Source organism: Streptomyces sp. NPDC043176, assembly GCF_056436715.1.
In genome coordinates, this window is sequence record NZ_JBWKCA010000033.1 from 1 (window position 1) to 54,592 (window position 54,592).

51 protein-coding genes and 2 pseudogenes are annotated in these 54,592 nt (G+C 74.0%); 18 read left to right on the forward strand and 35 right to left on the reverse strand.

The window, feature by feature from the left end; translation table 11 throughout:
* Positions 1 to 229: 229 nt before the first annotated feature.
* From AC067A_RS34080 to AC067A_RS34095, 4 genes are all read right to left on the reverse strand, one after another.
* On the reverse strand, positions 230 to 805 hold the full coding sequence (locus tag AC067A_RS34080) for a DUF6328 family protein (RefSeq protein ID WP_479247035.1): 576 nt from the start codon (positions 803 to 805) through the stop codon (positions 230 to 232).
* A 1,714-nt stretch (positions 806 to 2,519) separates the two neighbouring features.
* Positions 2,520 to 2,972 carry an SRPBCC family protein gene (locus tag AC067A_RS34085; RefSeq protein WP_479247036.1) on the reverse strand — a complete coding sequence of 151 codons (453 nt, stop codon included), beginning with the start codon at positions 2,970 to 2,972 and terminating at the stop codon, positions 2,520 to 2,522.
* An 86-nt stretch (positions 2,973 to 3,058) separates the two neighbouring features.
* Positions 3,059 to 3,433, reverse strand: a complete 375-nt coding sequence (locus tag AC067A_RS34090) for a PRC-barrel domain containing protein (RefSeq protein WP_479247038.1) — start codon at positions 3,431 to 3,433, stop codon at positions 3,059 to 3,061.
* A gap of 60 nt (positions 3,434 to 3,493) precedes the next feature.
* On the reverse strand, positions 3,494 to 3,715 hold the full coding sequence (locus AC067A_RS34095) for a DUF6458 family protein (protein ID WP_479247039.1): 222 nt from the start codon (positions 3,713 to 3,715) through the stop codon (positions 3,494 to 3,496).
* Positions 3,716 to 3,978: 263 nt separating this feature from the next.
* Here AC067A_RS34095 and AC067A_RS34100 point away from each other — a divergent pair, with 263 nt between their 5' ends.
* The gene (locus tag AC067A_RS34100; RefSeq protein ID WP_479247041.1) at positions 3,979 to 5,109 is read left to right on the forward strand and encodes a serine/threonine-protein kinase; all 1,131 of its coding nucleotides are present in this window, start codon (positions 3,979 to 3,981) and stop codon (positions 5,107 to 5,109) included.
* A gap of 193 nt (positions 5,110 to 5,302) precedes the next feature.
* Positions 5,303 to 5,446, forward strand: coding sequence for a hypothetical protein (locus tag AC067A_RS34105; RefSeq protein ID WP_479247043.1), 144 nt, complete (start codon positions 5,303 to 5,305; stop codon positions 5,444 to 5,446).
* A gap of 407 nt (positions 5,447 to 5,853) precedes the next feature.
* Here AC067A_RS34105 and AC067A_RS34110 read toward each other — a convergent pair whose 3' ends face one another.
* Together AC067A_RS34110 and AC067A_RS34115 are read right to left on the reverse strand one after the other, a co-directional pair.
* Positions 5,854 to 6,270: a hypothetical protein gene (locus AC067A_RS34110; RefSeq protein ID WP_479247044.1), complete on the reverse strand. Its 417-nt coding sequence runs from the start codon at positions 6,268 to 6,270 to the stop codon at positions 5,854 to 5,856.
* Positions 6,271 to 6,760: 490 nt separating this feature from the next.
* A complete protein-coding gene (locus AC067A_RS34115; RefSeq protein WP_479247046.1) occupies positions 6,761 to 7,315 on the reverse strand; it encodes a hypothetical protein in 555 nt (184 codons plus the stop codon).
* A 296-nt stretch (positions 7,316 to 7,611) separates the two neighbouring features.
* On the opposite strand from AC067A_RS34115, the gene AC067A_RS34120 reads away from it, so the two are divergent.
* Entirely contained in the window at positions 7,612 to 8,076 is a 465-nt protein-coding gene (locus tag AC067A_RS34120) for an ATP-binding protein (protein WP_479247047.1), read from the forward strand.
* A 469-nt stretch (positions 8,077 to 8,545) separates the two neighbouring features.
* Here the strand turns inward: AC067A_RS34120 and AC067A_RS34125 are convergent, their stop codons facing one another.
* The gene (locus AC067A_RS34125; protein WP_479247049.1) at positions 8,546 to 9,559 is read right to left on the reverse strand and encodes a glutathione S-transferase family protein; all 1,014 of its coding nucleotides are present in this window, start codon (positions 9,557 to 9,559) and stop codon (positions 8,546 to 8,548) included.
* A 99-nt stretch (positions 9,560 to 9,658) separates the two neighbouring features.
* Complete coding sequence (locus AC067A_RS34130) at positions 9,659 to 10,219, reverse strand: SixA phosphatase family protein (protein ID WP_479247051.1); 561 nt, start codon at positions 10,217 to 10,219, stop codon at positions 9,659 to 9,661.
* Between the two features lie 543 nt (positions 10,220 to 10,762).
* On the opposite strand from AC067A_RS34130, the gene AC067A_RS34135 reads away from it, so the two are divergent.
* Positions 10,763 to 12,094, forward strand: coding sequence for a DUF1254 domain-containing protein (locus AC067A_RS34135; RefSeq protein WP_479247053.1), 1,332 nt, complete (start codon positions 10,763 to 10,765; stop codon positions 12,092 to 12,094).
* Positions 12,095 to 12,195: 101 nt separating this feature from the next.
* Here AC067A_RS34135 and AC067A_RS34140 read toward each other — a convergent pair whose 3' ends face one another.
* The 3 genes from AC067A_RS34140 to AC067A_RS34150 all read right to left on the reverse strand — a co-directional run bounded on the left by AC067A_RS34140 (position 12,196) and on the right by AC067A_RS34150 (position 13,566).
* Entirely contained in the window at positions 12,196 to 12,417 is a 222-nt protein-coding gene (locus AC067A_RS34140; RefSeq protein ID WP_479247054.1) for a helix-turn-helix domain-containing protein, read from the reverse strand.
* Positions 12,417 to 12,887, reverse strand: coding sequence for a DUF2975 domain-containing protein (locus AC067A_RS34145; RefSeq protein ID WP_479247056.1), 471 nt, complete (start codon positions 12,885 to 12,887; stop codon positions 12,417 to 12,419). The genes AC067A_RS34140 and AC067A_RS34145 overlap by 1 nt, the downstream gene beginning before the upstream one ends.
* A gap of 397 nt (positions 12,888 to 13,284) precedes the next feature.
* The gene (locus AC067A_RS34150; protein ID WP_479247058.1) at positions 13,285 to 13,566 is read right to left on the reverse strand and encodes a hypothetical protein; all 282 of its coding nucleotides are present in this window, start codon (positions 13,564 to 13,566) and stop codon (positions 13,285 to 13,287) included.
* 216 nt (positions 13,567 to 13,782) lie between these two features.
* Between AC067A_RS34150 and AC067A_RS34155 the strand changes: the two genes are divergently transcribed.
* Positions 13,783 to 14,754, forward strand: coding sequence for an acetylxylan esterase (locus tag AC067A_RS34155; protein WP_479247060.1), 972 nt, complete (start codon positions 13,783 to 13,785; stop codon positions 14,752 to 14,754).
* A gap of 46 nt (positions 14,755 to 14,800) precedes the next feature.
* On the opposite strand, the gene opcA is transcribed toward AC067A_RS34155, so the two are convergent.
* Together opcA and AC067A_RS34165 are read right to left on the reverse strand one after the other, a co-directional pair.
* Positions 14,801 to 15,715 (reverse strand): glucose-6-phosphate dehydrogenase assembly protein OpcA, encoded by a 915-nt coding sequence (gene opcA, locus AC067A_RS34160; protein WP_479247062.1) that lies wholly within the window; start codon positions 15,713 to 15,715, stop codon positions 14,801 to 14,803.
* An 86-nt stretch (positions 15,716 to 15,801) separates the two neighbouring features.
* The gene (locus AC067A_RS34165) at positions 15,802 to 16,353 is read right to left on the reverse strand and encodes a DoxX family protein (protein ID WP_479247064.1); all 552 of its coding nucleotides are present in this window, start codon (positions 16,351 to 16,353) and stop codon (positions 15,802 to 15,804) included.
* 171 nt (positions 16,354 to 16,524) lie between these two features.
* On the opposite strand from AC067A_RS34165, the gene AC067A_RS34170 reads away from it, so the two are divergent.
* Together AC067A_RS34170 and AC067A_RS34175 are read left to right on the forward strand one after the other, a co-directional pair.
* Positions 16,525 to 17,901 carry a M20/M25/M40 family metallo-hydrolase gene (locus AC067A_RS34170; protein WP_479247066.1) on the forward strand — a complete coding sequence of 459 codons (1,377 nt, stop codon included), beginning with the start codon at positions 16,525 to 16,527 and terminating at the stop codon, positions 17,899 to 17,901.
* Between the two features lie 165 nt (positions 17,902 to 18,066).
* Positions 18,067 to 18,489 carry a DUF350 domain-containing protein gene (locus tag AC067A_RS34175; RefSeq protein WP_479247068.1) on the forward strand — a complete coding sequence of 141 codons (423 nt, stop codon included), beginning with the start codon at positions 18,067 to 18,069 and terminating at the stop codon, positions 18,487 to 18,489.
* A 134-nt stretch (positions 18,490 to 18,623) separates the two neighbouring features.
* Here AC067A_RS34175 and AC067A_RS34180 read toward each other — a convergent pair whose 3' ends face one another.
* The 6 genes from AC067A_RS34180 to AC067A_RS34205 form a co-directional block, all read right to left on the reverse strand.
* Complete coding sequence (locus tag AC067A_RS34180) at positions 18,624 to 19,118, reverse strand: hypothetical protein (RefSeq protein ID WP_479247070.1); 495 nt, start codon at positions 19,116 to 19,118, stop codon at positions 18,624 to 18,626.
* Positions 19,115 to 20,551, reverse strand: a complete 1,437-nt coding sequence (locus AC067A_RS34185) for a WGR domain-containing protein (RefSeq protein ID WP_479247072.1) — start codon at positions 20,549 to 20,551, stop codon at positions 19,115 to 19,117. Before AC067A_RS34185 ends, AC067A_RS34180 begins: the two co-directional genes overlap by 4 nt.
* Before the next feature lie 389 nt (positions 20,552 to 20,940).
* Positions 20,941 to 21,813, reverse strand: coding sequence for an alpha/beta fold hydrolase (locus AC067A_RS34190; protein WP_479247074.1), 873 nt, complete (start codon positions 21,811 to 21,813; stop codon positions 20,941 to 20,943).
* 125 nt (positions 21,814 to 21,938) lie between these two features.
* Positions 21,939 to 22,646 carry an ABC transporter ATP-binding protein gene (locus AC067A_RS34195; protein ID WP_479247076.1) on the reverse strand — a complete coding sequence of 236 codons (708 nt, stop codon included), beginning with the start codon at positions 22,644 to 22,646 and terminating at the stop codon, positions 21,939 to 21,941.
* Positions 22,647 to 22,721: 75 nt separating this feature from the next.
* Positions 22,722 to 24,194, reverse strand: coding sequence for an ABC transporter permease (locus AC067A_RS34200; RefSeq protein ID WP_479247078.1), 1,473 nt, complete (start codon positions 24,192 to 24,194; stop codon positions 22,722 to 22,724).
* A gap of 326 nt (positions 24,195 to 24,520) precedes the next feature.
* Positions 24,521 to 25,756, reverse strand: a complete 1,236-nt coding sequence (locus tag AC067A_RS34205) for an ROK family protein (RefSeq protein ID WP_479247079.1) — start codon at positions 25,754 to 25,756, stop codon at positions 24,521 to 24,523.
* 80 nt (positions 25,757 to 25,836) lie between these two features.
* Here AC067A_RS34205 and AC067A_RS34210 point away from each other — a divergent pair, with 80 nt between their 5' ends.
* Together AC067A_RS34210 and AC067A_RS34215 are read left to right on the forward strand one after the other, a co-directional pair.
* Positions 25,837 to 26,409, forward strand: a complete 573-nt coding sequence (locus tag AC067A_RS34210) for a winged helix-turn-helix transcriptional regulator (protein ID WP_479247081.1) — start codon at positions 25,837 to 25,839, stop codon at positions 26,407 to 26,409.
* Positions 26,406 to 27,332, forward strand: coding sequence for a ketopantoate reductase family protein (locus AC067A_RS34215; RefSeq protein WP_479247083.1), 927 nt, complete (start codon positions 26,406 to 26,408; stop codon positions 27,330 to 27,332). Before AC067A_RS34210 ends, AC067A_RS34215 begins: the two co-directional genes overlap by 4 nt.
* 15 nt (positions 27,333 to 27,347) lie before the next feature.
* Here AC067A_RS34215 and AC067A_RS34220 read toward each other — a convergent pair whose 3' ends face one another.
* The 3 genes from AC067A_RS34220 to AC067A_RS34230 all read right to left on the reverse strand — a co-directional run bounded on the left by AC067A_RS34220 (position 27,348) and on the right by AC067A_RS34230 (position 30,788).
* Complete coding sequence (locus AC067A_RS34220; RefSeq protein WP_479247085.1) at positions 27,348 to 28,601, reverse strand: serine hydrolase domain-containing protein; 1,254 nt, start codon at positions 28,599 to 28,601, stop codon at positions 27,348 to 27,350.
* A 213-nt stretch (positions 28,602 to 28,814) separates the two neighbouring features.
* Complete coding sequence (locus tag AC067A_RS34225) at positions 28,815 to 29,045, reverse strand: hypothetical protein (protein ID WP_479247087.1); 231 nt, start codon at positions 29,043 to 29,045, stop codon at positions 28,815 to 28,817.
* A gap of 84 nt (positions 29,046 to 29,129) precedes the next feature.
* Positions 29,130 to 30,788 carry an FGGY family carbohydrate kinase gene (locus tag AC067A_RS34230; protein WP_479247089.1) on the reverse strand — a complete coding sequence of 553 codons (1,659 nt, stop codon included), beginning with the start codon at positions 30,786 to 30,788 and terminating at the stop codon, positions 29,130 to 29,132.
* Positions 30,789 to 30,899: 111 nt separating this feature from the next.
* On the opposite strand from AC067A_RS34230, the gene xylA reads away from it, so the two are divergent.
* Positions 30,900 to 32,069, forward strand: a complete 1,170-nt coding sequence (xylA, locus tag AC067A_RS34235) for a xylose isomerase (protein WP_479247091.1) — start codon at positions 30,900 to 30,902, stop codon at positions 32,067 to 32,069.
* A gap of 165 nt (positions 32,070 to 32,234) precedes the next feature.
* Here the strand turns inward: xylA and AC067A_RS34240 are convergent, their stop codons facing one another.
* Both AC067A_RS34240 and AC067A_RS34245 read right to left on the reverse strand, forming a co-directional pair.
* Complete coding sequence (locus tag AC067A_RS34240) at positions 32,235 to 33,299, reverse strand: LacI family DNA-binding transcriptional regulator (RefSeq protein ID WP_479247092.1); 1,065 nt, start codon at positions 33,297 to 33,299, stop codon at positions 32,235 to 32,237.
* Positions 33,300 to 33,393: 94 nt separating this feature from the next.
* Complete coding sequence (locus AC067A_RS34245; RefSeq protein ID WP_479247094.1) at positions 33,394 to 33,714, reverse strand: L-rhamnose mutarotase; 321 nt, start codon at positions 33,712 to 33,714, stop codon at positions 33,394 to 33,396.
* 384 nt (positions 33,715 to 34,098) lie between these two features.
* Between AC067A_RS34245 and AC067A_RS34250 the strand changes: the two are divergent.
* Together AC067A_RS34250 and AC067A_RS34255 are read left to right on the forward strand one after the other, a co-directional pair.
* Positions 34,099 to 34,587 (forward strand): annotated as a pseudogene (locus tag AC067A_RS34250) (class II aldolase/adducin family protein); the annotation flags it as partial.
* Positions 34,577 to 34,883 (forward strand): annotated as a pseudogene (locus AC067A_RS34255) (LutC/YkgG family protein); the annotation flags it as partial. The pseudogenes AC067A_RS34250 and AC067A_RS34255, both read left to right, overlap by 11 nt.
* A gap of 102 nt (positions 34,884 to 34,985) precedes the next feature.
* Here the strand turns inward: AC067A_RS34255 and AC067A_RS34260 are convergent.
* Genes AC067A_RS34260 through AC067A_RS34275 form a run of 4 tightly spaced genes read right to left on the reverse strand, consistent with a single transcriptional unit; the run spans position 34,986 to position 39,194 of the window.
* Positions 34,986 to 36,011, reverse strand: coding sequence for a LacI family DNA-binding transcriptional regulator (locus tag AC067A_RS34260; protein ID WP_479247095.1), 1,026 nt, complete (start codon positions 36,009 to 36,011; stop codon positions 34,986 to 34,988).
* A 29-nt stretch (positions 36,012 to 36,040) separates the two neighbouring features.
* Positions 36,041 to 36,955 carry a carbohydrate ABC transporter permease gene (locus tag AC067A_RS34265; RefSeq protein WP_479247097.1) on the reverse strand — a complete coding sequence of 305 codons (915 nt, stop codon included), beginning with the start codon at positions 36,953 to 36,955 and terminating at the stop codon, positions 36,041 to 36,043.
* On the reverse strand, positions 36,952 to 37,884 hold the full coding sequence (locus AC067A_RS34270; protein ID WP_479247099.1) for a carbohydrate ABC transporter permease: 933 nt from the start codon (positions 37,882 to 37,884) through the stop codon (positions 36,952 to 36,954). The genes AC067A_RS34265 and AC067A_RS34270 overlap by 4 nt, the downstream gene beginning before the upstream one ends.
* Complete coding sequence (locus AC067A_RS34275) at positions 37,881 to 39,194, reverse strand: ABC transporter substrate-binding protein (RefSeq protein WP_479247101.1); 1,314 nt, start codon at positions 39,192 to 39,194, stop codon at positions 37,881 to 37,883. The genes AC067A_RS34270 and AC067A_RS34275 overlap by 4 nt, the downstream gene beginning before the upstream one ends.
* 208 nt (positions 39,195 to 39,402) lie before the next feature.
* On the opposite strand from AC067A_RS34275, the gene AC067A_RS34280 reads away from it, so the two are divergent.
* Positions 39,403 to 41,427 (forward strand): beta-galactosidase, encoded by a 2,025-nt coding sequence (locus AC067A_RS34280; protein WP_479247103.1) that lies wholly within the window; start codon positions 39,403 to 39,405, stop codon positions 41,425 to 41,427.
* A 188-nt stretch (positions 41,428 to 41,615) separates the two neighbouring features.
* Positions 41,616 to 43,193, forward strand: a complete 1,578-nt coding sequence (locus AC067A_RS34285; RefSeq protein WP_479247105.1) for a glycoside hydrolase family 53 protein — start codon at positions 41,616 to 41,618, stop codon at positions 43,191 to 43,193.
* 59 nt (positions 43,194 to 43,252) lie between these two features.
* Here the strand turns inward: AC067A_RS34285 and dgoD are convergent, their stop codons facing one another.
* From dgoD to AC067A_RS34310, 5 genes are all read right to left on the reverse strand, one after another.
* Entirely contained in the window at positions 43,253 to 44,398 is a 1,146-nt protein-coding gene (gene dgoD, locus AC067A_RS34290) for a galactonate dehydratase (RefSeq protein WP_479247107.1), read from the reverse strand.
* Positions 44,395 to 45,147: an SDR family NAD(P)-dependent oxidoreductase gene (locus tag AC067A_RS34295; RefSeq protein ID WP_479247109.1), complete on the reverse strand. Its 753-nt coding sequence runs from the start codon at positions 45,145 to 45,147 to the stop codon at positions 44,395 to 44,397. The genes dgoD and AC067A_RS34295 overlap by 4 nt, the downstream gene beginning before the upstream one ends.
* A 53-nt stretch (positions 45,148 to 45,200) precedes the next feature.
* Positions 45,201 to 46,355, reverse strand: a complete 1,155-nt coding sequence (locus AC067A_RS34300; RefSeq protein WP_479247111.1) for a sugar kinase — start codon at positions 46,353 to 46,355, stop codon at positions 45,201 to 45,203.
* The gene (locus AC067A_RS34305; protein ID WP_479247113.1) at positions 46,352 to 46,990 is read right to left on the reverse strand and encodes a bifunctional 4-hydroxy-2-oxoglutarate aldolase/2-dehydro-3-deoxy-phosphogluconate aldolase; all 639 of its coding nucleotides are present in this window, start codon (positions 46,988 to 46,990) and stop codon (positions 46,352 to 46,354) included. Before AC067A_RS34305 ends, AC067A_RS34300 begins: the two co-directional genes overlap by 4 nt.
* A gap of 172 nt (positions 46,991 to 47,162) precedes the next feature.
* Entirely contained in the window at positions 47,163 to 48,086 is a 924-nt protein-coding gene (locus AC067A_RS34310; RefSeq protein WP_479247115.1) for an SMP-30/gluconolactonase/LRE family protein, read from the reverse strand.
* Positions 48,087 to 48,238: 152 nt separating this feature from the next.
* Here AC067A_RS34310 and AC067A_RS34315 point away from each other — a divergent pair, with 152 nt between their 5' ends.
* Complete coding sequence (locus AC067A_RS34315) at positions 48,239 to 49,516, forward strand: ROK family protein (protein ID WP_479247117.1); 1,278 nt, start codon at positions 48,239 to 48,241, stop codon at positions 49,514 to 49,516.
* Positions 49,517 to 49,826: 310 nt separating this feature from the next.
* Here AC067A_RS34315 and AC067A_RS34320 read toward each other — a convergent pair whose 3' ends face one another.
* Entirely contained in the window at positions 49,827 to 50,600 is a 774-nt protein-coding gene (locus AC067A_RS34320; protein ID WP_479247118.1) for an IclR family transcriptional regulator, read from the reverse strand.
* Positions 50,601 to 50,766: 166 nt separating this feature from the next.
* On the opposite strand from AC067A_RS34320, the gene AC067A_RS34325 reads away from it, so the two are divergent.
* The 3 genes from AC067A_RS34325 (at position 50,767) to AC067A_RS34335 (ending at position 54,083) form a co-directional block, all read left to right on the forward strand.
* Positions 50,767 to 51,921 carry a mandelate racemase/muconate lactonizing enzyme family protein gene (locus tag AC067A_RS34325; protein ID WP_479247119.1) on the forward strand — a complete coding sequence of 385 codons (1,155 nt, stop codon included), beginning with the start codon at positions 50,767 to 50,769 and terminating at the stop codon, positions 51,919 to 51,921.
* On the forward strand, positions 51,918 to 52,940 hold the full coding sequence (locus AC067A_RS34330) for a zinc-dependent alcohol dehydrogenase (protein ID WP_479247121.1): 1,023 nt from the start codon (positions 51,918 to 51,920) through the stop codon (positions 52,938 to 52,940). Before AC067A_RS34325 ends, AC067A_RS34330 begins: the two co-directional genes overlap by 4 nt.
* 177 nt (positions 52,941 to 53,117) lie before the next feature.
* On the forward strand, positions 53,118 to 54,083 hold the full coding sequence (locus AC067A_RS34335; protein ID WP_479247122.1) for a hypothetical protein: 966 nt from the start codon (positions 53,118 to 53,120) through the stop codon (positions 54,081 to 54,083).
* 10 nt (positions 54,084 to 54,093) lie between these two features.
* Here AC067A_RS34335 and AC067A_RS34340 read toward each other — a convergent pair whose 3' ends face one another.
* Positions 54,094 to 54,423 carry a hypothetical protein gene (locus tag AC067A_RS34340; protein ID WP_479247124.1) on the reverse strand — a complete coding sequence of 110 codons (330 nt, stop codon included), beginning with the start codon at positions 54,421 to 54,423 and terminating at the stop codon, positions 54,094 to 54,096.
* Positions 54,424 to 54,592 lie beyond the last annotated feature (169 nt).

Here is a 54,592-nt window from a genome sequence, read left to right on the forward strand (position 1 = left end):
CCGCCCCCCCGGGTCCCCCCCCGCCCCGGCCCCCGGGCGGCGCCCCCCCATCGGGCCGCGGCCGGCGCGACGCCGCCGGCCCGGGGGGGGGGGGCCCCCGCGGGGGGGGGGGCCCGCCCCTCTCCGTCGTCGCCCTCCCCCGCGGGCGGCGGTTCCCTGACCGGTACACGCCTCGGGTCGGGGGGCTTCCCGGGTCGTGCTCCGGTCAGCTTCGGTCGGCGTATCCGGTTCAGCTTCTGTCGGCGTAGTGGGTGCGGAGCCACAGGGGCAGGGCGAACCAGCAGATCAGGTACCAGGCGAGGACGCCGGAGACCAGCCAGGGCACGTACGGGTCGTGCGTCGCCACCCGCAGGACGAGGAACAGGGCCGCCGTCAGCGTCGCGAGCAGCAGCAGGAGGCCGGTGAAGGTGAGCCGGGAGGCCCAGACGACGGCCTGGGGCTTGACCCGCCGCCCCGACACGATCCGGTGGAAGGCCACGGGGCCTATCAACGCGCCCGTCGCCAGCGACCCGAGGACGACCGTGACCAGGTAGATCGTCTTGTCGGTCTGCTCCAGGTCGTGGAAGAGCGGGGTGAACACCACGGTGAGGAGGAAGCCGAGGAGGATCTGGACGCCGGTCTGGGCGACCCGGATCTCCTGGAGGAGCTCCTGCCAGCGCCGGTCCGCGCGCTCCTCCTTCGTCTCGCCGCGCCCGTCGTGCCTGCCGTTACCCGTATCGGTGCCGCTGTCCGGCTCTTGCGCCTTCCCGCCGTGCCGCGCCTCCCTCGGCTCGTCCTCCGGCGTACCGCCGTTCCGTTCGTTCATGAAGATCCTCCTCTGAAGCACGGGACGGGAGCGGACCCGCACCACCCGGTCCGGTGGCGCTCCACCCGTGATCGGTTACGGACGGCGCGGACGCCCCGCACCGCCAAGGCGGCTCGGCGAGTCGCAGGACGCTACGGGGCGCGCGCCGGGTCTTGAGGGCACTGCGCGGACGCGGCGCCCGGGAGCGGGGCCGCACGGCGAAAGCCCCCGTCGAGCGTGGGGGCTTCCGTCCGGCGCGGCACGGTGCGGAGTCAGGCCCGCGGCGTGCCGGCCGTTCGCGGGGGCGCGTGGTGCCACCACCGTCCACGACGGGCGTTCCCGCCGTCACCGGCGGCGCGCCCGTTCCGCCCCTCCTGCCCGTCCCGTCCGCGCGGCGCGTCGGGGGTCACGGCGGGAGCGTACGTGCGGCTCTCCCCGCTCCGGCCCGAGGCACTGGGGTCCTCGGACGGGACTGCGGCCTCCGGCGGCCGCGACGGCGGCGTCACCGGAGGGCGGGTCGGGCGACGGGGCGGGCGGACCGGTGCGGAGGACTCCGCCGCGGCGGTCCGGCCGGAGTGCGCGGGCGGGGAGACCGCCCCCGCGGTGAGCCCCCGCACGGGGACGCCGTGCAGGGGGACACCCCGCATCGGAAGGCCCGGCGTGGGGATCCCCGGATGCGGCGGCTCGCGCCGATGCCCGTGGGTCCCGGGGGCCGTCCCCGGGACCCACGGGCCACCGGAAGGGGCGGCGAGGCGGCGAGGCCCGGTCGGTCCCACCGGCGCGACGCACGGCGCCGCACGGACGAGGGCTCGGGTCGGGTTCGACATGAGCGCCTCCTGAGCGGGTTCCGTGGGCCGACTGTCCGTCACTCTGCTTCCGGTGCCTACCAGTTCGGCTTACCGCTCTTCCCGGGGTCAAACCCCGGGGGTGCGGGGAGACCGCTCGGCGGTCCGGCCCGCCGGGGCACGTCGTCCCGGGGCGCGTCATCCCGAGGCGCGGGGTCGGGGCGCCGGATCGGGGGCAGCTCGGGGCGCCGGGTCGGGGGGCAGCTCGGGGCGCCGGGTCGGGGAGAGCTCGGGGCGGCATGCGAGCGGCCCGCACCTCTACGGGTGCGGGCCGCTCGGGAGTGCCGCAGACCCACGGCAAGGGGGGGGAACCGTGGATCGTCCGGCGTGAGCGTGTCCCATCGCTCGACACCCGCATGCCCCGCCGACCGGCATCCATGCCACCCGGTCCGGTCAGCCACCCGGGACGGTCCGCCGCCCGGGACGGGTCCGGGCGGCTGACCTGCCGCCCGGGGGCGCCGACGGCGGACACGAGGTCGTCAACGCGACTCCGCCCCGTCGGCGTTCGTCGAGCGAGGCCGAGGTGCAGTGGCCCGCCGGAGTACGGCCCCGGGCATGCGACCGCCCCGCATCGGGAGGGGGCCCGATGCGGGGCGGTCGCGAAGCCGTCGACGCCTGGCGTGGGGGGGTGGCCGCGGGCCGACGGCGGGGAGAGGTGGTCCTGCGGCGGTGCCGTGGCCCGCCTACCCGCCCCTCGGGCGGCCATGCCATCCTTCTTCGCCCGATGCGCGGAAGGCACGCGCCTGGGCGCGCCGAGACGCGTGCCTTCCGCGCGTCGGCGCGGCCGGACGGAGCGGGGGTGGGTCCGTTCCCGGGCGCCGGCCCCCACAACCGGATGCCGCAGGTTCGACTCCTGTCACCCCCGCCGAGGGCGCGCCGGCGCCGGATCCTCAGACCGATCCGCGCCAGCCGTCCGTCTGCAGGCCGCCGCGCTCCTCGATGAACGACTTGAACCGCTTGAGGTCGCCGGCCACCTTGCGCTTGACGAACCCGAGCTTGTCGCCCGCCTGTTCCGTCAGCCCCTCGGGGGCGAAGTCCATCTGGAGCATGATCTTCGTCCGGGTCGCGTCGAGACGGTGGAAGGTGACGACGCCCGCCTGGCGGGCCTCGCCCTCGACCGTCGTCCACGCGACGCGTTCGTCCGGGATCTGCTCGGTGATGACGGCGTCGAACTCTCGCCGCACCCCGCCGATCTCCGTAACCCAGTGGGTGAGCGTGTCCGTACGCTGCTCGATCCGTTCGACGCCGTCCATGAAGCGCGGGAACGTCTCGAACTGGGTCCACTGGTCGTAGGCGGCGCGCACCGGGACCTCGACCTCGACCGACTCCTCCACCTTGGACATGGCGACACCTTTCTCTCGGACGGGGATCGTCTCCCCGTCGGGGACGTGCTGCTGCGCTGTGCGTACCGGGGTGGACCGGCGGCCCGTCAGAGGCCGACCGTGCCTCCCGGGAAGGGCCAGGACGTGCGGTAGTACTGGCCGATCTCCTCGCGGTACTGGCGGTCCGCGAGGTGCTTGTCGGAGACGAACTCGGGCGATTCCTTGACCTGTTCCTTCGACAGGGCGAGGTGGAGGGTCTGCTCCTCCAGGTCGACGTGGGTGACCGCCCGCGCCGGGATGAGCACCTCCTTGCCGAAGATCCAGACGCCCGTGTCGACGACCAGGTAGGAGTCGTCCACCTCGTCGGAGTGCTTGTCCACCTTGCCGATGTGCCCGTCGGAGGCCTCGACGCGCCACCCGGTGAGGTCGGTACCCGCCAGGTGGCCGGACTCGGTGCTGAAGGACCACAGATGGTCGGTCATCGCTTTCACTCCTCTGTCGCTGTGTTCGTGCAGGGCGCGGCGCCGGACGTGCGGGCCGCCTCAGAGCAGGTCACGACGGTCGTCGGTGACCGTGGGCGCCACCGGCGGGACCACCATCCGGCGGCGGCGCAGAACGCTGGTGTAGACGGCGGTCCCGAGCAGGCCGACGGCCATCAGGATCAGGCCGACCAGATCGAGGTCGACCGCTTCGAGCTCCCAGTCGGACGCGAACGTGAGGATGGCGCCGACGGCGATCATGACGATGAACAGTCCCAGACCCATGGTTGGTTGCTCCTCCCCTGCGGGTTGGACAGCGTCCGCGTACCCGGGCCTCCGGGGATCATTCCGCCGTCCTCGAAGACGTTCGGACCGGGTCCCTCCCGGCCCCGCGAGCACGCCGGAACCGTCGATTCGCCGTCCTGCAGGGGATGTTCATGGAAGGACGGGGCACGCGTTCAGCCGCGGGCCCGCGCACGCACCGGTGGGCGACGCACCGACTCCCGGCCCGTCGGCAGAGGGCCGGCCACACCTCCAGGGAGCCCCCGATGCAGGTCCGAGCGAGGCCCGCACATCCGGACGCCACATGGACGGCCCGTACCGTCGACGGACGTTACCGGCTCGACCGCCTCCTGGGCCGGGGCGGCACGGCGGACGTGTACGAGGCGCTGGACCTGCGGCTGCGGCGCCCCGTGGCGGTGAAGCTGTTCCGGCCCGCGGGCGCCCGCCGGACCGACGCCCGGTGCGGCGAGGAGGCCCGGTTGCTGGCCGGGATGCACCATCCCGGCCTGGTGACCCTCTACGACACGGGCCACGACGAGAGCCGGCCGTTCCTGGTGATGCAGCTCGTCCGGGGGACGACCCTGCGTCGGCGGATCGCCCGCGGGGTCCTCACGCCCGCCGAGACCTGCCGGGCGGGGGCCGCCCTGGCCTCGGCCCTCGCGCACGTGCACGCCCACGGCGTCGTCCACCGCGACGTCAAGCCGTCGAACATCCTGCTGGACCGGTCGGGCACCCCGCACCTCACGGACTTCGGCATCTCCCGCCGCGTCGAGGCCGCGGACGACGCCCCCGAGGGCGCGGGAACCCTCGTCGGCACCGCCTCCTACATGGCGCCGGAGCAGGCCCTGGGCCGCCGAACGGGGCCCGCGGCCGACGTGTACAGCCTCGGCCTGGTGCTGCTCGAAGCCCTCAAGGGCGAGCCGGAGTACGGCGGAACGCCGCTGGAGGCGGCGCTGGCGCACCTGCACCGCCCTCCGGTGCTGCCATCCGGCCTCCCGGCGGAACTCGCCCGCCTGCTCCCGGCGATGACCGACCGCTCCCCCGAGGCCCGCCCGGAGGCCGCCGCCTGCGCCCGGATCCTCGCCGACCCGGGGACCGCGGGACGCACCCCCACGCCCTCCGCCGCACCCGGCTCCCGGGAGGCGGGGATACACCGTTCGCACCGGTCGCCCCGGCCGCGCCGGTCCTCCGCCGCCCGGCCGCCACGGCCCGCCGCCGGGCGGGCCGTGGCGGCGACCCTCGTCACGCTCGGTCTCACGCTGACCGGCTCGCTGGGCAGCGCGCCCGCCGGCGAGGCGGCGCCCCCGCCCCGGGACGGGGCGGCGGACGGGACCCGGACGAGCGCACCGGCGTCGCCGCTACCGCACGCGAACTACTCTCCGGAACACCTTGCCTGACGACTCATCAGGATCCTTGACGTGTGAGACGGCCGCTTGGGGCAACACGGAGTGCCAGGACACGGAAAGGAAGGCGGGGGTATTGCCGGAGGCCGGGACCGGAGGCGGTTCGCCTGCCTCCTCCCCGCGTCCTTCCGGTAGGTGGCGCCCTCTCGGGAACCGTCCCGCACGTTCGACATCGGAGGAGAATCCCATGACCGCACTGCTGGACCGCATCAAGCGATTCGCCCGCAGCCCCCAAGGCCGCGACGCGGCGGCGTCCCTTCGCCGCGCCGCGACCGACCCGCGCAAGCGCGCCCAGGCACGCCGCCTGTTCGGCAGGCTGCGCCACCGCTGAAGCCTGCTCGTCCGGCCCTCACAGCCGGACCGCCGACGCCCCGCGCGAAGTACCGCGCGGGGCGTCGGCGTGCGTACGGCGCGTGCGAAGTGCCGCGGGGGGTGTCGGTATGCGTACGGCACGTGCGAGGTAGCGCGCAGGCGTCAGCGTGCATACGGCACGTGCGAGGTACCGCGCAGGCGTCAGCGTGCATACGTCACGTGCGAAGTGCCGCGGGGCGTCGGTATGGGTTCGGCGCGTGCGCGGTGGGTGCACCACCGCCGCGCGAAGGCGCCGTACGGCAGGGATCACCGGAGAGGGGCATCCTCGGGGGAAGCCGGTGCCGGACATGCCGCCGGCCCGGCGGTGCGGGCCGCGAGGCCGATCGCACCGCCGGGCACGGGAACGGGGGGCACCCTGGGCGTCAGTCAGGTGGACAACAGGCGCTGGAACAGGGCGCGGTACTGGCAGAGCGCGAGGCGCAGGCTCTCGGTGTCGGCCTCCAGCCCCTGGCTCCACTGCCCCTCCAGGGTGTGCCGGTGCCGGGCGAAGGTGTCCGCCAGGGTCCTCATGACGTCCCCGACGAGGACGTCGGCCGCGTGGACCGCCTGGCGGGGGTCGTCGACGAACCGGCCCTGGACCTCGTGCCAGCGGCGACGGAACTCCCCTTCCTCGGCCGGGCCGAGCAGATCGGGAATCCCCTCCGCTTCCGCTCCGGCGGCGCCGGGTCGCGCGGCGCGTCCGTTGTCCGGACCCTCCGACCGCTCCTGCGGGGCGGGGGCGGCGTGCCGGGCGTGACCGCCGTGGGCCGCGGGCGCCGGGCCCGTGGGCGGAGTCCGGGTCATGGCCGACGGGTCTGCGGGAGGCGCTTTCTGAGCCGGCACCTGCGGGGATGCCGCGGGCGTGGGCGGCGGGCCACCGGGGGCGCCGGGCCGGGACTGATCGTGCCAAGGCCGGCCGGGCTGCGGCTGATCATACTGCGGCCCGCCCTGTGGGAGTTGGTCCTGCTGGGGCTGCCCCTGCTGCGACGCGCCCTGCTGAGGCCGGTCGGACTGCGGCCCGCCCCGCTGAGGCCGGGCGTGCTGGGGCGGGGCCGGTGCGACCGTCGGGCTGTGCTCCGGCGGGCGCACCGCGTCGCCTCCGGTCGTCGCGGGCCCGGGACGACCGGGACCGGACCGGCCCTGTCCGGTCAGCGGCTCGGGGCGGTCGGCCGGCTCGGGGCGGTCCTCCGACCGCTCGGGGTACTGGTCCGTCGGGTCCGCGTGGTGTCGTCGACCCGGCGCCCGGGTCGTGCGCTCGGACGTCTCGTGGTGTCGCATCTCTCCTGCCTCCGCGTCAGGACCGGCGGGTGCCGGTCGGCTCGCCGTCGGCGAGCAGGTCGTCGAAGAGGGTGCGGTAGTGCATCATCGCGCCCCTCAACTGTTCGGTGGTGGCGGCGTTGTGGGTGCTCATCGCGTGGACCTCCAGGGCCGCCCGGTAGCACTCAAGGGTGCGGCCGTGCCGCACCGACAGGTCACGCAGCCGCTGCTCGTGGCCCTCGTCGGGGTAACCCCGGTCGCGCATCAGGGCCGCCACCAGTTCGTCGGCGTCGTGGACGGCGGCCTCGGGCCGGTCCACGAACTCCTCCTGGACGCGCATCCACCGCCGCGCGTACTGCTCCCGCACCTCACCGGGCACCGGCTTGATCTCCAGGTCGGCGAAGCGGCGTTCGCGGGCGTCCAGTTCCTGCTCCGCGGCCCGTCTGCTGCCGGTCGTCTCGACGGCCCGTCCGTACTCGGGCCCGAAGCGGTCGCGCAGTCGCGATCGCCGCCGGCGGTCCACCGCCACACCCACGGCGAACCCGACCACGACGACGGCCGCCACGACGACCAGGACGATTCCGATCGACATCGGCTCTCACCCTTCCGCGTTCTCTCTCGGAGTCGCGCTCTTCCGTCCCGGCCCTTCGGGGCCCGGGGCTCATGGAGGTCCGCGTGCCCCTCACCCAGGAAGGCAAACCGGGCATCCAGGACGGGCCAGGCCGACATGTGGAGGCGAGCGAACGTGAGAGCGGGGGCGAGGGCGGGGGTCACATCCGATCGCCTCGGAATGCAGTAAGCGGAGATATCGGGGCATAAGGACAGTTCACGGGCAGGACGCGCCCGTGAACTCCGGAAGACCCGGCCGTGCGAGACGGAGAGCGAACGATGCGGAAGACCGACGACACCCATATCACCGACGCCTTCGCCCGGGGTGACCTCTCACCCTCCCGGGCCCGTCGCCTCACCGTGGACTTCCTGCACGGTCTCGCGCGGCGCGGCCGGCCCGTGCCGCCCTGCGCGGTGGAGGCCGCCCGGCTCGTCACCAGCGAGCTGGTCACCAACGCCTCCCAGCACGCCCCCGGACCCATTCTGCTGGAGCTGCGGCTGGAGGACGGGCTGGTCGCCATCACCGTGTGGGACAGCGAGCCGGCCCTACCGGTGCTCGGGGACACCGACCCGACCCGCGTCGGACGGCACGGTCTGGAGGTCGTGACGTCCGTCGCCCGGCACTTCGAGGTGCGGCGGGAGTCCGTCGGCAAGCGGGTGACCGCTCGCATCGCCCTGGACGGCGAGACGATCCCCGAGCGCGCACCGTCGCGTGACGGGAGGGTCACCGGGGTCCGCCGGTGACCGGCGACGAAGGGCGGTGCCTGCGGCCAGCGACACCCTGGGCGCCCCCGAATGGGGTCTCCCCCGCTCGATCGAAGCCGAGAGCTCGGGGAAGGAGCTACTCGGACCTTCCGACCGTGCGCCGAGCGTGCGTGCCGGGCGGGCCGGACCCGGCGGGAATGGTCGGACAGGCCCTACGGCCTGCGCCGGACCGCCGTCGGCAGCGCGGCGTGGAATGCCGCCCGGAACGGCGTCCGGACATCCCAGGCCATCAGGCGAAGCTCCCCTCCAACCCAGCGCACGACACCTCGGCGAACGAGGGCATCAGGGTCCGCCGGGCCCGCGTCCGGCGCCTTCTCCGGCGACCGTGGCGGCGCGATCCGAACGTCACGGCCATCTCCTCCCGGTCGTCGAACGGCCGGCGGGGGTGGCGAGAAGCCGATTTCCGTGGCGGGCGTCTTCTGCGGGTGCTTCTGCGCTCGGCGCGCAGTCAGGCATCGGAATCCGTATCGAATTCCGGGCCGAGTGGCGGCACGCGCTCGGCCGGGGGCGGGGGCCCGGGTGGGGTGCCGTCGCCGAACGGCCGGCCGCCGAGTTCCTCGCGGTGGTGCGGCGTGAGCCAGCCGTGGACGTCCGGGCCCCTCGGGACGATCCCGGTCGGGTTGATGTCGTGATGGACGACGTAGTAATGCGCTTTGATCTGCGCGAAGTCGATCGTGTCCCCGAAGCCGGGCGTCTGGAACAGGTCCCGCGCGTAGGCCCAGAGGGCCGGCAGTTCGCTCAGCTTGTGCCGGTTGCACTTGAAGTGGCCGTGGTAGACGGCGTCGAAGCGCACGAGGGTCGGGAACAGGCGGACGTCGGCCTCGGTGAGGGTGTCGCCGACCAGGTAGCGCCGGCGTCCGAGCCGCTCCTCCAGCCAGTCCAGCCGTTCCCACAGCCTTCGGTACGCCCGGTCGTACGCCGCCTGGTCACCGGCGAAGCCGCACTGGTAGACGCCGTTGTTGACGTCCCGGTACACCTTGCCGGCCACGTCGTCGATCTCGTCGCGCCATCTCTCCGGATACAGCTCCGGCGCCCCGTCCCGCTGATGGGCCGTCCACTCGCCGCCCAGGTCGAGCGTGATCCGCTCGAAGTCGTTGGTCACCACCCGGCCGGTCGGGACGTCGACGATCGCGGGCACGGTGATGCCCTTCGAGTAGCCGGGTGAGCGTGCCACGTACGCCTCTCTCAGCCACTCGATCCCGAGGACCGGATCCCGGCCTTCGGGATCGAGGTGGAAGCACCAGCTCCGCTCGTCGTGCAGGGGTCCGGCGATCCCCATCGGGAGCACGCCCTCCAGCCCCATCAGGCGCCGCACGATCGCGCTCCGGTTCGCCCACGGGCAGGCACGGGCGATGACCAGGCGGTAACGCCCGGGCTCCACCGGATAACCGTCCCGCCCGTCGGCCGTGATCCGGGTCGTGATGTACGTGCGGTCGCGCTCGTACGAGCCGTCACCGGTCATCGTTCCGCACCCTCCTCCTCGTGTACGGGGCTCCCGCCCGCCACGGCACCGCCCGCCCGCCGGCGGGACCGGCCGGACCCTCCCTCCGGGCCGGGGGGATCAGTCGGTCGGTGACCAGCAGGCGATCACCCTTCCGCTGCCGGAGGACAGCCGCTCCCAGCCACCGGGCACCTCGATCACCACCACTCCCGAGGTCGGGAAGCCCGCCCTCACCTGCTCCAGCAGGTCCGGAGGGCCGCTCCCGCACAGGCCGGCGGCCAGCTCGTGGATTCCCGGGTTGTGGCCGACGAGGACCACGGCACGAAGGCCCGGGCCCCGCTCCGCCAGTACGGAGACCAGCTCGCTCGGCGGCGTGTTGTAGAGGCGGTCGTCGTAGACGACGGGCGGCGGGTCGTCCAGCGCGCGTGCCGCGAGCCGCCAGGTCTGGCGGGTCCTGCGGGACGGAGAGCAGAGCACGAAGTCGGGCCTGGGACCGGAGTCCGCGAGCCAGCGGCCGGTCCGGGGCGCGTCGTCCCTCCCCCGCTTGCTCAGCTCGCGGTCGAAGTCGTCGATCCGCCGGTCCTTGCGCACGGCCTTCGCGTGGCGCACCAGCAGCAGCCGGCACCCGGCCGCGCCGTCGCCGCCCGGTGACGCACGCCGGGATCCGGACTCCAGGGACATGACGCCTCCTTCCCCGCGCGTACCGCTCCGGGTCGTTCCGGAAGCTGCGCCTACCCCGTCTCGGTGGCCGCACGCACCGTTGCGGCACCGCGCCCCGCCGGTGTCCCCGGTCAGCCGGACGGACGGGCGAGCGCGGCCGGCGCCGGTGCGACGCCGTCCTCCGCGACGAGGCCGTCGGCCGGCGCGCGGAAGCGGGTACGAACGGCGTGCGGGCCCGGACGGTGCGCGGGCACAGGCGGCGTGCGAGCCCGGACGGCGTGCCAGCCCGGACGGCGTGCCAGCCCGGACGGCGTGCGAGCGCGGGCGGCGCGCGAGCCGTCCCGCGTCGCACGGCGCAGGGCGTCGGCCAGGGACCCGGACGTCACAGCGGGCGAGCCGGGGGTCCCCCACCGCCTCGAAGGCGAGGCCGGCCGCCCGGAAGGCGAGGCCGAGGTACCCGGGCCCGCCCGCCCGCCACCCGTTCGGCGGACTCGCCGGGCGGCGGAGGGGCCGTGCTCATAGCGTCGGGCCGAACGGGGGTCGTCCACACACCTGGAGCAGCCGATGACGGATGAGTCGATGGAGAAGCTGGCCACGGAGGCATGGCTGTACGGGTATCCGCTGGTCACGGCGGCCGTGACGAAGGGCAACATGACGGCGGTCCCGGCGCGGGACGACGCGCGTCGGAAGGCCCCGGTCAACCAGTTCTGCTACATGCGCTCCACGCCCGACGCCTCCTTCACCGAGGTCGTCTCGCCGAACGCGGACACCCTGTACTCCAGCGCCTGGCTCGACCTGTCCGACCAGCCCCTGGTGCTGACCCTGCCCGAGTTCGGTGACCGGTTCTGGATGGTCCCGATCCTGGACGCCTGGTCGAACGTCTGCGCCGTCGTCGGCCGGCGCAGGAACGGCCCCTCGGCGGGCCCGTTCCTGATCGCCGGCCCGGCCTGGTCCGGAACGGTTCCCGACGGCCTGACCCTGCTGAAGTCCCCCACCGCCGTGAACTGGATCATCGCCCGGTACGCGACCAGCGGCCCGTCGGACTTCCCGGCCGTCAACCGGCTCCAGGACGCCACGCGGCTGATCCCGCTGTCGCAGTGGACGGGCGACCCCGACGACTACTCCCCTCCCACCGACGTCCCCGTCCCCTCCGGCGCCGACACCACGACGGCGCCCGTCGACCGGGTCCACGCGCTCAGCGGCCGCGACTACTTCGCCCTTCTCAACCGGATGATGGTCGACAACCCGCCCGATCCCGCCGACGCACCGGTCCTGGGCCGCCTCGCCAAACTGGGCATCGCGCCCGGCGCGAGCCTGGACGACCTGTCCGCCGAGGAGCTCGCCGCCCTGGACGCGGCCGCACGGCGCGGCCCTGAGACCTTGGGCGAACTGCTCGCCCGGGCGGAGGCCACGAAGACCAGCGGATGGGCCGTGCACCGGGGGCTGGGGGACTACGGCACCGATTACGCCCTGCGCGCGGTCATCACCCGGTTCGGGTACGGAGCCAACCTCGACGCCGACGCGCTGTACCCGCACGCCACCGCCGACGCCGACGGCCGGCCCCTCGACGGTGCCCACACCTACGTGCTGCACTTCGACGCCGGGAAGACCCCGCCCGTCGACGGCTTCTGGTCCCTCACGATGATGAACGAGCGTCAGCTCTTCGCCGACAACCCGCTGGACCGGTACGCGATCGGCGACCGCAGCGGTATGCGGACCAACCCCGACGGCTCCCTGGACATCCACGTCCAGCACGACAACCCCGGGCCCGACCGCGAGGGCAACTGGCTTCCCGCCCCCGCGGGCAGCTTCAACGTCTTCCTGCGCCTGTACTGGCCCCAGCGGCCCGCCCTCACCGGTGACTGGACCCCGCCGGCCCTGCGCCGCACCGACTGAGCCCCGCCGGGCCGGAGCCGTCACGCCCCTTGCGGTCCGAGGGCTCCCCGGGTGCGCGGGAGCCCTCCCTGGGCGTCCGCGCACCCTGACGCCCTGTCACGTCACCCGTCGGTGCCGTCCTCGGCCTCCCACCGCAACAGGTCGCCGGGCTGGCAGTCGAGGACCTCGCAGAGCGCGGCAAGGGTGGCGAACCGCACCGCCTTGGCGCGGCCGTTCTTCAGCACCGCCAGGTTGGCGGGCGTGATCCCCACGCGGTCGGCCAACTCCCTCACGGACATCTTGCGCCGGGCCAGCATCACGTCGATGTCGACGGCGATCGGCATCAGATCACCTCGTCCAGCTCGGCCCGCATCCCCGCCGCCTGCGCCAGCAGCATCCGCAGCACGAGCACGACGAGCGCCACCCCCAGGATGGCCAGCCCCACCCCCGCCATGATGACGGTCACCCCCGGGTCCTCCCGCTGCCCCGGTGCGTTCACCGCCGTCACCGCGAACCACAGGAGGGCCGCCGCCACGATCGCGCCGATCACCCCGTCCACGTAGCGGAAGGCGGCATGCGAGAACACCGTCCCCCTCCGCACCATCGCCACCAGCCGCCACACGCAGACCAGCGCGACCTGCGCCGCCACCATCCCCAGGATCACGATCACCCGCAGCGCCGTCAGCGGCATCGACCCGTCCTCGGGATCATTCCCGCTCACCAGCACCCACGCCATCAACGCCTGCACGAACACGGTGCCGACGAGCACCACCATGAGCACGGCACGCAGCGCCTGCACGGTCAACTTCCCCATCACCCGACCTCCCATCGACTCACGATGGAAATCTATCGATATTCGATAGGAGTCACAAGAGGCGGGACGTCCGCGACCGAGCGACCCGCGCCCCTGACCGAAGGCCGCTTCGCCGAATGGACGCAACGCCCTGTCGGGGATTCGGACCGGACGCAACGCCTCGTCCGGTCAGGCGTCGCGTCGGTGACCGCACGTCCTTCGCCGAAGGGCCGGCCCCTGCCGTACGAGACCGACCGCGCTCCGACGAGCGGGGGGTCCTCGCCGCGGCCCCGATCGTGACGGCCATGGCGGGCGGGACGCTCGCCCCGCTGCCGGCCGGCGAGGCCGTGAACGGCCGGGCGACGGCGCATGCCGTCCCGGAGGCGGCGGGCTGATCCCCCCGTCCCCGTTCGCGGGTTCAGGCGCCGTTCACATCCAGGAGCCGGCGGGTGCGGAGGCTCGCGCCGCCGAGGGAGAGGGGGATGTCCAGGCTCGCGCACATGCGGTGGGTGCGGGCGAGGGCGCTGAGGGTGGCGGGGGTGGGGTCCGCGACCGGGAGCTCGATGACGACCCGCGCGGGCCGGTGCGCCTGGACGAGCGCCTGGATCTGGAGGGCCGCGGCGGCCCGGTTGGTGACGTCCAGGTCGCAGTGGAGGGTCACGTGGAGGGCGTCCGTCCCCACGGTGTGGCTGATGAGCATGGAGTCCCTCCGCGCAGGACGAAGAAGGCCCACGGCTGTATACGGTGTGGGCGGTTCGTCCGAGGATGTCACGCGGACCGGGTCGGCGGCGTGCTGGTGGTTCCGGACACGCGCTATTCACGTATATGAATCAGGTGCGTCCGCGGCTAGGGTGGGCAGGGCCGGTGGTGACCGGTCGAGATACCGAACGCGACCCTTACTCACCAGGCGGTTCACATGACGCAGTTCGACCTGCCCGTCGACCAACTCCGCACCTACCGCAGCGCCTCGGTGGAGCCGGAGGACTTCGACGCCTTCTGGACGAAGACCCTCGACGAGGCCCGCGCGCACGAGCTCGGCGCCCGCTTCGAGCGGGTCGAGACGGGGCTGGTCACGGTCGAGACCTTCGACGTGACGTTCAACGGCTTCGACGGCCAGCCGGTGAAGGGCTGGTTCGTGGTCCCGGCCGGCGCCGCCGAACCGCTTCCGGTCGTCGTGGAGTTCCTCGGGTACGGCGGCGGACGCGGCCTGCCGCACACCCACCTCCTGTGGGCATCGGCCGGGTTCGCGCACTTCGTGATGGACACGCGCGGCCAGGGCAGTACTTGGGCCACCGGCGACACGGCCGACCCGGTGGGCAGCGCGCCGTCGTTCCCCGGTTTCATGACGCGGGGCATCGAGGACCCGTACACCTACTACTACCGGCGGCTGTTCACCGACGCCGTCCGTGCCGTGGAGGCGGTCCGTTCGCACCCGCTGGTGGACGCGGGACGCACCGCGGTGACGGGCGGGAGCCAGGGCGGCGGGATCGGCCTCGCGGTGGCGGGTCTGGTACGGGACCTGGTGGCCGTGGCGCCCGACGTGCCGTTCCTGTGCGACTTCCCCCGTGCGACGACCGTGACGGACCGCAACCCGTACCGCGAGATCGGCAACTACCTGAAGACGCACCGCGGCCGCGTGGAGCAGGTGCGGAACACGCTCGCCTATTTCGACGGCGTCCACTTCGCGGCCCGCGCGGCGGCCCCCGCCCTGTTCTCGACGGCGCTGGAGGACCAGACCTGCCCGCCGTCCACGGTGTTCGCCGCCTTCAACGCGTACGCCGGGCAGGACAAGGCCATCGAGGTCTACGACTTCAACGACCACGAGGGCGGCGGCCCCTTCCAGCAGGCGGCCCAGCTGCGCTGGCTGCCGGGCCGGCTGCGCGGGTAGCCGGCCGCGTGGCGGAGGGCGGTACGGCGGTGGCCGTACCGGCCCGTCAGACGCGGCCGCGCAGGGCGGCCTCGTAGGCCTCGTCGGGATCGAGGCGGCGCAGCTCCTCGGCGATCAGCTCGGCGGTGGTGCGGACCTTGAGGGCGAGGACGCGGCTGGGCTGGCCGGGGATGGCGAGCCGGGCCACCGGGCCCTCGGGCCGGTCGATGCGGATCTCGCCGTCCACGGTGTCCATGGCGACGGCGGTGACCACGGGGCCGTCGGTGACGACCCGGTCGACGGGGACGCCGAGGCGGACCTCGAACCAGCGGGCGAGGAGTTCGGCGCTGGGGTTCTCCGCCTCGCTCTCGACGGCGGCGGACGTCACGACGGCGCGCGGCGCCTGGTCGAGCGCGGCGGCCAGCATCGAACGCCAGGGGGTGAGCCTGGTCCAGGCGAGGTCCGTGTCGCCGGGGGCGTAGGAGGCGGCGCGGGCCTCCAGGGCGGCGAGGGGGTCCTCGACCGCGTACATGTCGGTGATGCGGCGCTGGGCGAGGGAGCCCAGGGGGTCGAGCGAGGGGACGTCGGGGGCGTCCACGGGCCACCAGACGACGACCGGTGCGTCCGGCAGCAGCAGCGGCAGGACCACGGAGTCGGCGCGGTCGCCGAGTTCGCCGTGGAGCCGCAGCAGGACGGTCTCGCCCGAGCCGGCGTCGGTGCCGAGCCGGACCTCCGCGTCGAGCCGGGTCTCCTGCCGCCCGCGGGGCGACCGGTTGTGGCGCTTGATGACGACGAGCGTGCGGGAGGGGTGCTCCCGGGAGGCGTCGTTGGCGGCCTTGACCGCGTCGTAGGCGTTCTCCTCGTCGGTGACGACGATGAGGGTGAGCACGGCGCCGACGGCGGGTGTGCCGACGGCCCTGCGCCCCCGCAGGATCGCCTTGTTGATCCTGCTGGAGTCCGTGTCCGTCAGATCGATCTTCATGCGCGGCGCCCGTCCCTTCCTTCTGCGGCGAGCCTAACCCTCCCGCGCGGCGGACGCGTGCGGGTCCCCCGGCTTCCCGTAAGGGGTCAGACCGACTCCGGTTCCGGCTCCGACTCCGGCCCCGACTCGGGCTCGGCCTGCTCGGCGGCGCGGCGGCCGACGACCGCCGCGGCGGCGAGGGCGGTGCCGATGAAGGCGGTGGCGACCACCCAGGGCCGGTCGAGGACGTGGCCGGTGGCGTGGTCGAGGGAGTAGCGGCCGGCGCCGGTGACGCCGATCGCGGCGGCGGTGAAGCCGAGGAACCCCGGGTACTCGTAGCCGCCGCCCTGGGCGAAGAAGCCCGCCGGGGCGTGCACGGAGACGGCGCCGGCCATGGCACCGGCCGCGGCCGCGCCGGCGGCGGGGGTGGCGAGACCCAGGGCGAGCAGGACGCCGCCGCCCGCCTCGCCGAGTCCCGCGGCGATCGCGCTCTGGCGGCCCGGGTTGAAGCCCATGGCCTCCATGGCCTTGGTGGTGCCTTCGAGGCCGCCGCCCCCGAACCAGCCGAGGAGCTTCTGTGTGCCGTGGGCGGCGAGTACGGCACCGGTGCCGACCCTGAGCACGAGCAGCCCGAGATCGCGTCGGTTGGGGTGACCCATGAGGTTCTCCAGATGCGGGAGGCGGAGGGGTACGCGTCCACTCTTGTTCCGCCCCTTCCTCGGCGCCCGTCGAACCGCCCCTCCAATAGTCCACTTGAGTCATCTTTTGCGGCGTTTGCCCGCTGTTGCTTGACTGAGTGGGCTTTCGACCCCCGAGGGAAGTGGGTACGCATGACCGCCGAGGCCACCGAGACCGCAGCCCTGCGGGAGAAGGTCCGGGCACTGATGCCGCGGGCGAAGCAGGACCTGACCGAACTGGTGTCGATGCGCTCGGTCGCCGACCCGCGCCAGTTCCCGCCCGAGGAGTGCGCGAAGACCGCCGACTTCCTCGTACGGGCCTTCACGGAGGCCGGCCTGAGCGACATGCGGCGGGTGACGACCCCGGACGGCACGGACGCGGTGGTCGGTCACGCGCCGGGGCCCGCGGGGGCGCCCACGGTCCTGCTGTACTGCCACTACGACGTGCAGCCGCCCCTCGACGACGCCGCCTGGCAGACCCCGCCGTTCGAACTGACCGAGCGCGACGGGCGCTGGTACGGGCGCGGCGCGGCCGACTGCAAGGGCAACATCGCCATGCACCTGACGGCGCTGCGCGCGCTCGGCGGCCCGGAGGGCCGGGGGTTCCCCGTGAACATCAAGTTCGTGGCCGAGGGCTCGGAGGAGCAGGGCACGGGCGGCCTTGAGCGACTGGTGCCGCTCCAGCCCGACCTCTTCGCCGCCGACACCCTGCTGGTCTGCGACACGGGCAACTTCGCCCTGGGCCTGCCGACCACGACCACCTCGCTGCGCGGGCTCACCAACGTGGTCGTCACCGTCTCCACGCTGAAGGGCGAGATGCACTCGGGCATGTTCGGCGGTCCGGCGCCCGACGCGCTCGCCGCGCTCGTCCGGATCCTCGACAGTCTGCGCGACCAGCACGGCAACACGGCGATCAAGGGGCTGCCGGACGACGGCGTCTGGGAGGGCGTGGACTATCCGCCGGAGCAGTTCCGGACCGACGTGGGCGTCCTCGACGGCGTCTCCCTCGTCGGTACCGGCTCCGTCGCCGACGAGCTCTGGGCCCGGCCGGCCGTCACCGTCCTCGGCATCGACTGCCCGCCGGTGGTGGGCTCTTCGGCGGCGGTCCAGGCGAAGGTACGCGCCCGGGTCAGCCTGCGGGTGCCGCCGGGCATCGACGCCGAGGAAGCCCTGCGCGCCCTCACCGACCACCTGACGTCGACGGCCCCCTGGGGCGCCCGGGTCGAGGTGGAGCCGGAGAGCGCCGGGCAGCCGTTCCGGGCGCGCACCGACGGCCCCGCCTACCGGGCGCTGGCGGCGGCGCTCCGCGAGGCGTACGGGAAGGACATGGTCCAGTCGGGGCAGGGCGGGTCCATCCCGCTGTGCAACGTGCTGGCCGAGCAGTTCCCGGCCGCGGAGATCGCCTTGATCGGGGTGGAGGAGCCGGGGTGTCTGATCCACGCGCCGAACGAGAGCGTGGACCCCTCGGAGATCGAGAACATGGCGCTCGCCGAGGCGCTGTTCCTGAGCTCCTACGCCGCCTCGCGATGATCCTCTCCCCCGCTCCGTTCCGTCGCGCCCTGCCCAGCCCCGTCCCTCCACCGCCGTCCGCCCGAAGTCCGGGTGGGCGGCGGTGGCTGTTGACGCGTGCGCTACATTTTGCCGGTCCTTGACCACCGATCCCCCGTGATCGCGATCTTTCGGAGCCGGCACCCCATGAGCGACATCGTCAACGGCCTCGGCCGGGCCGGCGCCTACGGCGCCCTGGGCGTGGTCCTGTTGATCCTCGGCATCGTCCTGGTGGACCTGCTGACCCCGGGGAAGCTCGGGCGCCAGATCTGGGAGGACCGCAACCGCAACGCCTCGATCCTGCTGAGCTCGGCCCTCCTCGGCATCGGCGGGATCGTCTTCACGTCGATCTGGACGACGTACGACGACTTCGGCAAGGGGCTCCTGTCCACCGCCGCGTTCGGTCTCCTCGGCCTGGTGATGATGGCGGTGGCCTTCCTGGTCCTGGACCTGGTCACGCCGGGGAAGCTGGGCGCCACCCTCGTCGACCCCCAGCCGCACCCGGCGGTCTGGGTGACGGCCTCCTGCAACATCGCGGTCTCCGCGATCGTGTCCGCCTCGATCGCCTGACCTCGGGAGCCGGAGCCCGATCCGGCCCTGCCTGATCGGCCCCATCCGGCCCTGCCCGATCGGTCCGGAACCGCCCCGGCCGATGCCGGCCGACCCCGGCCCGCATCGGGCGGTTCAGTTCGCCATCGGGCGGTTCAGTCGGCCATCGGCTCCACCTCCAGGAAACGGCGCCCGCGCGGGCCCTTGTAGAGCAGGGCCTCCCAGCCGAGCCGTGCCAGCGCGGGCACGCAGGAACCAAGTGCCGACGCCTCCTCCTGGGCGGCGCCCGAGCCCGGCGGGCCGAGCCACTCCACGACGGCCGTGCCGGGCCGCTCTCCGGCGGTGACGCGGTATCCGGTGCCGACGCGGCCGCCCGACGCGTCGACGGACGAGGGGGTGAGCCCGCCGCCCTCCAGAGCGAGGGCCACCGCGCGCACGGGCTGCCGCCGCTCCCAGTCGGCGGGCGCGGCCTTGGGGTCGCCGCCCTGCCGAGCCGTCAGCCTCCTGATCTGGAGCAGCCCGTCGAGGGCGGCGCGGATCTCGCGCGAGCGCTGCTCGGCGTCGGCCCGGGGCAGCGGCGGGCCGTCGCCCGTGGCCGCCTCGAAGACGCCGCCCCCACCGCCGCCGGCGGCGCCGTGGCCGCCCGTCACAGCAGGCGCCGGATGTCGCCGCGCACGCGGTAGAAGCCGCCGGCGGCGGGGTGCAGGGAGTCCACCACGTACCGCGCGCCGGGTTCCCTGATGGCCCGCGGGAACTGCACGTTCCACTCGGAGTCGTAACCGGCGGAGACGACCCGGACGCGGGTCCTGCCCGACTCGGTGACGCACTCCACGACGACCGAGCCGGCCGGGGCGTCGTGGACGGCGGTCACCGCGGCGACGTTCGTCGCCGGCTGGTACACCGGCAGGGCGGCGGCCAGTTTGATGTCACGCGCGACCGGGACGGTGCCGCCCTTGGCGGCCTCGATCGCGGTCTCGCTCGCGTCCACGCACACCAGCGAACCGTCGGTGGTGACGAGGTAGAGCCGCTCGTCGCGGTACTGCATGGAGAGCGCCGACCCGCCGCCGGTGCCGAGCTTCCACAGCCGGGTGCCGTCCTCGGCGAAGCAGTAGACCGAGGAGGCCGAGTCGGCGGCGAACACGAACCGGCCGCCGGGCGAGGTGGCGCAGGAGTAGACCGGGCTGTCGCAGGAGTACACCGCCTCCACGCGGCCGTCCTTCTTCGCGAGCCGCTGGACCTTCTTGCGGGACGTGCCCGCGTAGACCGCGGTGTCCTCCTGCCAGCCGAAGAGGACGCCGCCCTCGGTCGCGGTGTGCCACAGTTCGCCGCCGCCGTCCGGCGCGTGGGCGGCGACGCCCCGGGTGTCCCCGTAGTACACGGCGTCGCCGTCGGCGCGGACCATCCAGGCGTGCTCGCCGAGGCCGCCGCGCGCCCACTGGTGCTCGTCCTCGTGGTCGATGACGGTGAGCCGGCCGGAGCGGTCGGCGACGTGCAGGACGCCCTCGTGGATGTCGAGCCAGAAGATGTCGACGTCGGTGGCGATGTCGTAGGCCGCGAAGGGGAGCTTGGACGACAGGTCGTACACCTTGCCGTCGTCGCAGCCCGCGTAGATCCAGAAGTCGTCGGCGACCAGGCACTTGACGCCGTCCGGCAGGCTGAAGCGGGCCTGCACCTCGCCCGTGCGGTCGAGCGTGAACACGTCTCCCGCCTGGTTGCCGACCCAGCAGCGCTCCTCGTCGACGTGGATGCCGAAGGCCGCGGAACCGGTCCGGAAGCGCCAGAGGACGGGGGCGACGGCCCGGGCCGTGGAGGGGGCGGAGGTCACCTCGCGGCGGGTCACGGCGCGCGCGGCGCGCTGTCCCCTGACCGCGGGGGCGTATCCCTTGCGGACCTTCTCCCCTATTTTCTTCGCCGCCGCGGCCTGCGCCTTGGCGACGGTCGGGAAGGTGGAGCGCTGGGTCTGTCCGTCCGCTCCGATCCGGCCGTAACGGACCGACACCGTCAGGCCGTCGACGGTCACTTCGTAGAACTTGTGGGCACCGCCGCCGTCCTGCGACAGCTCCAGATAGGTCGTCGTCGTCATGGGGAAAACGGTAGGTCCACCCACTGACAACGGCCCGCCGTGAAGCCTTGGCCAGGGGACGAAAGCCCCCGACATTCGGCGCTTTCACCGCGACATTCCGGACATACGCCCCCGCGGCGAGGGGATGCGAAGGTCATCCGACGTGTCGTCACCTCCCCCCGGGTACGGCCGGAAGGGCCATGTCGACCGAGCGGACGAAGCGGCCCCTGCCCGTCCGCGTGCGCCGGCGGCCGGAGGGCCCACCGATGGACCACCTCTTCGGGTCGCGCCCCGCGCAGACCCCCTTCCTCCCCCGCAGTCCGCCGCCGTCTGCCGCCGTCCGCCGCTGGATGGACGTACGGCCGCGGCACCGGCGCAGCGAACGGATCGCCGTCCTCGACGCCGAGGGCTCAGCCCGTCACGCGCTCGATCCAGGCGGTGAGGTCGGCGACGACCTCGTCCCGGTTGGTCTCGTTGAGGATCTCGTGGCGGGCGCCCTCGTAGCTGCGGTACGTCAGGTCGGTGAGGCCGGCGTGGCGGTAGCGGGAGACCAGCAGGTCGGAGAGGGTGAGCCGGGCGTTGAGGGGGTCGTGGTCGCCGACGAGGACGCAGACCGGCAGCGCGGCCGGGATGCCCTCGGGTGCGGCGAGGCGGCCCGCGGCGGCGCCCATGTCGGCCATCCCCTGGCCGTCGGCGCCGAAGCCGCAGAGCGGGTCGGCGAGGTAGGCGTCGACCTGCTTCTCGTCGCGGCTGAGCCAGTCCGCGTCCGTGCGGGTGGGCGCGAAGGCCGCGTTGAACGCGTCGAAGACGCCGTCGCCCTCGTCGCCCGACTCGGCGGCCCGCCGTGCGGCGTCCGCGAGTCCGGCGAGGAGGCCGTCGAGGGCCGTGGTGCCGGAGAGCGCGACGCCGTCGACGAGGGCGGCGTGGTCGAGCAGGTACTGCTGGGCGGCGAAGGAGCCCATGCTGTGGCCGACGAGGACCACGGGGAGCCCGGGGTGGCGGTCGCGGGCGATCCGGGTGAGTTCGGCGACGTCCTCGACGAGGAGGTTCCAGCCGTTCTCGCCGAAGTGGCCGGGGCCCGCGTGCATGGACAGGCCGTGGCCGCGGTGGTCGCCGGCGTACACGGCGAAGCCGAGCCCGGCCAGGTGCCCGGCGAGCGGGGCGTAGCGGGCGGCGTGTTCGCCCATGCCGTGCGCGATCTGGACGACGCCGCGCGCCTCCCCTTCGGGGAGCCACGTGTGGACGTGGATGACGACGCCGTCCCGGGAGGTGAAGGTGAACATGGCGGCTCCTGACTCCTGTATGCCGGCTGCCACCACCGGGCCCGCGGTCGCGGCCCGGTGGCTTCGCCGTCACCGTAGTGGCGTTCGGCATTGCCGAACACGGTCGGGGTGGAGTGATCCATGTCTCAGCCGGCGGAAGGCCCCGCCACGGTGGCGGAGCGGTTCTCCTTGATCGTGATGCGCCCCTTGCGGAGGGTGGCCAGGCGGGGCGACCGGCGGGCAATGGCACTGTCGTGGGTGACCATGACGAAGGTCAGGCCGTGCTCCTTCCACAGCCCTTCGAGCAGGTCGACGATCTCGTCGCGCATCGACTCGTCGAGGTTGCCGGTGGGTTCGTCCGCGAGCAGCACCTTGGGACGCTTCACGAGCGCGCGGGCGATCGCCACGCGCTGCTGCTGGCCGCCGGAGAGTTCGGAGGGCAGGTGCCCGAGGCGTTCGCCCAGGCCCACCGACTCCAGCGCCTCCGCGGCGCGGCCCCGCCGCTCGGCGGTCTTGACGCCGAGCGGGACGAGTGCGGTCTCCACGTTCTCCTGGGCGGTGAGCGTGGGGATGAGGTTGAAGCTCTGGAAGACGAAGCCGATGTTCTCGCCGCGCACGGCCGTCAGCCGGCGTTCGGAGAGTCCGGCGAGGTCGATGCCGTCGAGCAGGACCCGGCCGGAAGTGGGGCGGTCGAGGCCGCCGAGCATCTGGAGGAGCGTCGACTTGCCGCCGCCGGTGGGTCCCTGGATGACCAGCCGGTCCCCCTGCTCCAGGGTGAGGTCGATCCCGGCGAGGGCGTCGACTCTCTCCTGTCCCCGCCGGTACTGCTTGGTGACGCCGATGAGTTCGTACATGGTGCGACTCCTGTGGTGCGTGAGGGGTTCGGGCGCGTCCGGCGGATCGGGGCCGGACGCGCCCCCGGTGGTCTGCTACTCGACGCGGCGCAGCGCGTCCGCGGGGCGCAGCCGGGAGGCGCGCCAGGCGCCGAAGGCCCCCGCGACGAGACCGCCGCCGAGGGCGAGGAGGACGGCGAGGCCCACGGTGGTGACGCTCACCGGAGCGGTGAGGGCGATGTCGACGGTCCTGTCGACGGCCGTACGGGCTCCGCCGGCCGGGCCGCCGAAGACCATACCGCCGCCCCGGCCGCCGAACCCGCCGGCACTCGCGCCGAGTTCGGCGGTGAGAGTGGGGCTGACGGCGGTCACGGCGTACGCGCCGGCGAGGCCGACGGCGATGCCGAGCGCGCCGCCGATGACGCCGTTGACGAGGGCTTCGCCGACGACCTGGCGGGTGACACGGCCGCTCTTCCAGCCGAGGGCCTTGAGCGTGCCGAACTCGCGGACGCGGCGGCCGACGGCGGAGGAGGTGAGCAGGCCGGCGACCAGGACGGCGGCGAGCAGTACCGCGTACGAGAGCCACTTGCCGACGTTCGACGCCAGGCCGGCGGCGGTGTCGAGGGAGCCGGAGACCGTCTGGGCGAGGTCGGCCGAGGTGGTGACGGTGGTGCCTGCCACGTTCTTCTGGATGGCGGTCTTCACCGCGTCGATCCGTGTCGAGTCGGTCGCCTTGACGTAGATCGTGGTGATCTTCGCGGTGGAGGAGGAGAGCGTCTGCGCCTGCCTCAGGGGCAGGTAGACCTGGGCGGCGGACTGTCCGCTGTCGGCGGTCGCGATGCCGATGATCTCGAACTCGACTCCCTTGACGGTCAGTTCGCCGCCGACGGCCAGCCCTTCCTGCTGGGCGTAGGCGCTGTCGAGGACGACGGCCTTCGCGTCGGTCTCGGTGGTCTTGAACGTACGGCCCGCCGTGATGGTGGAGGTGGTGAGGGGGCCGAGGTCGGGGGCGGTGACGTCGGTGCCGTAGAGGGTGAAGGAGTTCACGTCGAAGGCCGCGCCGCCGCCGGTGACCGTGTCACCCGGCCCCGGCCCGCCGGTCCCGCCGCCGGGGCCGCCCGGCTGCGCCCGCTGCGCCTCACCGCGCTGGATCCGCCCGCGCTTGAACTCGCCGTCGATCTTCAGGTTCACGAGGCTCAGACCGCCCACCGCCCGGTCGACGCCCTGCTGCTTCGCGACGGTGGCGACGGTGGAGTCCGCCAGGGTCTGGAAGCCCTGGACCATCAGCCGGTCGCTGCTCTGCTCCTCGCCGTCCTCCTTGCCCTGGAACTCGAACCGGGGCCGCTGCGCCTGCCCGCCGCTCCCGGGCCGCTCCTGGGCCTTGGTCACCGTCAGGTCCGTACCCAGGCCGTAGAGCGACTCCAGGACCTTGCCCTGCGCCCGACTCATCCCGGACGAGACGGAGTTGACCACGATGACCAGCGCGATGCCGAGCGCGAGCCCGGAGGCGACGACGAGCGCCGCCCTTCTGCGGCGGCGCAGTTCGCGCCGGAGGTAGGTGAAGAACATGAGCGCGAAGGTAGGGGCGGCGTGTGATGACGGGATAAGGCCCGCGTGAGAGCCGGATGAGAGCGGACGGGGTCGCGCACCGGGCCGCCGGGTACGTGCGACCGCGCGCCTGTCGACCGACGGACGGGGGCAGTCGTGCGCCACCGGCGGGGCCAGGCCGGCCGGCGGGTGCGGTCGGTCGTGCGCCACCGGCGGGGGTGGGCCAGGGGGCGGGGGTCAGTCGCGCGGCGTGAGCGAGCGGGGTCGGTCGTCCACCGTCTGCGGGCGGGCCAGGAACGGGCGCGGCCAGTCGTGCGCCGCCGACGGGGCAGGCCACGTGGCGGGGGTCAGTCGCGCGGCGTGGGCGGTCGGGGTCGGTCGTGTGCCGGTGGTGCGTAGGCCAGGGGGTCGGCGAGGACGTCGTGGAGGACGAGGGCGGCGGCGCCGCGCGAGGCGTCGGTGGCGGCGGAGGCGGGGCGCAGGCGGCCGGCGTCCGGGGTCCAGAGGCCGGAGACGACGCGGTCGGCGAGTTCGTCCGCGAGGGCCGGCGCGAGCCACGCCATCAGCCGGGGGTAGATGCCGCCCAGGACCACGGCCTCGGGGTCGAGGAGGTTCACGGCGCCCGAGAGGGCGCGTCCGAGCATGCGGCCCGCGTCGGCGAGGGCCTCGAGGGCGCGCGGGTCCGCCGCTTCGGCGCGCCGCACCAGGTCCGGCACGCCGGTGGCCCCGGCCGCACCGACGAGGGCCGCCTGGCCCGCGTACTGCTCCAGGCAGCCGCGGGAGCCGCAGCGGCAGCGGGGGCCGTCGGCGTCGACGACCAGGTGTCCGATCTCGCCGGCGAACCCGTGGGCGCCGCGCAGGAGTTCGCCGTGGACGACGATCGCGCCGCCGACGCCGATCTCGCCCGTCAGGTGCAGGAAGGTGCGGAGGTCTCCGTGCGTGCCGAAGCGCAGCTCGGCGAGGGCGGCCATGTTGGCCTCGTTGTCGGAGGTGAGGGGGAGGCCCTCGGTGCCGGGGCGGAGTGCGGCGAGGGCCTCGCCGAAGAGACGTTCGGCGTCGACCTCGTTCCACCCGAGGTTGGGGGCCTGGCGGACGGTGCCGCCGGTGACGAGTCCGGGCAGCGCGAGTCCGGCGCCCGCCGGGACGAGCCGCAGTCCGGCGGCGGCGTCGAGCGCCTGGGCGGCGATCCGGGCGGCTCGGGTGAGGACGTCAGGGGCGGCGGCGCGGTTGTCGAGGCGCTCGGTGCGGCGGACGCGGTCGGCCCCGGTCAGGTCGACGACGCAGACGGTGACGTAGTCGACGTTGATCTCGACGCCGAGCCCGGCGGATCCCGTGTCCGCCGGCTTCAGCACGGTGCCGGGCCTGCCCGCCTGCCCGCTGAACGTCTTGCCCGACTCGACGAGGAAGCCCAGGTCCAGGAGTTGTTCGACGAGGGACGAGACGGCGGGGCGGGTGAGCCCGACGCGGGCCGCGACGGCCGCGCGGGTCGTCTCGCCGGCCTCGTGGACGGTCCGCAGGACGAGGCTCAGGTTGTGCCGGCGCACTCCCGACTTGTCGGCCTTGGGTTCCGTGGGCTGGTTCATGGTGAGCGAGAGCCTAGTCGTCCCTTTCGCTCTCGCGAAAACGGTTCGGTCACCGAACTGTCGTGGGCTAGGCTCCGGCCATGACGCTTCCGCGTGACTACCGCGGGCAGGCCTGTGCCCTCGCCCGCTCGATGGAGATCGTCGGCGAGCGCTGGACCCTGCTGATCCTGCGTGACGCCTTCTACGGGGTCCGCCGGTTCGGGGAGTTCGCCGCGCACCTGGCCGTGCCCAGGGCCGTCCTCGCCGACCGGCTCGGCACGCTCACCGAGGCGGGCGTCATGGAGCGCCGGGCCGAGCCGGGCACCGGCCGCCGCGAGGTCTACGGGCTGACGCCCAAGGGCGTCGCCCTCTGGCCGGCCGTCCGCGCGCTCACCGCCTGGGGCGAGGAGTTCTACGCGGCGGACGGCGGGCCGCGCCGCGTCTTCCGGCACACCGCCGACGAGGCCCCGCTGGCGCCCGACGGCCGCTGCACCGGCTGCGGCGACAGCGTCCCGGTCGCGGACGTCCTGGTCACCCCCGGCCCCGGGCTCGCCCCGCCGGGCCCGGACGCCGACCCCGTCACGGCGGCGCTCGCCCGCCCGCACCGGTTGCTGCACCCCCTGATCACCACCACCGCGTCCCCCGGGCGCCCCACGAGAGGTCCACAGTCATGAAGATCCTGGTCGTCGGCGCCGGTGCCACCGGTGGCTACTTCGGCGCCTTCCTCGCCCGCGCCGGACAGGACGTCACCTTCCTCGTCCGCCCGGCCCGCGCGGCCGCGCTCCGCACACGCGGACTGCGGGTCGTGGGGCGCGAGGAGGAGTGGACGCTGACGCCCCGTCTGGTCACCGCCGACGAGGTGGACGGCCCGTACGACCTCGTCCTGCTCTCGGTGAAGTCCACCGGGCTCGGCCGGGCGATCGAGGACGTCGCCCCCGCCGTCGGGCCGGACACGGCCGTCGTGCCCCTCCTCAACGGACTCGCCCACATCGACGCCCTCAACGCCCGCTTCGGCACGTCGGCCGTCCTCGGCGGTGTCGCCAAGGTCGTCACGACCCTCGACGGCGACGGTGACATCCGGCGCCTCGCCCCGCTCGCCCACCTCGCCTTCGGCGAGCAGGACGGCACCGTCTCCCCCCGCGTCGAGAAGATCCGGGCCGTTCTCGACGAAGCCGGGATCGACGCGCCGGTGCCGGAGCGGATCATCACGGCGATGTGGCACAAGTGGGTGTTCATCACGACCTTCGGCGCCGTCACGAGCCTGATGCGCGGCACGGTCGGCGAGGTGTACGACGCGCCGGGCGGCCCCGCCCTCGGACCCGCGGTCCTGGACGAGACCGCCGCGGTCGCCGCCGCGGCCGGGCACCCCGTGCCGGAGGCCGAGCGCGCGGCCACCCTCGCCGTGGTCTCCGCCTCCGGTTCGCCGCTGGTCCCGTCGCTCTACCGCGACCTCGCCGCCGGCCGGCCCACCGAGGTCGAGCACCTCTTCGGCGACCTCACCGACCGGGCGCGCGCCCTCGGCGTCGCGACCCCCCTGCTCGACCTGGCGACTCTGCACCTGCGCGTCCACGAGCGGCGGATCGCGAACGGGGCCTGAGCGCCCCGGGCTCCTTCAGGTGATCGACAGCGGTGCGCCCGGGGCGAGTTCGGCCGCGATGCGCTGGGCGACGACCTCGGCGGTGTTGCCGTCGGGGGTCGTCGGCGTCTTCGTCGTCGAGACCGCGATGGCGAGGCGCTTCGACGGCAGGTACGCCTGGATCGCCGCGTAGCCCGAGAACGACGGGTTCTGGAGGACCCAGCCGTTCACGACGATGACCCCGAGGCCGAAGTGCTTGGCGGGGGTCTGCTTCAGGCAGATCGACGCCGGGCAGGTGGGGCTCTGGCCGCCGAGGCCGACCGTGCCCGGGTTCAGCAGGGTGCGGTAGGCGCGGGGGGAGAGGAGTTCGCCGCTGCCGATGCCCTCGGCGGAGCGGGCGAGGTCGCAGATGTGGGTGGTGATGACGGCGCCCGGCGCGGTGGTCCACGACGGGTTCCAGAAGGTGGACTCCTCGTAGAACCCCCGGTCGGAGGTGAAGGCGTGCAGGACCGGGCGCGGGATCTCGGGCGTGAAGCTGTTCCGGGTGTCGTGCAGCCCGAGCGGGCCGGTGACCCGCTCCTTGACGAACTCCTCGATGGGAACGCCGGTGATCTTCTCCAGGGCGGCGACCAGGAGCAGGTAGTTCGCGTGGGAGTAGCTCCAGCTGGTGCCCGGCTCGTACCAGAAGGAGTGCCGCAGCGGGTACGCGAGCAGCTCCCGCGGGGTCCACGCGCGGAACGGGTGGGGTCCCAGCTCGGCCCCGAAGGCCGGGTCGGTCACGTAGTCGTGGAGACCGCTGGTGTTGGAGGCCAGCATCCGCAGGGTGATCTCGTCGGCCTTGGGCAGGTCGGGCAGCCAGCGCTCCACGGTGTCGTCCAGGTCGACCTTCCGCTCCTGGACCAGCCGGAGCAGGGCCGTGCCGATGTGGGCGAAGGCCACGGAGCCGGCCCGGAAGTGCATGTCCGGTTCGGCCCGTACGCCGGTCATGGACTCGCCGAGCGCGTCCGTGACGACCTCGCGGCCGTCGACCGTGACCCGCAGCTCCACGGCCTTCAGCCTCAGGTCCTTCTGCGCCTTGCGGGTGATCTCCAGGACCTTGCGCGCCTGCCCGTCGAGCGGGCGTTCGGTCCGCACGCAGTCGCGTCCGCCGTGGCCGCCCGGCCCGTCGGCGAACGCCGGTGCCGCGGCGGTGGACTGCGCCACGACGGTGAGCAGCGCGGCGCACAGGAGCGCCCTGCGCGTACCGGTACGCGCTCGTGGTCGCGTACGGGGGAAGGGTGTGCGTGTCATGGCCCGCACTATGGCCGCAGACGGGCCGCTTTCCGCCCGAACACTCCGCACGGCCGGCCGGACCCGCCCGTGTGGGGCAGCCCGGGGACGGCGTTCGGCGGTACCCGAAGCGTCCCGGCTCCCCGCTCCGGCGCGTACCCGGTCCCGGCTTCCCGCCGGTTTTCGCTACGGCCGGAAGCCGGGGTCGCGGTACGAGTCGCCCGCCGGCTTCCGCTACGGCCGGAAGCCGCGGCCGCGGTACGAGTCACCCGCCGTGGGGGGCGAGTTGTGGACGGCGGTGGTGCCGAAGGAGACGCGGTCGTGGCGGGCCTGGCGCAGGGCCTGCTGTTCGAGGAGCAGGCCCTCGGCCGTCTCCGTGCGGCGGGCGCCGCGGCGCAGCAGCACGACCGTCGACCACACCCCGGCGCCGCCGAGCACCCCGAACAGGACCAGCAGAGCGATCACAGTTCCTCCCCCGTCGTTCCCCCCCCCCCCCCCACGGTAGCCCGGGCCTCCCGTTGCCGGACCCGTACGCGGGAATCGGACGGGTCAGCTCAGCAGGGTCGGCGCGGCGGCGGTGAGGACGGCGTCGACGCGTTGCCAGGCGGCGTCGTCTCGGGTGAGCGGGGGCAGGACCTCGCCGGCGCCGGTGCCCCAGGCGGTGGCCACGGCGACGGGGTCGGTGCCGGTCGCGGCGCCGTGGGCGAGGGCGGCGGCGCCGAGGGCGACGAGTTCGTCGGCGGCCGGGACCACGAGGGGGCGGCCGGAGAGCCGGCGGACGGTCTCCGTCCAGGCCCGGCCGCGCGCCCCGCCGCCGACGAGGCACAGCGGGCGGTCCCGTACGGCGGGGTCGGCGGGGTCCAGGCCGCAGGCGGTGAGGAGTTCGTCGAGGACGCGGAGCACGGTGAACGCCGCGCCCTCGTAGGCGGCCCCCAGGACCGCGCGGGGGTCCGTGTCGTGCCGGAGGCCGGTGACGAGTCCGGCCGCGTGGGGCAGGTCGGGGGTGCGTTCGCCGTCGAGGTACGGCAGCACGACGACGCCCTCGCCGGGGCGCGCGTCCTCCCGGTCGAGCCCGAGCAGCGTGGCGAACCGGTCCACGGCCAGTGTGCAGTTCAGGGTGCAGCCGAGCGGGAGGTACGTGCCGTCGGTGGCGGCGAACCCGGCGAGTGCCGGATGGGCCGGGCGCGTCCTGGTCGCGGCGAAGACCGTACCGGACGTGCCGAGGCTGACGACCGGGTGGTCGAGCAGCCCCGCTCCCCCGAGTCCGAGGCCTACGGCGGCCGCCATGTTGTCACCGGTCCCGGCGGCCACCACGACGGTGCGCGGCAGACCGAGCGCCTCGGCCGCGGCCGGGGTGAGCATGCCGACACGGGTGCCGCCGGAGGGGGCGACGACGGGGAGCAGGGCGGGGTCGAGGCCGAGGAGGTCCAGGATCTCGGGGTCGTAGGCGCCGACCGCGCGCGTGTCGCCCGTGGCGCCGGTGGCGCCCGTGCCGGACGCGCCGCCGGCGCCCGCGCCTCGCCTCTCCCCGGCCGGGCCGCCCGCGCCTCCCTCGACACCGGACGCGTCACCGGCGCCCGCGCCCGCCGCTTCAGCGGACGCGCCGCCCCCACCGCCACCCGCGCCGGAGGCACCCCCCGTCCCGTACCAGCACGTCCCCGACGCGTCGCCCGGGTCGGTCACGGCGAGGCCGGTGAGGCGTTCGGTGAGGTGGTCGTGGGGGAGGCGGACGCCGGTGGCCGCGGCGGCGTGGGCGGGTTCGTGCGCACGGAGCCATTGCCACTTGGCGGCGGTCATGGAGGCGACCGGGACCGAGCCGGTGCGCGCCGCCCAGGAGCGGGGGCCGCCGAGGCGGGTGGCGAGGTCGGCGGCCTGGGGGGCGGAGCGGGTGTCGTTCCAGAGGAGGGCCGGGCGCAGGGGGCGGCCGCCGGGCCCGAGGGTGACGAGGCCGTGCTGCTGGCCGGCGACGGCGATGCCGGTGACGGAGGCGGCGGGGACGCCCGCGTCGCGTACGGCGGCGCGGACGGCCGTGACGAGGGCGGTCCACCACTGCTCGGGGTCGCTCTCGCGGGCGCCGCCGGTGCCGGTGACGGTGTGCGGGGCGCGGCCCAGGGCGAGGAGTTCGCCGGTGTCCGCGTCGACGGCGGCGGCCTTGGTGGACTGCGTGGAGCTGTCCACGCCGATCACGACGGAGCGGCTCGCGGGCACGCCCTCACCTCATCTCTCAGCTGGTCGGGGCTGGCGCCGGACGGCTCCGTCCCGTATTAGTTATCTCAGAAAACAAATCTGGCGGCCAGAGCGAGCACACAAGGAGAGACCATGACGGAGCCCTTCTCCCCCACCCCCGAGGACCGGTTCACCTTCGGTCTGTGGACCGTCGGCTGGCAGGGGCGCGATCCCTTCGGCGAGGCCACCCGCCCGGCCCTCGACCCGGTCGAGGCGGTCGAGCGGCTCGCCGGCCTGGGCGCGTACGGCATCACCTTCCACGACGACGACCTCATCCCCTTCGGCGCCACGGAGACCGAGCGCGACACGGCCGTCAAGCGCTTCCGGGCCGCCCTGGACCGCACCGGGCTCGCGGTGCCGATGGCGACCACCAACCTCTTCACCCACCCCGTCTTCAAGGACGGCGCCTTCACCGCCAACGACCGGGACGTGCGCCGCTTCGCGCTCCGCAAGACCCTGCGGAACATCGACCTGGCCGTCGAGCTCGGCGCCACGGTCTACGTGGCGTGGGGCGGCCGGGAGGGTGCCGAGTCCGGCGCGGCGAAGGACGTCCGGGTCGCGCTCGACCGGATGAAGGAGGCCTTCGACCTGCTCGGCCAGTACGTCACCGAGCAGGGCTACGACCTGCGGTTCGCGATCGAGCCCAAGCCCAACGAGCCGCGCGGCGACATCCTGCTCCCCACCGTCGGACACGCGCTCGCCTTCATCGAGCGGCTGGAGCGCCCCGACCTGGTCGGCGTGAACCCGGAGACCGGTCACGAGCAGATGGCGGGCCTCAACTTCCCGCACGGCATCGCGCAGGCGCTGTGGGCGGGCAAGCTCTTCCACATCGACCTCAACGGCCAGTCGGGCATCAAGTACGACCAGGACTTCCGTTTCGGGGCGGGCGATCTGCGCCAGGCGTTCTGGCTGGTCGACCTGCTGGAGACGGCCGGCTACGAGGGCCCGCGCCACTTCGACTTCAAGCCGGTGCGCACGGACGGCTTCGACGGGGTGTGGGAGTCCGCGCGCAACTGCATGCGGAACTACCTGATCCTCAAGGAGCGCGCGGCCGCCTTCCGCGCCGACCCCGACGTCGTCGCGGCGCTCGCCGCGTCCCGGCTGCCCGAACTCTCCGTCCCGACGGCCGCCGACGGCCTCGCGGCGCTGCTCGCCGACCCCACCGCCTACGAGACCTTCGACCCCGACGCGGCCGCGGCCCGCTCGATGGCCTTCGAACACCTCGACCAGCTGGCCTTGGAGCACCTGCTGGGCGTGCGCTGAGCCGCACCGGCGTCGCTCCGGCCCTCGCGCGGCGACCCGCCCGGGGGCGGGCCGGCCCCGGGGATCAGGGGTCGGCCGTCCGTGCGCCTCGCCCGGCCGGCCATGGCCGCGTGCGTCGGCGTCGCCCCGCCGACCGGCCCCCGGGCTCCGTGCGGGGCCCGGGGGTCAGCGGCCGGTCAGGGTCGAGCGGCGGACGACCAGTTCCGGTTGGAGGACGACGTGCTCGTGCCGGTGGTCGGAGGCGTGGTCGCCGGTCTCCTCCAGGAGGAGTTCGGCGGCCTTGGCGCCGAGGGTGAGGGCGGGCTGGCGTACGGAGGTGAGGGGGACGGTCGCGGCGGCGGCGAACTCGATGTCGTCGTAGCCGACGATGGCCATGTCCTCGGGGACCCGGACGTTCGCCGCGTACAGCGCCTGGAGGACGCCGAGGGCCAGCAGGTCGTTGGCGCAGAAGACGGCGGTGGGGCGGGTGGGCAGGCCGAGCAGGCGTGAGCCGGCGTCGCGCCCGGAGGCGACGTCGAGGCGCTCGGCGGGGAGTTCCTGGAGCGCGGAGGCGGGCAGTCCGGCCTCGGCGAGGGCGAGGAGGGCGCCCTCGCGCCGGTCGCGGACCTGCTGGAGGTGGGAGGGGCCGCTGACGTAGGCGAAGGAGCGGTGGCCGGTCGCGGTGAGGTGGCGGATCGCGAGGGAGCCGCCGACGACGTCGTCGACGGAGACGGAACAGCCGGCGTCCTCGCCCGCCACGCGGTCGACGAGCACGGACGGGATGCCGTGGCGGCGGAAGTCGCGCAGGTTCGCGCCGCTGGGGTCGGCGGGGGTGATGAGGACGCCCCGGACGCGCTGCTCGGCGAAGAGGGAGAGGTAGTCGGCCTCGTCGCCGGCGTTCTGGTCGCTGTTGCAGACCATGACGCCGAGTCCGGCCGCGCGCGCGGTGCGTTCGGCGCCGCGGGCGATGTCGACGAAGAAGGGGTTGCCCATGTCGAGGACGAGGAGCGCCATGATGCGGCTGCGGCCGGCCCGCAGCTGGCGGGCGGACTCGCTGCGCACGTAGCCGAGGCGGGCGATGACGGCACGCACGTGCTGGAGCGTCGCGGGCGAGACCCGGTCGGGCTGGTTGATCACGTTGGAGACGGTGCCGACGGAGACCCCGGCCTCGCGCGCCACGTCCTTGATGCCGACGCTCCCGGCGCCCCCGGCGGAGCCGCCCTTCCCGATCGTCCGCGCGGTGTCCGTCATCCGTCCCACCTGGTCCGTCCCGCCTCTGCCGCCCTGTCGTCCGTACGAGGCACGGCCCCGTCTTTCATCCTATGCGGCCGCGCCGTCCGGCCCGTCACGCCAGGTGGAAGACCTCGGTCAGCGGGCGCATCGCGGCGTCGGGCGCGCGTCCGTCGAGCTCCTCGAAGAAGTCCGCCATCTCGGCCTGCCACCGGGCGTTGACGTCGGTGGCGTCCATGGCGGCGCGCGCCCGCTCGAAGTCCGGGGTCTCCAGGTAGCCGACGAGGAGTCCGTCCTCGCGCAGGAAGAGGGAGTAGTTGTGCCAGCCGGCGCCGGAGAGCGCCGTGAGCATGTCGTCCCAGACGCGGGCGTGGCGGGCGCGGTACTCGTCCACCCGCTCGGCCCTGACCTTCAGCAGGAAGCAGACCCGCTGCACGTTCGCCCTCCACCCGTCGACTGAAATGTTTCATTTCTGTGGGGTCAGGACGCTAGGGCTTGATCGCTCGCACGGTCAAGAGTCTTGACGGCATCACCCGTGGTGGCTAGCTTCCCCTGTGTACTGAATCGATTCACTCCAAGGCTCCGAGGTGGACCTGCCCGACATCGCTGCCGTGAAGACCGCACTCGCCGCCCGGCGGACCGAAACGCCCTCGTGGGGCTACGGCAGCTCCGGGACCCGGTTCAAGGTGTTCGCCCAGCAGGGGGTCCCCGCCACCCGTACGAGAAGCTCGACGACGCGGCGCAGGTCCACGCCTGCACCGGCGTCGCGCCGAAGGTGTCGCTGCACACCCCGCGGGACGGGGTCGACGACTACGCCGCCCTGATGTGGGTCAAGGGCTCCGGCGGCGAACTGGGCACACTCACCGAGGGCGGGCTCGCGGTACTCCGCCTCGACCGGCTGCGCGCCCTCGCCGACGTCCACCCGGGCGCCGAGCGCGAGGACGAGATGGTCGCGGCCTTCGGCCCCTGCCTGTACGGCAGGGGTGGCGCGGCCCCGTCCGTCGACACCGCCATGCACGGCCTGGTCGACGCGGACCACGTCGACCACCTCCGCCCGGACGCGGGGATCGCGCTCGCCTGCGCGGCCGACGGCGAGAAGCCGACCGCCGAATGCCTCGGCGACACGGTGGTGGTGGGGGTGCCGTGGCGCCGCCCCGGCTTCCAGCCGGGCCTGGACATCGCGGCTGTGAAGGACGCCCACCCGCGGGCGATCGGCTGCGTCCTCGGCGGTCACGGCATCACGGTCCGGGGCGCGACCTCGCAGGAGTGCGAGCGGCACGCGCTGCTCGTCGTCCGGACTCGACGCCGCCGACGCCGTGGTGACGGGCTGCGCGCCGGCGATCGCGGAGACCGGCACGATCGTGCTCGACGGTGGCCCGGGGCAGGGGCGGCGGGCGCTCACCCTCGTGCCCGATCTGCACGTGTGTGGTGCGGGCCCCGGAGCAGGCGGTGACGTCGGTGGCGCGGGCGTTGCCGCGGCTCGACCCGGCGCGTCCTCTGACGTGGATCTCCGGGCCCTCGGCGACGAGTGACATCGAGCTCGACCGGGTGGAGGGGGTGCACGGGCCCCGGACACCCGAGGTGATCCTGGTCGGCGAGGGGTGACGGCGAGCGGCCGGGCGCCCGGAAGGAGCCCGGCCGTCGGCCGCGGGAGTGCCCTGGGGGTGTCCCGCCGATCGTGCCGGGGCCCGGTCGGCGAGACGCCCCCTACGCCGATTCGCGGCGGACGAGTTCGGTGGGCAGGATGACCGCCGCCGGGTCCTCGCCCGCTATCCGGGCGAGCAGGGTGCGGACCATCTCGGTGCTGATCCGGTCCCAGGGCTGGCGGATGGTGGTGAGCGGGGGCCGGGAGGAGACCGCGGCCGGGGAGTCGTCGAAGCCGCCGACGGCGATGTCCTCGGGGACCCGGCGGCCCGCGCGGGCGAACGCGTCGAGGACGCCCTGGGCCATCAGGTCGGAGGCGACGAAGACGGCGTCGATGTCCGGGGCGCGCTCCAGGAGGACGCCGGCCGCGTCCTCGCCGCTGGCGCGGCTGTAGTCGCCGGTGGCGACGAGCAGCTCGTCGACGGGCAGCCCGCATTCGGTCAGCGTCTCGCGGTAGCCGGCGAGGCGCTCGACGCCGCCGGGGGTGTCGAGCGGGCCGGTGACGGTGGCGATCCGGCGCCGCCCGGTCGCGTACAGGTGGCGGACCATGTCGCGGGCGCCGTCGCGGTCGTCGGCGGCGACGTAGCCGATCTTGGCGGTCTGGCCGAGCGGCTTGCCGCAGGCGACGACGGGGACGCCGGCCTCGTGCAGCCGGGCCACCACGGGGTCGCCGGAGTGGCTGGAGACGAGGAGGACGCCGTCGACGTGACCGGCCTCGATGTAGCGGAGGTTGCGGCGGCGCTCGTCCTCGGTGCCCGCGATCATCAGGAGCAGGGGGATGTCCTGGGCGGCGAGCGCCTGGGTGCAGGCCCTCAGGAGGACGTTGAAGTTGGGGTCCTCGAAGAAGCGCTCCTGGGGCTCGGTGAGGAGGAAGGCCACCGAGTCCGACTTGCCGGTGATCAGCGAGCGGGCGTGCCGGTTGACGACGTATCCCGTTCTTCGGATCGCGGCGTCGACGGCCGCCTTGGCGGTCGGGCTGACGTAGTGGCCGCCGTTGAGGACACGGGAGACGGTGCCGCGCGAGACCCCGGCCTCGCGGGCCACGTCGTGGATGGTCGCCGGACGGCGCCTGCCCGCTGCTGTGCTCATGCTGTGTGTTTCCCCTCGATCCCCTGTGGTCAGGACTTTACGGCGCCGGAGAGCAGATCGAGGCTCCAGAAGCGCTGGATGACGAGGAACAGGGCGATGAGCGGGAGGACGGCGAGGAGGGCTCCGGTGATGACGAGGGTGTACAGGGAGGGCTGGCTGGCGCCCTGCTTGAGGAGGGTGAAGAGGCCCACCGTCATGGGGAACTTCTCGTCGTCGCCGAGCATGATGAACGGCAGCAGGAAGTTGTTCCAGATGGCGACGAACTGGAAGAGGAAGACCGTCACCAGGCCGGGGGACATCATCGGGACGGCGATCCTGAGGAAGATCCGCCACTCTCCGGCGCCGTCCATGCGCCCGGCCTCGACGAGTTCCCTGGGGATGGCGGCCTCGGCGTAGACGCGTCCGAGGTAGACGCCGTACGGGGAGAGGATCAGCGGCAGCAGGACCGACGCGTAGCTGTCGGTGAGGTCGGCCTCGGCCATGAGCAGGTACTGCGGGATGGCGAGGATGACGGGCGGCATGAGGACGCCGGTGAGGATCACGTTGAAGAACGCCTCGCGGCCGCGGAAGCGGTACGTGGCGAAGGCGTAGCCGGCGAACGCGGAGACGACGGTGGAGAGGACGGCGCCGAGGCCCGCGTAGAGGACGGAGTTGGCCATCCAGCGCCAGTAGATGCCCTCGCGGTAGGCGTCGAGGTCGGCGAGGTTGTCGGCGAAGCCGTCGCCGGGCAGGAACGTGAAGGTGGAGAAGAGGTCCTGGCCCGACTTGGTGGCGGCGACGACGACCCAGGCGACGGGCAGGAGGCAGTACGACGCGCCGAGGACGAGGGCGGCCGTGGGGAGCAGGGCGGTACGGCGGGTGCGGGGCGGGCCCTGGGAGGTGCCGGGGGTGGTGCCGGCGGCGGGTGCCGTCGCGCGGCGGGGCGGGGAGGCGAGCCCGGTCATCGGCCTGCTCCTTGTGTGGTGCGGCGGTTGGACGCCCTCAGGAGGGCGAAGGAGAGCGCGAACGTGGCGAGGGCGAGCACGACGGCGGTGGCGGAGGCGGCATGGATGTTCCCGCCGGTGAAGGCGTCGCTGTAGACCTTCATCAGCGGACTCCAGTCGGAGGGGATGCCGTTGGTGAGCGGCTTGAGCGTCATGGGCTCGTTGAAGACCTGGAGCGTCGCGATGATCGAGAAGAAGAAGGTGAGCACCAGGGAGGGCGCCACCATCGGGATCTTGACGCGGAGCGCGATCTGGAGCTCCGAGCAGCCGTCGAGCTTGGCCGCCTCGTACACCTCGGCGGGCAGGGAGCGCAGTGCGGTGTAGATGACGATCATGTTGAAGCCGGTGCCGCCCCAGACCGCGATGTTCGACATCGCGAGGTAGAGCGCTCCGCCGTCCATGAGGTCGGGCTGCGGGAGGCCGAGGGCGTCGAGGAGGTAGAGGAAGGGGCTGACGTCGGGAAGGTAGAGGAAGCCCCAGAGGAGGGCCGCGATGACGCCGGGGACGGCGTACGGCAGGAAGATCGCGAGGCGGGCGAAGGAGCGGGCCCGGACGCGCTCGGAGTCGAGCAGGAGCGCGAAGAACAGGGCGAGGCCGAGCATGACCGGGACGACGACGGCGCCGTAGCCCAGGACGCGCAGGGCGCTGTGGAGGAACGAGGAGTCGCTGAGGGCGGAGGTGTAGTTCTCCAGGCCGGCCCAGACCTCGTTCCTGGCGCCCTTGCCGAGGCCGAGGCCCTTGATCTCGACCTTGTGGAAGCTGAGCCAGACGGCGTAGCCGATGGGCAGTGCGAAGAAGAGGGCGAAGAGGACGGCGGCGGGGAGGAGGAAGCCGTACGGGGCCGCCTTGACCCCGTACGACCGGCGCGCGCCCTGGGAGGGCTGCGTCACCGGGCGACCTCGAAGCCCTGCTTCTTCAGGTCGGCGACGGTGGCGCCCTGAACGGCCGTCAGGGCGGTGTCGAATCCGGACTTGGCCTTGGCGGCCTTGCCGAACTCGTCCTTGAAGGCGGTGTAGGCGACGTTGACGTTGGGTCCCCAGGCGCCCGGCGCGGTGGTCTTCGCGATCTCGGCGGCGCGGGTGTAGAAGTCGGGCTGGTTGGCGAAGTAGTCGGGGGCCTTGGCGAGGGCGCCGCTGGTCTGGGCCGCGGTGGCGGCCGGGTATATGCCGGTCTCCTTGACGAGGGCGGCGAGGGCCTTCGGGTCGGTGTTCAGCCAGACGGCGAACTTCGCGGCGGCCGCCTTGTGCCGGGAGTCGGAGGTGACGGCGGTGGAGGAGCCGCCCCAGCTGCCGGTGGCGTTCTCGCCCTTGGTCCACTGCGGGAGCGGGGCCATGGCCCACTTGCCCTTGCCGTCGGGGGCGGCGGTGGTCAGGGTGCCGGGGGCCCAGACGGCGCTGACCCAGGCGAGCTGCTCGCCGGTGTTCATGGCCTTGTTCCAGGCGGGGGTGTACATCGGCTGGTTGTCGATGGCGCCCTCGGCGACCAGGCCGCCCCAGAAGTCGGTGACCTTCCGGGTGGCGGCGTCGTCGATGCCGACCTTCCAGGTGTCGCCCTCGAAGCTCCACCACTTGGCGCCGGCCTGCTGGGAGAGGCCGGCGAAGAGGCCGGAGTCGTTGGCGGAGAAGGTGGTCAGGGACTTGCCCGGGGCCTTCTTCTTCAGGGTGCGGGCGGTGGCGGCGAACTCGTCCCAGGTGGTGGGAACGGTGAGTCCGTACTGCTTGAAGAGGTCCTCCCGGTAGAAGAACATCAGCGGGCCGGAGTCCTGGGGCAGGGCGTACACGGCCTCGCCGCCGAAGGTGGTCTGCTGCCAGATGCCCGGGGCGAAGGAGTCCTTGACGCCGGGGACCTCGGAGGCGATGTCGGCGAGGGAGTCGTTGCTGACCAGGGTCGGCAGGGCCTGGTACTCGGCCTGGACCAGGTCCGGGCCCTTGTGCGCCTTCGTCGCGGTGATGATCTTGGTGACCAGGTCGTCCCCGGAGGCCTGCTTCTGCACCGTGACCCGGATGTCGGGGTGTTCGGCGTTCCAGAGGGCCGCGACCTTGTCCATGCCGGGCGCCCAGGCCCAGTAGGTGAGCGAGACCGGGCCGGACTCGGCGCCGGCCTTGTCGCCGGAGTCGGCGGACCCGCAGGCGGTGAGCGCGGTGGCGCCGAGGAGGACGGCGGTGGCGGCGGCGAGACCGCGACGCGTGATGTGAGGCATGGGGTGCTTCTCCCTGACCGAAAAGGGGCCTCTCCCTCCAGCGGGGAGGCCGGTCATGCATCTGTGAGCGTTCACAGTAGAGAAACGTTCCAGACACTTGTCAATGGTTGTTCCTGTGCGGTTATGTTGCGTTGCCACATCGAGATCGAGTGTGTGCACGTTCCCAAGCGAACAAAGCTTCCATCGTTCGAGGTTTCAGGAGAGACTCATGCCGCAGACCACTCCCAAGGGCCTGCACCGGCTCGCGTTCGGCGGGGACTACAACCCCGAACAGTGGCCGGAAAGCGTCTGGCAGGAGGACGTCCGGCTGATGCGCGAGGCCGGCGTCACCATGGTGAGCGTCGGCATCTTCTCCTGGGCGCTGCTGGAACCCGAGCCGGGCCGGTACGACTTCGGCTGGCTCGACCGGCTCCTGGACCTGCTGCACGAGCACGGCGTCCGGGTCGACCTGGGCACGCCCACCGTCGCCCCGCCCGCCTGGTTCTACCGCGCCCACCCCCAGGCGCTGCCCGTCACCGCCGAGGGCGTGCGCTTCTCGTACGGCTCACGCGGGGCGATCTGCCACAGCAACCCCGCCTACCGCACGGCCGCCGCCGGCATCACCACCGAGCTGGCCCGCCGCTACGGCGGCCACCCCGCGCTCGCCCTGTGGCACGTGCACAACGAGTACGGCGTGCCCGTCAGCGCCTGTTACTGCGACGGCTGCGCCGCCCACTTCCGCCGCTGGCTGGCGGGGACCTACGGTTCGGTGGAGGCCGTGAACGAGGCCTGGGGCACCGCCTTCTGGGGGCAGCGCTACTCCTCGTACGAGGAGATCGACCCGCCCCGACTCACCCCCACCGTCGGCAACCCCGCCCAGCAGCTGGACTACCGCCGCTTCGCCGACGCCACCATCAGGGAGAACTTCCGGGCGGAGCGGGACATCCTGCACGAGCTGGCGCCCGGCGTCCCGGTCACCACCAACTTCATGACCGCGCTCAGCCAGTGCGACTCCCTGGACTACTGGGCCTGGGGCCGCGAGGTCGACCTCGTCACCAACGACCACTACCTGATCACCGACGGACGGCGCACCCACGTCAACCTGGCGATGGCCGCCGACCTCACCCGCTCCGTCGCCGGCGGCGCGCCCTGGCTGCTCCTGGAGCACTCCACGTCCGGGGTGAACTGGCAGGCCCGCAACCCGGCCAAGCGCCCCGGCGAGATGGCCCGCAACTCCCTCGCCCACGTCGCCCGCGGCTCCGAGGGCGCGATGTTCTTCCAGTGGCGCCAGTCCCGGCGCGGCGCGGAGAAGTTCCACTCCGCGATGGTCCCGCACGGCGGCACCGACACCCGGATCTGGCGCGAGGTCGTCGCCCTCGGGGCCGACGTGGAGGCCCTGGCCGAGGTGCGCGGCACCCGGACCGTCCCGGACGTCGCCATGGTGTGGGACTGGCACTCCTGGTGGGCGCAGAACCTGGAGTGGCGGCCGAACGAGGCCCACGAGGCCCGCGAGCGCGCCGACAGCTTCTACGAGACCCTCTACGACCGGCACCTCACCGTCGACTTCGCCCACCCCGAGGCGGACCTCTCCGGCTACCCGCTGGTCGTCGTCCCCGCGCTCTACCTCACCACCGAGGCCGCCGGGCGGAACCTGCGCGAGTACGTCGAGAACGGCGGCACGCTCGTCGTCTCGTACTTCTCCGGCATCGTCGACGAGCACGACGCCGTGCACCCCGGCGCCCACCCCGGCGCCCTGCGCGACGTCCTCGGCCTCACCGTCGAGGAGTGGTCCCCGCTCCTGGACGACCAGCACGTGACCGTCTCCGGCCCGGACGGCGCAACGCTCACCGGCGAGGTGTGGACGGAGTTCGTCCGGCCGCGCGGGGCCGAGACGGTGTGGACGTACGCCGACGGGCCGGCCGCCGGCGGGCCCGCCGTCACCCGGCACCGGCTCGGCCGGGGCACCGCCTGGTACGTCTCCACCCGCCTGGACGCGGCCTCGCTCGACGCGATCCTCGCCGCCGCCTGCGCGGACGCCGGGGTCGCCGAACGCACCGCGCTCCCGCGCGACGTGGAGGTCGTGCGCCGCGCCGGGGACGACGGCCGGCGCTACCTCTTCGCCCTCAACCACTCCGCCGGGGACGCCGTGGTGCCGCTCGACGGCGCCGGGACGGAGCTCCTCGCCGGCACGCCGGTCGACGGGAAGGTCACCGTCCCGGCCGGTGCCGTCCGCGTCGTGCGCCTGGACGCCTGACCGCACCCTCCCCCGCCGGCCGCCGCCCCCGGGCGCCGGCCGGACCCCGGCCCGCCTGCCGCAGGGCCGGGCCCCCGATCTCCCCGGGGGTGGCGGTACCCGCTGCGCCGCCCCCGGGTGAGCCGTACCACCCGTAAGGAACCACCCGCTCCACACTCCCCATTGGCCACCGTCGAAGGGACTCGACGATGCACCACGTCAGAAGCCGCATCCGCCTGCGGGCCGCGGCCGTCGCCGCCGCGCTCGCCGCCCTGCTGCTCGCTCCGCTGCCCGCCGCCCAGCACGCCGAGGCGGCCGCCACGCTCACCAACCCGGGGTTCGAGAGCGGCGGCACCGGCACCGCCACGCCGTCCGGCTGGTCGACCTACTCCGCCGCCGGCCAGAACGCGGCCTCGTTCACCGAGGCAGGGGGCCACGGCGGCGGCTACCGGCTCAGCCACTGGTCGTCCACCGCGTACAAGGTGGAGACCTACCAGTACCTGTCCGGGCTCGCCAACGGCACGTACACGCTGAGCGCCTGGGTCCGCTCGGGCGGCGGACAGAACTCCGCCTACCTGGCCCTGCGCAACTGCGGCTCCGCGGAACAGCGCACCGACCTGCCGGTGACGTCCACCTGGATACGGATCGTCACACCGGTCACCGTGACGGGCGGCGCCTGCACGATCAGCGTCAACTCCGACGCGAACGCCGGGAACTGGATCAACGTCGACGACCTGACGTTCACCTCCGGCACGACGGGCCTCTCGGTCAAGGGCGTCGACCTCTCCGCGCTGAAGAAGAGCGAGGACCTCGGCGGGACCTACCGGTCGGGCTCCGGCACCACCGGTGACGCGGTCGCCCTCCTCAAGGGCGCGGGCGCGAACTACGGCCGCCTCAAGGTGTGGGTGAACCCGGCCGACGGTTACAACAACAAGGCACGCGTGCTCGCCACCGCCCAGAAGATCAAGGCGCAGGGCATGAAGCTCCTCGTCGACTTCCACTACTCCGACATCTGGGCCGACCCGGGCGCCCAGACCAAGCCCTCCGCGTGGGCGGGGCACTCGTACGGCCAGCTGAAGACCGACGTGTACAACCACACGTACGACGTCCTCAACGCCCTCAAGGCACAGGGCACCACGGCCGACATGGTGCAGATCGGCAACGAGATCAACACCGGCATGCTGTGGCCCGAGGGCTCCACGAGCAACTGGTCCCAGCTCGCCGGGCTGCTGAACTCCGGCGTCTCCGCGGCCAAGGCCGTCTCGTCGAGCACGCAGATCGCGCTGCACCTCGCCCACGGCGGCGACAACGCCCTCTACCGCACGTGGTTCGACAACGCGACCGCGCAGGGAGTGAGTTACGACGTCATCGCGCTCTCGTTCTACGGCTACTGGCACGGCGCCCTGTCCTCGCTCCAGGCCAACCTGGACGACGTCTCGGCCCGTTACGGCAAGAAGGTGCTGGTCGTCGAGACCGCGTACCCGTTCCGTCTGGACAGCGAGGACGCGCACGAGAACATCATCGACCTCTCCTCCGAGCTCGTCACCGGCTACCCCGCGAGCAGCGCGGGCCAGTCGGCGTGGCTCCGGGACGTCATGAACGTCGTCGAGGCGGTGCCGAACGGCCGCGGCCTCGGCGTCGTCTACTGGGAGCCCGCGTGGACCGCCGTCACGGGCAACGGCTGGGACCCGGCCGACTCCTCGTCCGGCAACGGCTGGGAGAACCAGGCCCTGTTCGACTACGACGGCAAGCTGCTCCCGGCGGCGGCCTGGCTGGCCCACCGCTGACCGCACCCCACGAGGAGGGGCGGGCTCGCTCACGAGCCCGCCCCTTCCGCACGTCCCGCCTACCACTCCGCCAGCGAGCCGTCGTCCCGGCGCCAGGCCGGGTTCCGCCAGCGGTGTCCGGTCTCGGCTGCCCGCTCGACGGCCTTCTCGTCGACCTCGATGCCGAGCCCCGGGCCCGTGGGCAGGCCCACGTGCCCGTCCTCGTACCGGAAGACCGACGGGTCGACCAGGTAGTCGAGCAGGTCGGAGCCGGTGTTGTAGTGGATGCCGAGGCTCTGCTCCTGGATCAGCAGGTTCGGCGCGGCGAACCCGACCTGCAGGCAGGAGGCGAGCGCGATCGGCCCCAGCGGGCAGTGCGGGGCCAGGGAGACGTCGTACGCCTCCGCCATGGCGGCGATCCTGCGCACCTCGGAGATGCCGCCCGCGTGCGAGAGGTCCGGCTGCGCGACCGCGATGCCCTGGTCGAGGACCTTCTTGAAGTCCCAGCGGGAGTAGAGCCGTTCGCCGGTCGCGATCGGGATGGAGGTGGACCGCACGATGTCGCCGATGCGGTCGCTCAGCTCGGGGACGACCGGCTCCTCCACGAAGAAGGGCAGGTAGGGCTCCAGGAGCGGCAGGACCCGGCGGGCCATCGGCGCGGTGAGACGGCCGTGGAAGTCGATCGCGATGTCGAACTCGTCGCCGACGGCCTCGCGGATGGAGGCGACGCGGTCGACGATGCCCTGGACGGCCGCCGGGGTGTCGATGAGCCGCAGCTGCGCGGAGGCGTTCATCTTGATCGCGGTGAAGCCCTCGTTCTTCCGCGCCAGCGCCTCCGACGCGACCTCGTCGGGCCGGTCGCCGCCGATCCAGCTGTACACCCGCGCGCGGTCGCGGACGTTGCCGCCGAGCAGCTGCCACACCGGCACGCCGAGGGCCTTGCCGGTGATGTCCCAGAGGGCCTGGTCGATGCCGGCCACGGCGCTGGAGAGGACCGGGCCGCCGCGGTAGAAACCGCCCTTGGTGAGGACCTGCCAGTGGTCCTCGATCCTCATCGGGTCCTGGCCGACCAGGTAGTCGGAGAGCTCCTCGACGGCCGCGGCGACGGTGTGGGCGCGGCCCTCGACCACGGGCTCTCCCCAGCCGGTGACGCCCTCGTCGGTCTCGATCTTCAGGAAGCACCAGCGGGGTGCGACGAGGTAGGTGCGCAGGGCGGTGATCTTCACTTGGACTCCTTCTTCACGGTCCAGCCGCCGTCGACGACCAGGTTGGTTCCGGTGATGTAGGCGGCGTCGGCGGAGGCCAGGAAGGCGACGGCGGACGCCACCTCCTCGGGGCGGCCGAGCCGGGCGAGGGCGGTCGCGTCGGCGGAGAGCCGCCGCCCCTCCTCGTCGACGTCGCTCCACACGTCGGTGAGGATCGGTCCGGGCAGCACCGAGTTGAAGCGCACCTCGGGTCCGTACTCGACGGCGAACTGCCGTACCAGGGCGCACATGCCGCCCTTCGCGGCGGCGTACGCGGGGTAGCCGGGCAGGCCGAAGTCGGCGTGGACGCTGGACGTGGCGACGAGGCTGCCCCGCCCGGCGCGCAGGTCGTCGAGGAAGGTGCGGGTGGCGAGGTACAGGGCCCGCAGGTTGACCGCCATCTCCCGGTCCCATACGGCGACGGGGAGTTCGTGGGCGGCGCCCGGCGTGTGGACGAAGGCGTTGCTGTGGAGGACGGAGACGGGACCGAAGCGCGCGTGCGCCTCGTCGCGCAGGGCGGTCCAGTCCTCCTCGGAGGAGACGTCGCAGCGTACGTACGCCGCGCGGCCCCCGTCGGCGCGGATCGCGGCGGCGACGGCCTCGCCCGCCTCGTCGGCGATGTCGGAGACGACCACCGAGGCGCCCTCGGCGGCGAGGCGGACGGCGCTGGCCGCGCCGATGCCCGACGCGGCGCCGGTGACGAGGGCCGTCTGTCCGGAGAAACGGTTCATGGGTTCGGTTCCCTGTGTGCTGGTACGGAGTGGGGGCGGCCTGCCGTGACGGCTCAGCGGCTGATGTCCTGGGCCCCGAGCAGGGCGAGTTCGGTGCGGCGCGGGAGGCCTTCCCAGTCGCCGGGGACGGAGACGGCGAAGGCTCCGCAGACGGCGGCGAGACGGAGGCGTTCGCGGACGGGGGCGCCGTCGAGGACGGCGGCGAGGTAGCCCGAGACGAACGCGTCGCCGGCGCCCACGGGGTCCACGGCGGTGACCGGCACGGCGTCCTGGACGTGCACCTCCTCGCCCGCGACCACGAGGGCCCCGCGGGCGCCGAGCTTGAGCACCGCCTGCCCGGGTCCGAACCGGGTGAGGGCCCGGGCCATCCGGTCGGGCTGGTCCTCGGGGACGAAGAGGGTGGCCTCCTCGGGTCCGGCGAAGACGATGTCGGCGTACGGCAGGAGACGGCCGAGCACCTCGGCGGCCTCGGCGCGGCTCCAGAGCCGTTCGCGGTGGTTGACGTCGAACGAGATGGTGACCCCGGCCGCCCGCGCGACCACCACGGCCCGCTCGACCGCGGCGCGGGCGGTGGCGCTCAACGCCGGTGTGATGCCGGTGACATGGAGGATCCGGGCCCCCGCGAGGCGCACCTCGTCCAGGTCGCCCGGGGCGAGCCGCGACCCCGCGAGCCCGGCCCGGTAGTACGAGACGCGGAGCCGGTCGGCGGTGCGCCGCTCGCGAAGCATCAGTCCGGTCGGCACCGACGGTTCGGTGCGGGCGCCGGAGACGTCGACGCCCTCGGCGCGCAGCCCGGCCAGGACCATCGCACCGGCCGCGTCCTCGCCGGTCCGCCCGGTCCAGGCCGCCCGGTGGCCGAGGCGGCTGACCCCGATCGCGACGGTCGCCTCGGCACCGGCCCAGCCGAGGCGGAGCGGCGCGCCGGTGGCGAGCGGGCCCGGCTGGAGGGCGGCGGCCACCGCCATCGCCTCGCCGAGGGTGAAGAGCGCGGGCGGGGGCACGACCGCGGCGTGGGCCGCGGGGGCGGGGGCGGAGTCCGGGGCGTGGGAGAAGGCCCCGTGGGCGGGGGCCGGTGCGTGGGAGGGGGCCGGTCCGTGGGCGGGGGCCACGGGTGCGGCGGCGCCGGCCGGTGGCGCGGTCCGGGGCGGTGTCCCGGGCCGGGGCGCCCCGCTCTCGTGGGGCATCCCGGTCTCGGGCGGGCGCGTCATCGGCGTATCCCTTCGAGGAACGCGGCGGCGCGGTCGGTCAGCGCGGCGAGGGAGCCGCCTTCGCAGGCGTCGCCGACGAGCGGGCCGCCGATGCCGAGGGCGGTGGCGCCTGCGGCCAGGTAGGCGGGGGCGTCGGCCGCGCCGATGCCGCCGGTCGGGACGAGGGGGACGTCGGGCAGCGGGGCCCGGACGGCGCGGAGGTACTCGGGCCCGCCGGTGGCGGCGGGGAAGAGCTTCACCATGGTCGCGCCGGCCCGCCAGGCGGTGAGGATCTCGGTCGGCGTGTACGCGCCGGGGAGCACCGGCACGCCCAGGCGGGCGGCCTCGGCGATGACCTCGGTGGAGGTGGTCGGGGTGATGAGGTACGAGGCTCCGGCCTCGACGGCCGCTTGGGCCTCCGCGGGGGTGGTGACGGTTCCGGCGCCGAGCGCGAGGCCGGGCGGGGCGTCGGCCGCGTACTCGCGGAGCGCGTCGAGCACGCCGGGCGTCGTGAGGGTGAACTCGGCGGCGCGGACGCCGGACGACACGAGGGTGTCGGTGACCTCGGCGAAGCGGGTGGCGGAGGTGGAGCGCAGGATCGCGATGACGGGGGCGGTCGCGAGGGCGGCGAACAGCCCCTCGTGCGGGGTGGTCATGGGGCTTCCTCGTGGGGTGCGGGGCGACGGTCGGGGGTGCGGGCCGACCGTCGGCGTACGGGGGGCCGGGTCAGCGGTCGGGGGCGGATCGCCGGGCGGCCGCCGGGATACGGAGCGCGGGTCGGCGATCGGCGTACGGGCCGCGGGGCGGCGGTCGGGGGCGGGGCGGCGGTCAGTGGTCGGCGTATGGGGTGGTGGGCAGGCCGGTGGCGCCGGGGCGGCAGGTGAAGAGGCGTCCGGCGTCGGGTTCGGCGCGTCGGCGTTCCTCGTCGAGGCCCTCGGTGGCGGTGGTGATGACCAGGACGTCGAGCTCGGGTCCGGCGAAGGCGCAGCTGGTGACGTGGGAGGCGGCGACCTCCACACGGGCGTGGAGGGTGCCGTCGGCGGCGAAGGCGAGGACTTCGCCCCCGCCCCACACGGCGACCCAGACGCGTCCCTCGCTGTCGACGGTGAGGCCGTCGGGGACGCCCCGGTCGAGGACGGCGAAGGGCCTGCGGTCGCCGAGGGCGCCGGTGTCGGGGTCGTAGGCGAAGACGTCGACGCGGCCGGTGGGGCTGTCGGCGTAGTAGAGGCGGGTGCCGTCGGGACTCCAGCCGAGGCCGTTGGAGATGGTGACGGAGTCCAGGAGGGTGACCAGGCCGTGGCCGTCGAGGCGGTAGAGGGCGCCCGCGCCGGGGCTCTCGTCGTACGCCATGGTGCCGGCGAGGAGGCGGCCCGCGGGGTCGACGGCCGCGTCGTTCATGCGGCGGGGCAGGCCGTCGTCGGGGAGGACCGGCGCGGCGAGTTCGACGGCCTCGGCGACCGGGCGGTCCTCCGCCAGGTGCAGGAAGGAGGTGCCGGCGGCGGCGAGCAGGGCGCCCGAGGCGCAGGGCACGACCGCGCCGACGGGCCGGTCGAGCCGGAGCGTGGCGACGGGGGCGAGGTCGGGCAGGCCGTCGCCGGGTCCGCCTGGTTCGGCGGTGGTCAGGGCGGCGCGGTGGACGAGGCCGTCGGGGATGTCCACCCAGAGGAGTTCGCCGCGCCGGGGGTCCCAGACGGGCCCTTCCGTCAGGCGTCCGGGCTGGGGGGAGCAGGGCACGGCCCTGAGGTGCTGCATCTGGCCTCCTCGGTCGACCACGGCTGCGGTTCGGCTGCGGCACGCAAAAAACTACGGGTTCGTCTAACGGTTGTAAATATCCTGCCGCCCGCTTCTTCCAACCCTTCGAATAAGATCTCGGAGACGGAACCGCCGAGCGGAGGACAGCAGAGATGATCAAGCGGACATCGCAGGAGATCCGCCGCCTCAACCGCTTCGAGGTCCTGCGGCGCTTCTACGCGGGCACCGGCGCCATGAGCCGCCAGGACCTGGCGGCGGCCACCGGGCTGTCCTTCGCCACCGTCGCCAACCTCACCGCCGAACTCCTGGAGGCCGGCGTCCTCCTGGAGGCGGGCCACGAGGAGTCCGGCGGCGGCCGCCCCCGCGCCCGCCTCGCCGTCAACGCCGAACGCGGCGCGCTCATCGGCGTCGACATCGCCGAGACCTCGGTCCACGCCGAACTCTTCGACCTGTCCCTCGAGGTCCGGCACTCGGTGGAGCGCCCGCTGCCACCGGGCGACGTCCGTCCCGCCGACGTGGTCGAGCGGCTCGCCGCCTGCGTCGAGGAGCTGCTCGACGGCTCGGGGGTGCCCCGCGAGCGGGTCCTCGGGGCCGGTGTCAGCGTCCCCGGCATGGTGGAGCGCGAGGGCGGGGTCTCGTCCTTCTCGCCCTACTGGTCCTGGCACGAGGTTCCGCTGCGGGCGCTGCTCGACGAACGGCTCGGGCTGCCCCTCTGGCTCGACAACCCGCTGCGGGCCAGCACGGTCGCCGAGTTGTGGTTCGGGGCCGGCCGGGAGGTGGACGACCTGGTGGTGCTCACCCTGCGGGCCGGCGTCGGCGCCGGGATCGCGATCGGCGGACAGCTCTACCGCGGGTTCACCAACAGCGCGGGCGAGTGGGGCCACACCTGCCTCGCGCTCGACGGCCGGCTCTGCACCTGCGGCAACCGGGGCTGCGTGGAGGCGTACGTCAGCACCCGGGGGATCGCCCGGACCTGGCGCGAACTCGCCCCCGGTGACGAGCGGGCCACCGGGCCGGACGACGCGGTCACGGTCGCCGCCCTGGCGCGCGCCGCCGCCGAGCAGGACCCCGTGGCGGCGGCCGTCATCGACCGGACCGGGCGCTACCTGGGAGCCGCGGTCGCCAACCTGGTCAACCTGCTCAACCCCCGGGTGCTCGTCCTCGGCAACCAGGTCGTCGACCTGCTCGGCGAACGCCTGCTGACCGCCACGTACGAGGCGGTCACCCGGCACGCCCTGCCCTTGCCGCACCGGGCCGCGACCCTGCGGCGCAGCGCCGTCCCCCACAACGCCGTCACCCGGGGCGCGGCCGCCTTCGCCCTGGAGGGCTTCCTCGACGACCGCGAGGTCTTCGGCCCCGTCAGCCGCATGCGTCAGCCCCGCGAACGCCGGGAGGGCCGGCGCACGGCCCCCGCCGATGCGGGGGCCTGAGCCCGGCGGGACCCGGAGCCCGGGCGCTCCGGCCCCGGAGCGACGGGCCCGGGCGCGACGGGCCCGGACCGGACGGGCCCGGGCGCGACGGGCCCGGACCGGACGGGCCCGGGCCGGACGGGCCCGGGCCGGACGGGCCCGGGCCGGACGGGCCCGGGCCGGACGGGCCCGGGCCGGACGGGCCCGGGATCCACGGACGCCTCGTACGCGGACACCGGATCCACGGACTCCGGATCCACGGACCCCGAAGGTCCCCAAGACCCCGGATCCGCACGTGTCGCGTCCGCGGACCCCGGCCGCGGGGCCGGGCTCAGCGTGCGGCGGGCCGGTGGCCGAGGCGGGTCGAGAGCTCGCCGGCGCCCTTCACGGCGAGGGCGGTGAGCTCGTTCTCGCGGTCCTCGGTCCAGCGGTGCACCGGCACGGAGATCGAGAGGGCGGCGACGACGCTGCCGGAGCGGTCGCGGACCGGGGCGGCGACGCAGCTGACGTCGGGGTTGGACTCCTGCTGCTCCAGGGCGACGCCGAGGATGCGGATCTCGGCGAGCGCGGCGCGCAGGACGTCCGGGTCGGTGAGGCTGCGGGGTGTCATGGCGACGAGTTCGCGGCCTTCGAGGCGCTCGTCGAGCTCGGCCTCGGGCAGGGTGGCGAGGAGCATCTTGCCGACGGCCGTGCAGTGGGCGGGGAGCCGCCGGCCGGCCGCCGAGACCATCCGTACCGCGTGGGTGGAGTCGACCTTGGCGACGTAGATGACGTCCGTGTCCTCCAGGAGCGCCACGTGGACGGTCTCACCGCAGGTCTCGGCCACCTCGTGGGCCACCTGCCGCCCCTCGGCCGCGAGGTCGAGCTGCTCGGCGTACCGGCTGCCGAGCTGGTACGTCCGCACGCCGAGCCGGTAGCGGCCGGGCTGGTCGGGCACCGGGACGAGGTAGTTGCGGGCGGCGAGGGTGCTGACGAGCTCGTGGGTGGTGGTGCGCGGCAGCTGGAGCCTGCGGGTGATCTCGGGGGCGGACAGCGTGCCGTCGCCCTGGAGGAAGAGCTCCAGTATGTCGAATGCCCTGGTCACCGCGGGTACGAGTCGTCCCATGGCCCCCCACCTCACCCTCACGCCGTTCGATATCCCGTACCACGACCGAAATCGCGGACAGAGAGTAGCGCGGGCGCCCGCCCGTTGACACCCCGCGGGCCGCTGCCTAGCGTCACGCCCGCCGCCCCACCGAACGGTGTTCGCCCTTCCGAACGGAGTAACCGCCGTGCGCATCACGGGAATCACCACTCATGTCGTCGGCACGCCCTGGCGCAACCTCACGTACGTCCTGGTCCACACGGACGAGGGGCTCACCGGTGTCGGTGAGACGCGGATGCTCGGGCACACCGACGCGCTGGTCGGCTACCTCCGCGAGGCGGAGGTCAACCACATCGCCGGCTCCGACCCGTTCGCGGTCGAGGACCTGGTGCGCCGCATGAAGTACGGCGACTTCGGGCGGGCCGGCGAGATCGTCATGTCCGGCATCGCGGTCGTCGAGACGGCCTGCTGGGACATCAAGGGCAAGGCGCTCGGGGTGCCCGTGTGGCAGTTGCTCGGCGGCAGGGTGACCGACCGGGTGAAGGCGTACGCCAACGGCTGGTACACCACCGAACGCACCCCGGAGGCCTACCACTCGGCGGCCCGCGAGGTCGTGGCGCGCGGTTACCGGGCGCTGAAGATCGACCCGTTCGGCAACGGCCACTACGAGCTGGACGCCGAGCGCTCGCGGGAGGCGGTCGCGCTGATCGAGGCGGTCCGGGACGCGATCGGGCCGGACACGGAGCTGATGGTGGAGATGCACGGCCGCTTCTCCCCCGCGACGGCCGTCCGCCTCGCACGCGAACTGGCCCCGTTCCGGCCCGCCTGGCTGGAGGAGCCTGTGCCGCCGGAGAACCTCAAGGCCCTGCGGAAGGTCGCCGACAAGGTGGACCTGCCGATCGCGACCGGCGAGCGGATCCACGACCGGATCGAGTTCCGCGAGCTGTTCGAGTCGCAGGCCGCCGACATCATCCAGCCCGACGTCGGGCACATCGGCGGCATCCTGGAGGCCCGCAAGCTCGCCGCCACCGCCGAGACCCACTACGTGCTCGTCGCCCCGCACAACGTCGGCGGCTCGGTCCTCACCGCCGCCTCCCTCCAACTGGCTGCCTGTACACCGAACTTCAAGATCCTGGAGCACTTCAACGACTTCGCGGACGCGGAGATCAAGAAGGTCGTGCGCGGGGCGCCCGAGGTCGACCCCGAGACCGGCTGCTTCGCGCTCTCCCACCAGCCGGGCCTCGGGGTCGACCTCGACGTGGACGCGGCCGCCGAGTTCCCCCAGCAGCGCGCCCGGTTCGACCTGTGGGCCGAGGGCTGGGAGAAGAGGCAGCCGAAGTGAGCACCGTCGTCAGCCGCGCGATCGTGGTCGACCGGCCCGGTGCGCACCGGCTCGTCGAGCGCCGGCTCCCCCCGCCGGGCCCCGGCGAGGTCCTGGTGCGGGTCGCCGCCGCCGGGATCTGCATGAGCGACCGCGAGGTGTACGAGGGACGCCGGGCGCCCGACTACGTCCGCTACCCGGTCGTACCCGGGCACGAGTGGTCCGGGACCGTGGAGGCGGTGGGCGCCGGTGTCGACCCGGCGCTCCCGGGCCGGCCGTGCGTCGCCGAGGGCTTCCGGTCCTGCGGCACGTGCGAGCGCTGCCGGTACGGCGAGACCAGCCTGTGCACGGCCGGGTACGCCGAGACCGGCTTCACCGAGCCGGGCGCCTTCGCCGACCACCTGGTGGTCCCGGCCCGCCTGTTGCATCCGCTGCCGGACGGCGTGGACCCGCGGGCCGCCGCGCTCCTCGAACCCGCCGCGGTCGTCGCCGCCGCCGTACGGGCGGGCCGGCCGCGCCCGGGCGAGCGGATCGCCGTCGTGGGGGCGGGCACCCTCGGCCTGCTCGCCGCCCAGTGGCTCGCCACCTCCTCCCCCGCCGAACTGACCGTCGTCGACCCCCGGTCCGAACGGGCCGTACGGGCCCTCGCGTTCGGCGCCACCCGGGCGCTCACCCCGCGGGAGGCGGACGGCGACACCGGGCGCTTCGACCTGGTCGTGGAGACCGCCGGAGCGCCGGCCACGGCCGCCTCCTCCTGCCTCCTCGCACGCCGGGGCGGCCGGGTCGTGCTCACCGGCATGTTCGCGGCGGGGGCCACCGGGATCGACCCGGTCCACCTCTCCGTCAGCCAGCTGGAGGTCCGCAGCGTCTTCGGGGCCTCCTCCGCCGCCTGGGCGGACGCGGTCCGGGCACTCACCCTGGGACTGCTCGACCCCGCCCCGCTCGTCACCCACACCTTCCCGCTGGAGCGGTTCGGGGAGGCGATCGTCCTGGTGGGCGGCGGCGACCCGGCGACGGGCAAGGTCCTCCTGCTCCCCTGAGCCGTACGCCCGCCCCCTGATCCGTACGCCCGTCCCCTGAGCCGTACGGCCGCCCCTGAGCCGTACGCCCGCCCCCTGAGCCGTACGGCCGCCCCCTGAGCCGTACGCCCCGTCCCGCCGGACTCCCGCACGTCCACCCGCCCGTACCGCGTCCGATCCACCGAACAGAGGACTCCGATGACCCTGCGCCCGGCTTCCCGACGTCCCGGCGACGACGCGCTGCGCCGTATCGGCCACCCGGCACCGGCCGCCGACCCCGCCGACTCCTCCCCGCACGCCTTCCCCGACGGCGGTCTGTGGCGCACCGAGGTCCCCTCCGTGGAGGGCCCTGAGGCGCTGGCGGCGGTCCTGGCGGAGAGCGAACGGCTCGACGTGCCCGTGCACCGGGTGAGCCAGGGCAGCGGCGTCTGGATGCTGACCGACGGCGAGATCGCCGAGATGGTCGCCGCCTGCGGCGAACGCTCCGTCGAGCTCTGCCTGTTCACCGGCCCCCGCGGCACGTGGGACACCGGCGCCGCCACCCGCACCGACTCCGGCGGCGCGGGCCTGCGGGCCCGGGGCCACGACGGGCTCGCCGGCTGTGTGGAGGACGCCGTGCGCGCGGCGGAGTCGGGCGTGCGGTGCCTGCTCGTCGCCGACGAGGGGGTGCTCTGGACGCTGCACCGGCTGCGCGCCGAAGGGGTGCTGCCGGCCGACACGACGTTCAAGGTGTCCGCGCTGATCGGGCCGGTCAACCCGGCGGCGTACGCCGTCCACGAGCGGCTCGGCGCCGACTCGCTCAACGTGCCCTCCGACCTGACCCTCGCCCATCTCACCGAGATCCGGCGGGTCAGCCGGGCCCCGATGGACCTGTACGTGGAGGCGCCGGACGACCTCGGCGGCTACGTCCGCATGTACGAGGTGGCCGAGCTGATCCGCCGGGGCGCGCCGCTGTACCTGAAGTTCGGCCTGAGCCGGGCGGCCGGGATCTACCCGTACGGCGCCCACCTGCGCGAGCACGCCCTCGCGACCGCCCGTGAGCGCGTCCGGCGCGGCCGGCTCGTCCTCGACCTGCTCGCCCGGCACGGGGCGGACGGCGGCATGTCCCCGGTCGGCTCCCGGGACCCGGGTCCGCTCGTCCGCTTCCCGGTCGGCGCCTCCTGACGGGCGCCCGTCAGCCGTTCGCCGGCCCGGCAAACGCGTCCTCGGCGGCGGGTTCGGCCGGCAGGTCGTCGACGACGGCGAGGCGCGTCTCCGGGAAGCACTCGGCGATCGCCTCGCGCATCATCGCCTCGCCCTCGGGGTCGGGGGTCCCGCACCTCTCGCGGGTCTCCCGGTCGGGCCGGCGGGCGTACGCCACCCAGGTGCCGTCGTCCGCCCGGTGGAGCCGGGAACCGTGGCTGCCGCACTCCTGGTGGATCGCCCGGGTCACCCGGTGCCGGCCGTCGAGGAGCGACTGCCCCCGGCCGGGACGCACGCGCCACCGGTACACCACCGCGAACATCTCTCCGCCTCCCTCGTCAGCGCCGGCGGCCCGTGCCGCCACAGGAAGGACGGGACTACCCCGACCAGTTCATTGTCAAGACTGAACGGTTCGGTACACTCAGGCCGACGGAGACGTGTCGAAGCGCTTCGACTTTCCCCGCCACCGGTCTGGACACGTCAACTCCCCC

Excerpts from the sequence above, each read along its gene's own strand:
- AC067A_RS34165 (WP_479247064.1), bottom strand. The coding sequence starts at position 16,353 with ATGGGTCACCCCAACCGACGCGATCTCGGGCTGCTCGTGCTCAGGGTC.
- AC067A_RS34170 (WP_479247066.1), top strand. The coding sequence starts at position 16,525 with ATGACCGCCGAGGCCACCGAGACCGCAGCCCTGCGGGAGAAGGTCCGG.
- AC067A_RS34080 (WP_479247035.1), bottom strand. The coding sequence starts at position 805 with ATGAACGAACGGAACGGCGGTACGCCGGAGGACGAGCCGAGGGAGGCG.
- AC067A_RS34105 (WP_479247043.1), top strand. The coding sequence starts at position 5,303 with ATGACCGCACTGCTGGACCGCATCAAGCGATTCGCCCGCAGCCCCCAA.
- AC067A_RS34295 (WP_479247109.1), bottom strand. The coding sequence starts at position 45,147 with ATGAACCGTTTCTCCGGACAGACGGCCCTCGTCACCGGCGCCGCGTCG.
- AC067A_RS34175 (WP_479247068.1), top strand. The coding sequence starts at position 18,067 with ATGAGCGACATCGTCAACGGCCTCGGCCGGGCCGGCGCCTACGGCGCC.
- AC067A_RS34210 (WP_479247081.1), top strand. The coding sequence starts at position 25,837 with ATGACGCTTCCGCGTGACTACCGCGGGCAGGCCTGTGCCCTCGCCCGC.
- AC067A_RS34190 (WP_479247074.1), bottom strand. The coding sequence starts at position 21,813 with ATGTTCACCTTCACCTCCCGGGACGGCGTCGTCATCCACGTCCACACG.
- AC067A_RS34335 (WP_479247122.1), top strand. The coding sequence starts at position 53,118 with ATGACCCTGCGCCCGGCTTCCCGACGTCCCGGCGACGACGCGCTGCGC.
- AC067A_RS34275 (WP_479247101.1), bottom strand. The coding sequence starts at position 39,194 with ATGCCTCACATCACGCGTCGCGGTCTCGCCGCCGCCACCGCCGTCCTC.
- AC067A_RS34240 (WP_479247092.1), bottom strand. The coding sequence starts at position 33,299 with ATGACGGACACCGCGCGGACGATCGGGAAGGGCGGCTCCGCCGGGGGC.
- AC067A_RS34310 (WP_479247115.1), bottom strand. The coding sequence starts at position 48,086 with ATGCAGCACCTCAGGGCCGTGCCCTGCTCCCCCCAGCCCGGACGCCTG.
- AC067A_RS34265 (WP_479247097.1), bottom strand. The coding sequence starts at position 36,955 with ATGACCGGGCTCGCCTCCCCGCCCCGCCGCGCGACGGCACCCGCCGCC.
- AC067A_RS34130 (WP_479247051.1), bottom strand. The coding sequence starts at position 10,219 with ATGTCCCTGGAGTCCGGATCCCGGCGTGCGTCACCGGGCGGCGACGGC.
- opcA (WP_479247062.1), bottom strand. The coding sequence starts at position 15,715 with ATGAAGATCGATCTGACGGACACGGACTCCAGCAGGATCAACAAGGCG.
- AC067A_RS34095 (WP_479247039.1), bottom strand. The coding sequence starts at position 3,715 with ATGGGTCTGGGACTGTTCATCGTCATGATCGCCGTCGGCGCCATCCTC.
- AC067A_RS34155 (WP_479247060.1), top strand. The coding sequence starts at position 13,783 with ATGACGCAGTTCGACCTGCCCGTCGACCAACTCCGCACCTACCGCAGC.
- AC067A_RS34205 (WP_479247079.1), bottom strand. The coding sequence starts at position 25,756 with ATGAACCAGCCCACGGAACCCAAGGCCGACAAGTCGGGAGTGCGCCGG.
- AC067A_RS34120 (WP_479247047.1), top strand. The coding sequence starts at position 7,612 with ATGCGGAAGACCGACGACACCCATATCACCGACGCCTTCGCCCGGGGT.
- AC067A_RS34220 (WP_479247085.1), bottom strand. The coding sequence starts at position 28,601 with ATGACACGCACACCCTTCCCCCGTACGCGACCACGAGCGCGTACCGGT.
- AC067A_RS34320 (WP_479247118.1), bottom strand. The coding sequence starts at position 50,600 with ATGGGACGACTCGTACCCGCGGTGACCAGGGCATTCGACATACTGGAG.
- AC067A_RS34115 (WP_479247046.1), bottom strand. The coding sequence starts at position 7,315 with ATGTCGATCGGAATCGTCCTGGTCGTCGTGGCGGCCGTCGTCGTGGTC.
- AC067A_RS34315 (WP_479247117.1), top strand. The coding sequence starts at position 48,239 with ATGATCAAGCGGACATCGCAGGAGATCCGCCGCCTCAACCGCTTCGAG.
- AC067A_RS34150 (WP_479247058.1), bottom strand. The coding sequence starts at position 13,566 with ATGCTCATCAGCCACACCGTGGGGACGGACGCCCTCCACGTGACCCTC.
- AC067A_RS34300 (WP_479247111.1), bottom strand. The coding sequence starts at position 46,355 with ATGACGCGCCCGCCCGAGACCGGGATGCCCCACGAGAGCGGGGCGCCC.
- AC067A_RS34195 (WP_479247076.1), bottom strand. The coding sequence starts at position 22,646 with ATGTACGAACTCATCGGCGTCACCAAGCAGTACCGGCGGGGACAGGAG.
- AC067A_RS34200 (WP_479247078.1), bottom strand. The coding sequence starts at position 24,194 with ATGTTCTTCACCTACCTCCGGCGCGAACTGCGCCGCCGCAGAAGGGCG.
- AC067A_RS34215 (WP_479247083.1), top strand. The coding sequence starts at position 26,406 with ATGAAGATCCTGGTCGTCGGCGCCGGTGCCACCGGTGGCTACTTCGGC.
- AC067A_RS34145 (WP_479247056.1), bottom strand. The coding sequence starts at position 12,887 with ATGGGGAAGTTGACCGTGCAGGCGCTGCGTGCCGTGCTCATGGTGGTG.
- AC067A_RS34110 (WP_479247044.1), bottom strand. The coding sequence starts at position 6,270 with ATGACCCGGACTCCGCCCACGGGCCCGGCGCCCGCGGCCCACGGCGGT.
- AC067A_RS34125 (WP_479247049.1), bottom strand. The coding sequence starts at position 9,559 with ATGACCGGTGACGGCTCGTACGAGCGCGACCGCACGTACATCACGACC.
- AC067A_RS34140 (WP_479247054.1), bottom strand. The coding sequence starts at position 12,417 with ATGCCGATCGCCGTCGACATCGACGTGATGCTGGCCCGGCGCAAGATG.
- AC067A_RS34280 (WP_479247103.1), top strand. The coding sequence starts at position 39,403 with ATGCCGCAGACCACTCCCAAGGGCCTGCACCGGCTCGCGTTCGGCGGG.
- AC067A_RS34100 (WP_479247041.1), top strand. The coding sequence starts at position 3,979 with ATGCAGGTCCGAGCGAGGCCCGCACATCCGGACGCCACATGGACGGCC.
- AC067A_RS34185 (WP_479247072.1), bottom strand. The coding sequence starts at position 20,551 with ATGACGACGACGACCTATCTGGAGCTGTCGCAGGACGGCGGCGGTGCC.
- AC067A_RS34135 (WP_479247053.1), top strand. The coding sequence starts at position 10,763 with ATGACGGATGAGTCGATGGAGAAGCTGGCCACGGAGGCATGGCTGTAC.
- AC067A_RS34305 (WP_479247113.1), bottom strand. The coding sequence starts at position 46,990 with ATGACCACCCCGCACGAGGGGCTGTTCGCCGCCCTCGCGACCGCCCCC.
- AC067A_RS34085 (WP_479247036.1), bottom strand. The coding sequence starts at position 2,972 with ATGTCCAAGGTGGAGGAGTCGGTCGAGGTCGAGGTCCCGGTGCGCGCC.
- AC067A_RS34285 (WP_479247105.1), top strand. The coding sequence starts at position 41,616 with ATGCACCACGTCAGAAGCCGCATCCGCCTGCGGGCCGCGGCCGTCGCC.
- AC067A_RS34090 (WP_479247038.1), bottom strand. The coding sequence starts at position 3,433 with ATGACCGACCATCTGTGGTCCTTCAGCACCGAGTCCGGCCACCTGGCG.
- AC067A_RS34340 (WP_479247124.1), bottom strand. The coding sequence starts at position 54,423 with ATGTTCGCGGTGGTGTACCGGTGGCGCGTGCGTCCCGGCCGGGGGCAG.
- xylA (WP_479247091.1), top strand. The coding sequence starts at position 30,900 with ATGACGGAGCCCTTCTCCCCCACCCCCGAGGACCGGTTCACCTTCGGT.
- AC067A_RS34260 (WP_479247095.1), bottom strand. The coding sequence starts at position 36,011 with ATGAGCACAGCAGCGGGCAGGCGCCGTCCGGCGACCATCCACGACGTG.